The sequence below is a fragment of the Vibrio sp. Vb2131 genome (genome assembly GCF_033338535.1).
GTDB classification, from domain to species: domain Bacteria; phylum Pseudomonadota; class Gammaproteobacteria; order Enterobacterales; family Vibrionaceae; genus Vibrio; species Vibrio alginolyticus.
In genome coordinates this window covers 1-57671 of the sequence record NZ_JAWOSW010000023.1, presented here as the reverse complement: position 1 = coordinate 57671, position 57671 = coordinate 1, and the positions used below count along the sequence as shown (strand labels likewise).

Sequence of the window (57671 nt, the reverse complement as noted above, 5' to 3'; positions counted from 1 at the left end):
GTCATAACAAAGACGCAAACACAACAACAAGGGATCCGTATCCCCGCATGAAGGAGTTATGCAAATGAAAACCATGAAAAGCAAATTAGCAGTGGCGCTAATGGCTGCGGGCCTAAGCTTTAACGCAATGGCAGCAGATATCAAAGTTGGCTATGCAGCTGACCCAGTATCGCTTGACCCACATGAGCAGCTATCAGGTGGCACACTGCAAATGTCACACATGGTATTTGATCCGTTGGTTCGCTTTACTCAAAAAATGGATTTCGAGCCTCGTCTAGCAGAAAGCTGGGAACGTATTAACGATACGACTGTTCGTTTCAAACTGCGTGAAGGTGTGAAATTCCATTCTGGCAATACTCTAACGGCTGACGACGTCGTGTGGACGTTCCAGCGTTTACAAAGCTCTCCTGACTTTAAAAACATCTTCGACCCGTACGAAAAAATCGTCAAAGTTGACGACAACACGTTCGATCTTGTAACTAAAGGTCCTTACCCACTAGTGTTGCAAACCGCAACGTACATTTTCCCTATGGACAGCAAGTTCTACACGGGTAAAACCGCAGACGGCAAAGACAAGTCTGAACTAGTGAAGCACGGTAACTCATTTGCATCGACTAACGTTTCTGGCACGGGTCCGTTCATCGTGACATCACGTGAGCAGGGCGTAAAAGTGGAATTTGAACGCTTTAAAGATTACTGGGACAAAGAGTCGAAAGGTAACGTTGATAAGCTAACACTTGTTCCAATCAAAGAAGACGCGACTCGTGTAGCAGCGCTGCTTTCTGGCGGTGTTGACATGATTCACCCTGTAGCGCCAAACGACCACAAACGCGTTGAAGATGCTGATGGCATCGACCTAGTTACGCTACCTGGTACTCGTATCATCACGTTCCAACTAAACCAAAACAGCAACGAAGCATTGAAAGACGTTCGCGTTCGCCAAGCGATTGTTCACGCAATCAATAACGAAGGTATCGTGAAGAAAATCATGAAAGGCTTCGCAACGGCTGCTGGTCAGCAAAGCCCGGCAGGTTACGTGGGTCACGATGACAAACTGGTTCCTCGCTACGATTTGAAGAAAGCGAAAGAACTGATGAAAGAAGCGGGCTACGAAAACGGCCTGACGCTAACGATGATCGCACCAAACAACCGTTACGTGAACGATGCGAAAGTAGCACAAGCGGCGGCGGCAATGTTGTCTAAGATCGGTATCAAGGTTGATCTGAAGACCATGCCAAAAGCGCAGTACTGGCCTGAGTTCGACAAGTGTGCGGCAGACATGCTGATGATCGGTTGGCACTCAGATACAGAAGACTCAGCGAACTTCAACGAGTTCCTAACTATGACTCGTAACGAAGAAACCGGTCGTGGTCAGTACAACTGTGGTTACTACTCAAACCCAGAAATGGACAAAGTGGTTGAAGCTGCGAACGTAGAGACGGACCCTGCGAAACGTGCAGAAATGCTGAAGGGCGTAGAAGCGACACTATACAACGACGCAGCATTCGTACCGCTACACTGGCAAAGTGAAGCATGGGGCGCGAAGTCTAACGTGAAAGCGGCAGATATCGTTAACCCAATGGTAATGCCTTACTTCGGTGACCTAGTGGTTGAATAATCACGGTTAGTCGACTTTGAGGAGGGATGGATTTCCCTCCTCAACTTAAAGCACTCGACTCAGTTTTGTTTCAGTCGGATTGAGTTGGCTATTTAGACTGAATTTTCTCTCTAATTTAGAGATCTATGGATAGTTAAGGGGCAAGGAATGTTTTCGTTTCTGGTCAAGCGCCTGTTTCAGGCACTGATAGTGATGTTTGTGATCAGTTTGGTGGCGTTTGCCATTCAGGACAACCTGGGTGATCCGCTGCGTGAGCTTGTAGGTCAGTCGGTTTCGGAATCGGAGCGTCAAGCGCTACGCGACGACTTGGGCCTGAACGATCCCTTTATCACAAAGTACACGCGCTTTGTGGGTAATGCACTGCAAGGTGATTTGGGTACCTCATATTTTTTCAAGCGACCTGCGGTTGAGGTGATTCTCGACAAGCTGGTAGCTACATTAGAGCTCGTGTTTGGCGCGACGCTTATCATCATTGTTTTCTCTATTCCGCTTGGGGTGTACTCTGCGATTCATCCTAAGAGTGTTTTTACCAAATTTGTCATGGCGATGAGCAGTGTCGGTATCTCGATTCCGGTGTTCTTAACCGCAATCATGCTGATGTATGTCTTCTCCATAGAACTCGGTTGGTTGCCTTCCTATGGGCGAGGTGAAACCGCTAACGTACTCGGTTGGGAATCTGGCTTCTTTACCATTGATGGTATCAAGCACCTCATCCTACCTTGTATTGCGCTAGCGTCTATCATGCTGCCGTTGTTCATCCGCTTGGTGCGTTCAGAAATGCTGGAAGTTCTGAGTTCGGAATACATTAAGTTCGCCAAAGCAAAAGGTTTGAACTTACAAAAGATTTATTACCAACATGCACTTAAGAACACCATGCTACCAGTATTGACGGTAGGTGGCGTGCAGATTGGTACCATGGTGGCCTACACCATTCTTACTGAAACCGTGTTCCAATGGCCGGGCACTGGCTTCCTTTTCCTAGAGGCAATCAACCGTGTAGATACACCGCTGATCACTGCCTACGTTATCTTTGTTGGTCTGATCTTCGTGGTAACCAATACCATCGTTGACTTGCTGTACGGCATCATCAACCCAACTGTGAACCTAACTGGAAAAGGAGCTTAATCATGAGCCAATCAAATTTAACACCAGCTCCTGCTCCATCAGCGTGGCAGCGTTTCAAAGAGTCAGATTTTCTGTATTATTTCAAACGCGACAAAGTGGCGATGGCGAGTTTTACCGTCTTTATGATGTTCTTAGTATTGGCATTGGCTGCACCGATTCTTGCGCCAACAGACCCGTACGATCTGACGTCTATCGACATCATGGATTCTGAGTTGCCACCTTCGTGGATGGAAGATGGCGATGAGCGTTTTGTTCTTGGTACTGATGAGCAAGGCCGTGATATTTTATCGACCATTCTTTACGGTTCTCGTTTGTCTTTGACGATCGGCTTTTTAGCCGTCGGTCTTCAGTTGATTCTGGGTATCATCATTGGTTTGTCGGCGGGTTATTTCGGCGGCCGTATCGATAGCTTCTTGATGCGTTTTGCAGACGTACAGTTGTCGTTCTCGACCATGATGGTGGCGATCATCGTGTCAGCTATCTTCAAAGCCAGTTTTGGCAGTGATTTTTACAGCCAATATGCGGTGGTCATGCTGGTGGTGATCATCGGTGTGGCAGAATGGCCGCAATACGCACGGACTATTCGTGCCTCGGTATTGGCAGAGAAGAAGAAAGAATACGTCGAAGCGGCGCGTGTGATGGGCTTTAAAGCTCCGCGAATCATGTTCCGTCACATTCTGCCGAACTGTCTATCGCCAATCTTGGTTATCTCGACGGTACAGGTAGCGAACGCGATCATGTCGGAAGCGGCGCTGTCATTCCTAGGCTTAGGTCTGCCAGTCGATCAACCGTCTCTGGGGGCGCTAATCAGCATCGGCTTTAACTACATCTTCTCTGGTGCATGGTGGATTACTGCTTTCCCAGGCATCGTGCTAGTAACATTGGTTTTGGTTATCAACCTGTTGGGCGACTGGCTACGTGATGTATTCAACCCGAAACTGTACAAAGGATAAGAATTTTCCCACCAAGCGTTGTAAATTCGCTTAATTCCTTCCTAAACTGAGAGCCGGATGCAAATTCCGGCTCTTTTTTTGCTAGTTATTCTTTGTTCACATTTTTTTGGCGCTTTTCCGCCATGATGACCTTACCCACTAATTTAGAGTGAAGTGTATGGAAATGAAGAAGGCCCAACGCCCATCTAACGTCTTCCAAGCAAGCCTGGCTTTGGGTTTGTTGCTGGTATGCGCCCAGTTTTCTAATCCAGTTGAGGCGGAGGAGTTCCTTTGCCAAGCCACTCAAGCCAGCGAGAAAGAATTACCGATGCTTGAGAAAACGTGCCCAATTGGTAACGGAGTATGGGGAAAGAAAGTGCCGCAGGGGGGCAACTACCTTTACTGGATTCAATGCGGATTGCTACCCAAGCCTATGTCTCTCGCGAAAGCTAAGCCTCTCTATAGTAAAATCACGACTGACGTATGGATGAAGCCTGAATCCAAAGGCTATCGTTGTTTGATTGGACCTTACAAGGCATTGTCTGATGCGAGGGATGACTTACGAGGAGTCAAAACCTTGTCGAATTACAAAGAGGCGTTCATCCGCGTGGTTGGAAAAGAGAGTAAACAGTCTACGACACCATCTAAACCCGCTGTGCCGTCGAAATCAGCCGCATCTTCGGTTAAGCCAACACCGACGGTGACCCCGAAACCCGCGCCAGTTCCTGCCGTGCGAGCTGATACCGACGCCTTTAAAGCTCCGGAAGAGAAGTCAAAGACCAAGGTAAAAAATACACGTGATAATTCTTCGTCCAAGCCTGTTGCTAAGACCAAAGCGAAGCCAGTTGTGAGCGGGAATGATGACATTGAAGTTCGGTTGAGAACCTCCTTACAAGGCAAAACGTACGTGGTCCCATATTTACTCGATCACCATAATCAGTTTTACATGGAACATGGTAAGCCGTGGAACCGCCTCAACTACGAAAACTCGCACAAAGTATGTCAGCAACTGGGTATGAGCTTAGCCAACCCTGCAGAGTTTAAAGCGCTGAGGGCGTCTGGGGTGATGGAAAAAAATCAATGGCCACTGCAACTGCCGTATTGGGGCAAAGATAAGAAAGGTTTGTTCGCCGATCGTGAGCCCAATCAGCTCACCGGGACCTCATTATTGAACGTGGTGTGCGTGAAATAACGACTCAGATATTGCGGTCAAAATATAGAAGAAAGCCCCGAGTTCGGGGCTTTTTTGCGGTCTCAAATATTATCGCTATTTGAGTGGCGTTTCTTTGTGACAGTTAGAGCAGATATACACTTCTTTGATGCCGACCAATCGTTCCCAAAATGTTCTGCGTCTTCTACGCAAATGCACGCTATCACAGCAAGGGTTAACGATGGTTGCTTTAGTCATCATCACCAGGCTCCAAAATCGGTAGTGAACTCGCGATGCTTGTCATGGCTTCTTTGCTGTTAGAGTACAGACCATATTCCGGTGCGGATTCATGACCGTTTTGTTCTTTACTCCAACGAATACCAATATAAAAGTCACCAAAATCGCGGTTGATGTAACGATGACGAGTTTTGTAATCTGACTCTGAGCCTGTTTCTTCTAGAATCAGCAGTTCACGGTCTTCATCATTCTGGATTTCCCAATTACCTGGAGTTTGGAATCCTGTTGGCATGAACGAAGTGTAGTTGTAAGTATCAGTGTCGTATTCGTACGCACCTGACGAGTATTTCAGGACTGTGTCGTCGCCTGTGCCATTACTTTCTACCATCAAGTCATGCTCTAACGTGCCGTGTTTGATGTGTTCTGCAACCGAAAGTGATTCTGCAAATGGGGTATTGCTTGAGTCCATCCAGAACAGCTCATCATCTGAGATTTTAACGATCATTTGAGTGCCGTTATGCTCGGTTTTGTGCTGGTACAACATTTCATACTCGTCGCCGTAGCTGTTGTATAGCTTACCGTCTTTCAGCTCAACGTCGTTACAGTCTTTATTGTTGTATTCCGTGTAACCAGTTTGTTGGTCCAGATCGGCAAGAATGGCGTAAGCATCGTGTTCCCATGTGTCTTTTAGGAAGTCACTGATGTTCGCTTTGTACTCTTGATTCATCTCATCGTGGTTTGAACCCCAGCAGAATAGTAGGCCTTCAGAATCTTGCATCAACATGGCGTAGCCAATTTCACCATCTTTCTGTGCAAAGCTACCCATTTTCCATTCTTGACCGTTGAAGTGCTCGTGAGTGAAGCCCAAAGTCGGTACTACTGGTGGTGGCGTGACGCCTTCGATAACCGTTGGCATGCTGAGCGCAATTTGTACCGCGGTATGGCCATCTGTTGCGCTAATCGCAAGTACTGCTCCAGCTTCACCTGCTTTTGTTGGTGTGCCTTTAATGGTGATAATTGCATTACCATCCTCAGATACTGTTAGACCTTCAATGTCTACATAGTCCGCTGAGTAGTCGGTAATTTGACCGTCTTTATCTTGGAACAAACCAGAAATATCGAGTGTTTGTTCAAACACTTCACCTTGTTGTAGGTACCAACCATCAACGATGGACTGCAGACGCGCTTGTTCTGTTTCTACAACCATTGGTGGTAAGTTTGCCGATTCGATTTCGAACTGAAATACGGTGCTTACCGTACCCAAAACCTTACCTGACGAATCAATGTCTTGCGCCGTTAGAACAATCTCAAAATCACCAGCTTTCTCTACGATTGCTGTTGGATGTAGAACAATCAGGTTGCCAGTTTGCACAACTTCAATGCCTGTGCCTGCAAAGTTGTGCGTCAGTTTGGTTGTCACAAGGTTTTGGTCTTTGTCTGCAAATAGACCTTCAATGTCTAGCTCTAAGCCATCAAAGTCCACGCCTTGTACGATTTTTGGTAGTTTTTCTAGCTTATCTTTAGCTGCCTTTTCGACGATTTTGTTTACGGTTAGCTTGTTATTAACTGCCGTTTCAGGTGCTAAGGTGTCGCTGTGTGGGGTCGCGTCAGTGATGATTGGACGTAGATTTGGGTCATTGATGTTTTCGCCAGATGTAACAAGACGTTCCACTTCTTGGTTTGCCGCTTGAGCAAACTCCGTGGCTTTTTTCTCGTAATTCGTTGGGTTTTGTGCTTTCGAGTCGGTCAGAATCTGAGCGGTTTTATGTAGTTCGGCGTTTTTTGTCGCACCTTCAACAAAATCACTGTACAGATCAATTGGTGCTTCTTCTGAGCCTCCTAGCGCTTGGTTTACTTTCGCTTTCGCGTCTTCTTCACTAATGGCTGGATCCTTTGCCATTTCAATCGCCACAAGATCCGTGATAGGTGAAATCACGTTTGATGATGTTGGTGCACGGAATACGATTTCGTGCGCCATAGCTTGGCCTGGATGATCCATATCTACCGTGTATTTGCCAGCGTACTCTTTCGCATCCAAGGCGATGAGCTGTTTCTGCTTTGAACCGTTTGGTGTGATGGTCTGTAGCGCTAGAGTGCTTTCTGGTTTTGCATCCAATTTCAGTTGACCTTTCTCATCGGTCAGACCAAGGAATGTTTCTTGAGTGTCCCATTGGCCGTTGTTGTTCGTATCTTCAAAAACAACGGCATGCTTGAAGTAGCCGTCAAAACCTGTGATCACAACGCCGTCGTTAGCACTGTTTGAACCACCATCTGAACCGCCACAGCCTGTAAGAGCGATAGCCACTGACGCTGCTAGTAAACTCACCTTATTCATTATTTATTTGTCCTTGTTTCGTTTCCGAATGAGAAAGTCGCTTTTTTTATTCTTTTTTTCTTTATATCTCACTAGTGAGATATAAGAGAGTGGTGTCTTTTTAATGACTATTGAGCTTAGGTTCAAGACACGAAAATCCGCACAAAACCCGTAAAATTTATTTCTATTTTTTGTCTATGATGGAAAATTTATAATTTGATCACGGTTCCAGTTTTATTTTGGAAATGATTGTTTTGTTAAAATAACCACCTGTAAAAAAGGTTTATTGGGTGTCGCTAAGGACAGGGGCGTGATAAATCATGTTGATCTTAAATTCCTCAACGCGATCAGCGAGCTCAGGTTTTGGACGTAAAATGTAGCTATACACCTCGCCATCAAGTAGCTCGTCGTAAGGGGAATAGTTAAGATCAAACGATAACGATTGTTGTCCAGTAGCGGGGGTGCTGATGAACTCGTGGCAATCAATTTGGTAAGTCGGATCGTCTGGGTTAGGGTCTGATATGATGTCGATTTGATAGTCTCCTTGACCAGCAATGACATGGCTGTGATACCAAATGGCGACATCGCTACAATACAGGTTAGGACCATAAGTGTGTAAATTGAAATCGGATTCGATGCTTTCACCATGAGGACCAATGACTTGAGTACCATAGTGATAAATATAATTGCCAACTTCAGCAACCAGATACCCCCCACTTGGGAGAGGTAGCAAATAATCAAAAAAGGAGATTTGATGCAGATATCGTCCTGTCGGTGCATTGATGCGCTTTTCCATGGACTGCTTGTTCTTTTGCATGGTATAGCTTTCGAATTGTTTACCATCAAACACGGTGGTGAAGTAGTTCCGAGTATCTTCATGAACCTGAGATGGGTATTCTTTTTTGATGGTCCAAATTTGGCGTACACCTTGGACATAAACGATCAACGAGTCATCACTGATTTTGTACTTGCCCACTTTTTTCAAGTCTCCCTTTTCAGGACACTGGCGTTTGTTGTGTGAGGCGGCATAACTTACTTCGCCCCCCTCAAACTGAAAGGCCTCGCAATACACCACTTCATACGCGTACGCGATACCGGCAAGATTTTGTGTCGTCTCTAGGCGATAAACTACATCGCCAACTAACGGATGTTCTGTGTCATTTTGATCGGGTGTGATAACGGGTAACTCAAAGCGCGTTGTGACCCATGCATGATCGCTATTACCGTGATAATCATCGCGCGCTGCTACCGCCAAATATGTGGTGGTTTTTATTTCCTCAGGCGCTCCTTGTACCATCATTTGTCCTTGGTTGAGGACTCTTAACCCATTGGCGTTTTCAAGCCAAATCTGAGTGGTGAGGAGATCGCCATCTGGGTCTTCAAAAAGCTGGTTAAGGTTGAGCGAATAACTCACCGGAGAGTTTTGTTTCAGCTCCCAAGCATAAATAATGGTTTGTAGCTGCTGTTCCACAGTGAGGTTGATGATGGGTTTATTATTCTCTGATGGGTCCTCTTGTGGTCGGCTGTTCTTATCACCCAATGCTGACTCGTAAAACGTGTTGTCTTCTGTGGTATGAAATGGATTCGTAACAGGGCCAGGTTGTCCTAAAAGGGCGGAGTTAAATGCGTCATCTCCCGTCTTTTTAGGAGTGCGATCCAACGCAGAACCTGTCAACGCTTGCTTTACTTCAACTAAAGATGTGCGCTCATATTGACGATGTGCTTGCTGGGTTGACTTGTCGGCGTTGTCTGACGAGTCTTTCACAGATGCCAAATTGTGTTTGTTTGAAATGAAGTAAATACCGAACAAACCGACGCATACTGCGCCGATTATCCAAAGCTTTTTGTTCATGATTACGTGTGCGCCATTCGTGATTGTAGCCAACTGCGAGAGAATTTGAGGTCTTTCTCTATCAGGCTTGCGCTGCACTCGAGTAGCTCACTGATTTCTTGGTTTTTCATGCCCATTAAATACTTGAGTTTGAGTGCGCTCGATTGGCGTGGATAGCGGCTACTGAAACTATCCAGAGCTTTATCCATGATAATCAATTGCTCGAAACGATCTTCTTCATCTCTCATCAATGTAATGTGTTGACGCTTTTGTGCTTGGTGCGAGCGTGCGTTGTCGATCAAGATTTGACGCATCACTTTGGCGGCCATCAAAAAGAAATCGCGCTTTGTTTCAATTTCACTCATGTCGCAGTTGGACATTTTCAGGTAAGCATCATGAATTAATGCCGTGGTGCTGTTGACGCTGTCTGCCAGTACTTTGTTGTCGGTGCCGTACTTTTCTGCATTTCGTTCACGCTCGTGCTGGGCGATCTTACGCAACTGTAAATAAGCAAACTGATAGAGCTCGCTCTCAGCTCGTTTATCACCAGATTGCCATTGTTGAATGATTTGTGTCAGTGCTACTGCTGTTGCCATGGTTATACATCCTCGCTCACTTTGACAAATTCAGAAATGGTGTGGGTTTCAATGCGATCGGAACCGTCTTGGTTGCGCAGAACATTTTGTTGATAGCGATATAAAATGCCTTGCTCCCAAGTTGCACCAGCTGGCAAGTATTCCCAGGTGGTGTAATTGATTTCAGATGGGGTTGTTGACCAACGTACCATGACGTTCATTTGCGCGAGTTCGGCTTTGGGGGCGCTATTGTTGACCCACCACATGTCGGCAAATTCGCGGGTAACATCTTGGGTGTACAGGCTTGTATCGGTTGGGCAGGTGTCCGTATTTTGCGGCAGTCGCATGACTTGTTGATGGAGCATCAATAGGCACGATTGTGTCATGGACTGTTGGTGGTATTCGGTTTGCTGCCACACGCCGAGGTAGTCAATATCGTGTTCGCTAGTATTGGGATACGTAAACCAGAGCATTTCTGTGCGGTTATTGTGTTGGATGTTTTTTTTACGCCCGAGACCTTGTACTTTTTCCATCAATAACTCGGTGCTCGGATCAAAATTGAGGGCAACGGAGCGGTACTTCCAGTCGCCTTCATCATCGAAGTCTTCGAGAGAGAAGCCATTCAAGTCGTTGCGGGTGCACCCTGTGATTGAACAACCAACGATATTAAACCAATCCGCAAACTTGCTTATCGGTTCGACGACATCTTCCGTGATAGGGCGCTTCATCGAGAGGAAGCAGCCTTGAAAATGATCGCCAATGCTTGGGTGTTCAATCAATGAGTCTTTGGTGATAGTGAATCGAGTTTCACCAATAGGAGGACGATATTTGGGATGATGCTGATAGCGTAGATCGTAAGCACAAGCGCGGCCTTGCCAATCCTTCTTTTTGATGACGATGTTTTTGAACGTCATGTCGCGAGGTTCAAAAATGATCTCATCAGAGGAAAAGTTTTTTTCAATGTACTGCTGGCTTTCGTTTAGGTGCTCAATCGCCTCATTGACAGATACCCAATCGAGATTGAGGTAGCGTTTAGCGTCATCCAGGTAATTGAGATCAAGGCCTTTGAGCTGGCTTTGAAAGTGAGGATCAGACAGCACACGGTTTGCTAGGACAATTTCCTCACGATTCTCAGGCGTGCTGTCGAGAGAAAGCAGCAGACGCGTCATATTGATGCTGCGGCTAGGTTTGGTTGTCGCCATCGTCGGCGTCAGCACTTCTTGGCTTGATAAGGTCGTCAGCAGATAACCTTTATCATCGTTACCAAGGAAGAAGCTAATTACATCACCGGGTTGGTAATGAAATGCTCCTTGCTGAGTGACGCCAGTGATATTGGAACTGGTTTTGTAATACAGGCCAGTCACTGGGGCGTCGATAAAGTAGCCTTGCTTCAAGGTTGAAGCTGGTGGGTGTGAAGTGGCAACTGAAACGTCTGCTGCCAACGTGGACGTAGCCGTCAATGCAGACAGCCAAAATACCACTGAACGTGTATACATCTTGTTTAAGCCTTATTGGTTGGTGCTGTCCTTAGACGCACAATTTGGCTGACAACTCATTGGTGTAGTTAGGTGCTTCTCTGGCACCGGTGTCATCATCGCCAACAACATTTTTTGTTTTATATGTTTGGGGATATCTGGGTTAGAGAGTATCCGCCTTCGTGTTAACTCCATCATGGAGTTCACTGAGAGATGTTCGACATTTTGCCCCTTCGCGTGGAAGATGAGGCGAGTCATTTCGTACATCATATCTTCTGCAATCTTCTTCTCTTGTTGCAACTGGATATTCTTTTGCATCATGGCGCTGCCAAATAACACACCAGAGAGCACAATGATGCCTGACAATACCGAAGCAAGGGGACGTCGTTGTACCAAGCGAAAGGCGCTATACAATGGCCAGTTTTTTTTCTGCTCGATTGGACGGCGTTCGATAATTCGTTCGATATCAATGCGCAATGCTCGAACATTGATATATCGCATTTGAGTGGCAGGACGCGTTGCGCGTCTTATCACCCAGTAAACATCAGACCAAATTGTTGGTGATGGAAACATCAAAGCGAGAATTTTGCCTAAGGAGTACACGTCGCTTTGCTCTGTTAGAACCTGTCCTGCTTGCTGCTCTGGGCTGGCAAAATTTTGGCTAAACGCAATCAGCGCTGAGGGTGAATCTTCTCGGTTGGAGTGCGCTTTTTGAGTCAAGTTGAAGTCAAGCAGCTTGGGACGCTTGCTACGATCAATCAGTATATTTTCTGGTTTTAGATCGGCATGCAAAACCTGGTGCTGGTGGGCGTGCTCCATCGCCTGGCAGATCTGCTTAAACAACAGCAGCTTCTCCGTTTTTTCTAGCTTATTTTCAGATAGGTACTCATCCAAAGTTTGACCAAACACCCGCTCCATCACGATGTAAACCGAATCTTGATGGAGACCGCCGTCAAACACTTTCGCGATGTAAGGATGGTTTAGACGCGCGAGAAGTTGAGCTTCATCGAAGAGTGCGCGTTGCCCTAACACATTGCTCAAATTGCTTTGAATAAACTTGATAGCCAGATCTTGCTCGAACGTTTCATCTGCACGTAGAGCTGCGTATACGACACCCATGCCACCACGCCCCAACTCATGAGTTAGGCGGTACTTACTGATGATTTCTCCGCTTAGATCGACGTCTTGGTTCGTTGCCTGATGAGCACCAAAATAAAGTAACTGCGTTAGTTGTTCTTCCGGTGTCTCGTTGGCTAAAAGAGGAACGAGTTGTCGATACAGCTCAGGTTGACTTCGTTGCAATGCTTGGAGGTATTGCTGCTTTTGGGAGTCGTCCAGATCAAGCAGGTGGTAGTAAATCTGGGTTTCGCTAGAGCCTAACTGCACTGTGACTAATGTCTTATTCTTTTAGGTACGGCATTTTATAAGAACTTTGATATAAATGTCATTTATTTATTCGGTTTTGATTCACAATCCATGAAACGCAATTTGATGGCTAATGGAGTAATAACGTCATGATTTTGCGAATTATTTTCACTGAGCTTGTCGGGAGAGAGTCTATTCGTCATAATGTTACTTGTAACATTACTGATAAATCACATATTTATGGCTCAACAGAATAAGAAAACTCGTACGACATTGCAGGATGTCGCAGACCAGGTTGGCGTCACGAAGATGACCGTTTCACGCTATATGCGTAACCCTGAATCGGTGGCAGAAAAGACTCGTGCTAAGATTGCGACTGCGATTGAAGAGATGGGTTACATCGAAAACCGTGCACCGGCGATGTTGTCAAAGTCCTCCAGTAAAGCCATTGGTATTTTACTGCCGTCTTTGTCCAACCAAATTTTTGCTTCCTTTGTTCAGGGCATAGAGATGGTGACCAAAGCCAATGGCTATGAGACGCTTTTAGCGCATTTTAGCTACGATGAGCTTGAAGAAGAGCGCAAGATCGCGTCATTACTCTCTTATCAAGTCGATGGGCTTATTCTAACTGAAAGCCATCACACGCCGCGTACATTACAGATGATCAAAAATGCGGGCATTCCGGTGGTCGAAACCATGGAACTGCCATCGGAGCCGATTGATATGGCGGTTGGACTCGATCATGAAGATGCGTCGTACACCGTGGTTAAGCAGATGCTAGATACGGGGAAGCGTACAATCGTCTATTTTGGCGCGCGTCTGGATACGCGAACCAAATTGCGGATGCAAGGTTACGATCGCGCGATGACAGAAGCAGGGCTAGAACCCAAACATGTATTAACTGGTGATCATTCTAGTTTTTCTTTAGCGCATGATTTGCTCGAACGCGCACTGGAAACGCACCCAACGCTCGATGGGGTGTTCTGTACCAACGATGACATCGCAATTGGCACCATGCTGAGTGCGCAGCAACGTGGCATTCAAGTTCCACAGCAATTGGCAGTGGCGGGCTATAACGCGCTGGATATCGGTCAAACCATCAGCCCGAAACTGACCAGCGTTGATACGCCGCGTTTCCAAATTGGTGTAAAGAGCGCAGAGCTATTAATTGCGCGCCTGAAAGGCGAAACACAAGAAGAAAAAGTCTTCGATATGGGTTATCAGATCACGTCGGGAGAGAGTGTTTAACTAATTGTTAACTGCTCTTTGTATTCGCTCATCAATGGTATTGGTAGGTTAGGGTATGGCACATCAGCTGGATGCATTGGATCTCAACTTAATGCGTTTATTAAAAGCTGTGGTGGAAAACCGCAGCATCAAGCTGGCCGCAATGCAGCTTGGCATTTCTCAACCGAGCGCCAGCCGCGGCGTGATGAAGTTGAAGCAAGTGTTTGATGACCCGCTTTTTGTGCGTAAAGCACATGGGGTAGAGCCATCACCCATGGCGATTCGTCTCGCCGCCGAGTTCGACAATATGGTTGCACCACTGGAAAAAGTGGTGCAAGAATTTGAAGTGTTCGACCCACTGCAATACCAAGGGCAGATTGCGATTGTAACTGACCCTTATTTGATGGATGAGCAAGGGCAGCGACTGCTCACTGGTTGTCATCGAGCCTTTCCCAAAGCGCACTTTGCCTTTTCCAGCTGGAATACTTACTCGCACGATGAAATGTTAGAAGGCGAGCACGATTACTGCATTCTTGACCAAGAGACCGAGCTGTCGAAAGACATTTACATGCGCCCGTTATTCGTTGAAAAACGAGTGATTTTGGCGCGCAAAAACCACCCAACGTTGTCGAAAGTCAGCAATGATTGGGACACGGTGTCCAAACTACCACTTGTCTCTTTGCCTGCGCCCGCGTCATATAAACCGCTTTGTACCGTGGAGTCCGAGTATCGACGCATGGGTTATGAGCCAGTAGTGTTACTGAAGTCCTATAATTTGCGTTTGGCTTGCCAAATGTTGCAAGAAACCGACGCGATTATGTATGCCAGTCAAAGCTCGGCATTGTTGATGCCAGAACTCGCCTCTTACGCAATGCCACCCGTTAATCGTGAGTTTAGCCAGTTTGTTGTCTCTGGCGGTTTCCTTCAAACCAACCGCAACCATCCTTTGCACAGACACCTACATAAAGTGGTGCGACAAACCCTCAATACGCCGCTGATTTTTACGAAATGACGTCACCTTATGGCATCGGCTGAATGAGAGAGTAGATGCTTTAACCTTATCAATATTGTGTGATTACATAGACAACCTACTTCTTAAGATATTCAAAAATGAATATCTCAATTACCTGTCTCTTTTTCCTACCCAGCGCTAATCTTATCTCAAATAGTCAGGAGAAGTGGCTCATTTTTATCTTTTTAACTTTTTGAATGTCGATACAGGTACGCGACATTCACCATTCTCCGTTATGCATTTTTTTAATTTCTGATGGAGGATTAATCATGCTAGTTGCACGTCTATTTTTATTGCTCGCTATCGTTGCCGAAGTGGCTGGCACAAGCACTATGTCTCTTATCGGACAAGGGCACGGGTGGTGGGGCTACATCGTAATGTATGTGCTGATCGCAATCTCTTACTACTTTCTCGCGTTTGCCGCGAAGAAAATATCTATCGGTGTGGCATACGCTGTCTGGGAAGGGTTGGGTATCTCGTTGATCACCGTGGTGTCGATCATCGCCTTTGATGCCAACTTAAACCATCAAGAGTTGTTTGGTTTGATGTTAGCCGTTGTTGGCATTGTGTGTGTGACCTTAGGGGAATCACATGGTCAACCTAACGCTAAGAAAAACGCCGATAAACCGGCAAAAGAACGTTCATTTTCTACTAGTACAAGGTGCGAATCATGAGTCAATTTTTTACGATGTCATTTGGATTTGTCGTGATGGCTGCCTTGGTCGATATCATGGCCAATATGGCGCTGACACGCTCAAAAGGTTTTAAATATAAAGGCTGGGGCATTGCGGCGATTGTGTTGGTACTGACAGCATTCACGCTGTTGGCACAAGCGGTGAAAGAGATCGACTTAGCCATTGCTTATGCCTCTTGGGGTGCGATCGGTATCTTGGGTACCGCAGTGGGTGGAGCCTTGCTGTTTAAGCAGAAACTCAAGCCAATCGGCTGGTTTGGTATCTTTGTGGTGATTGCTGCCGTCGTAGTGATGAAGACCGCTTGATGTAATTTACTGAATGCTAGATATCGTCATTCTGAGCAGCAAGAGACGAGCAAGGTTCCTGATCTCGCTTAGGCTCGTCGGAATGACGGATTCATTCGTTTAAAAAGAACCGAGGCCAATCCTAAAGCTTGCCATTCTGAACTGCGAGGGACGGTCGTGATTCAGAATCTACCAACAAAAAGTGCTGTAGCAGAGGGGTTTTCTCTGGCTTCACAGCACGTTGATAGTAGATTCCTGATCTCGCTTAGGCTCGTCGGAATGACGGATTCATTTTTTTAGAAAGAACTGAGGCTAATCCCAAAGCTCGTCATTCTGAACAGCGAAGGACGAGCAAGATTCAGAATCTACCAACAAAAAGTGCTGTAGCAGAGGGGATTTTCTCTGGCTTCACAGCACGTTGATATTAGATTCCTGATCTCGCCTAGGCTCGTCGGAATGACGGATTCATTCGTTTTTAGAAAGAGCGGTGGCCAATCTCAAAGCTCGTCATTCTGAACAGCGAGGGACGAGTGTGATTCAGAATCTACCAACAAAAAGTGCTGTGGTAGAGGGGTTTTCTCTGGCTTCACAGCACGCTGATATTAAATTCCTGATCTCGCCTAGGCTCGTCGGAATGACGGACTCATTCATTTTTAAAAAGAACCGAGGCCAATCTCAAAACTCGTCATTCTGAACAGCGAAGGACGAGCAAGAGTCAGAATCTACCAACAAAAAGTGCTGTGGCAGAGGAGTTTTCTCTGGCTTCACAGCATTTTGCTATTAGGTTCCTGATCTCGCCTAGGCTCGTCGGAATGACGGATTCATTTTTTTAGAAAGAGCAGTGACCAATCCTAAAGCTTGTCATTCTGAACAGCGAAGGACGAGCAAGATTCAGAATCTACCAACAAAAAGTGCTGTATTAGAGGGGATTTTCTCTGGCTTCACAGCACGTTGATATTAGATTCCTGATCTCGCCTAGGCTCGTCGGAATGACGGATTCATTTTTTTAGAAAGAGCAGTGACCAATCCTAAAGCTTGTCATTCTGAACAGCGAAGGACGAGCAAGATTCAGAATCTACCAACAAAAAGTGCTGTATTAGAGGGGATTTTCTCTGACGTCATAGCATGTCGATATTAGATTCCTGATCTCGCCTAGGCTCGTCGGAATGACGGATTCATTCGTTTTTAGAAATAGCGGTGGCCAATCTCAAAGCTCGTCATTCTGAATAGTGAGGGACGAGCGTGATTCAGAATCTACCAACAAAAAGTGCTGTAACAGAGGGGGATTTTCTCTTGCTTCACAGCACGTTGATAGTAGATTCCTAATCTTGCTTAGGCTCGTCGGAATGACGGACTCATTCATTTTTAAAAAGAACCGAGGCCAATCCCAACGCTCGTCATTCTGAACAGCGAGGGACGAGCGTGATTCAGAATCTACCAACAAAAAGTGCTGTGGCAGAGGAGTTTTCTCTGGCTTCACAGCACGTTGATATTAAATTCCTGATCTTGCTTGGGCTCGTCGGAACGACGAGGTCTTTCTTCTCGCCTTAAACAATAAAGCTTGCGCCTTCTTCTGCACTCGATACGTTTTGGCGGATCACGCTAAACAGACCTCGTCCCCAAGTTTGTTGGGTCGATTCGGTATCGAAATGAATCAACTCGCGACCAGTGGTGTCGCTTAAGTTGTTCAGTTCACCCGTTTGGCAATCCAGACGAATCAAATCACCGTTGCGCACCAAACCAATCGCGCCACCACGAATGGCTTCTGGAGAAACGTGAATCGCAGACGGAATTTTACCGGATGCACCAGATAAACGACCGTCCGTCACTAGCGCGACTTTAAAGCCCGCTTTTTGCACGTTCCCTAAAATTGGCATCAGCTTGTGCAGTTCAGGCATGCCGTTTGCCGCTGGGCCGTTGTGTGTGACCACAACGATGCAGTCTTTGTTCAGGTCGCCACGTTTGTACGCGGCCTCCACTTCGTGTTGGCATTGGAATACGATCGCTGGTGCCACAATCACGCGTTGCTCTTCTTTCACCGCAGACACTTTCACCACGGCTTTGCCTAAGTTGCCAGTCAGTACGCGAGTGCCGCCAGTATTTTGGAATGTGGCGTCTGGTTTGGCGATCACGTCACCGTCTTGGCTGCCTTGGCACGATGTCCAGGTCAGTTGGCCATCGACAAGGCTCGGTAGCGTCATTTGGTCTTCAAATTCACCAAACACGGGTTTCACATCGCGATGCAAAAGCTCGGATTCGTTCAAGCGGTGCAATAACGCAGGCACGCCACCCGCGTCTTGGAACGCGTTCATATCGGCTGGGCCGTTCGGGTAAACGCGAGCTAACAAAGGAACCACATCCGACAGATCGCTGATGTCTTGCCACGTGAGCAAGATGCCAGCAGCACGCGCCACGGCGATCATATGAATGGTGTGATTGGTACTGCCGCCAGATGCAAGTAGAGCGATGATGCCGTTGACCAAGCTCTTTTCTGTGACCACCTCGGCCAGCGGACGAAAGTGTGCAGAACCCGCCGTCATAGAGGCGATTTTCAGAGCTGCGTGATCGGTTAACGCTTTACGCAGTTGGGTATGGGGATGAATGAATGCCGAACCTGGCAGCATCAAGCCCATGGCTTCGAACACCAACTGGTTGGTATTGGCGGTGCCGTAAAATGTACACGTACCCGCAGAGTGGTAAGCGCGACACTCCATATCCAGCAGAGCGTCTTTGCCGACTTCTCCCGCTGCGTATTTTTGGCGCACGTCGACTTTCTCTTCGTTGCTGATGCCTGTTGCCATCAGACCCGCTGGCACAAACGCCGTTGGTAGGTGTGCGTAAGACAGCGCGCCCATCAGTTGCCCCGGTGCGATTTTGTCACAGATGCCAAGCAGTAATGTGGCATCAAAGACATTGTGACTCAAAGACAACGCCGTTGATTGCGCAATTAAGTCACGCGAAAACAGTGACATATCCATGCCGGCTTGACCTTGAGTCACCCCATCGCACATCGCTGGCACACAACCTGCGACTTGCGCTGTATGGCCGTAGTCCGCCAGCACTTTTTTGATTTGTGCTGGGTAGTCTTGGTACGGCTGGTGGGCGCTCAACATGTCGTTGTAGGCGCTGATCAGCGCGACATTGGCATGAGTAAAATCGAGAATATTTTTCTTTTCAGAAGAGCAAGAAGCGGCGACTGCATGGGCTAAGTTACCACAAGATAAACCAACGCGGCCTTTGCCCGCTTCGGCTTGCACTTCGGTGCGAGCAAGAAACGCAGCGCGCGCTTCACGGCTGCGCTCGGTCAAACGCTGTGTGACCTCAAGAACAACAGAGTGAGTCATTACGCCACCTCGATCGCTTGCATTTTGATTAGCTCAGTAGCAGAGCGTTCCACCACGTCGCTGATGTCTCCGTCGATACTGACGATCAGAGTTTGAGGCTCGTTGTCTGGGCGCTCTAGTGTCTCGAATTGGCTCTTCACCATGTTTTCTTTCATGAAGTGGCCTTTGCGCATACGCATGCGATTAAGGATCAACTCCATATCGCCATCAAGGAACAAGAAGGTCACGTTGTTGTTACCTTCGCGGATCTGATCGCGGTAAATCTTTTTCAGTGCTGAACAGACAATAATGCCGTGTTCGTTTTTGCTTTCTAGGCTGTACGCCGCATCACGAATGCGTTCTAGCCATGGCTTGCGATCATCATCGTTCAGAGGCTGGCCCGATGCCATTTTCTGAATGTTCGCTCGTGGATGAAGATCATCACCATCAATGAATTTACGCCCTAGCTTTTTCGCTAGATGCTCACCAATTGTGCTTTTACCACTAGCACAAACGCCCATAACGATGACACTACTACCAGCCATAACTTATCCTCATAACCAAATTTGCGCGTGATCTCAATTTTTGAATTCACTTTAAAATATGGGTTTATCTTATTCATGTTATCGGTAACATGTTACCGGTAACTGAAATAAATGTGAACCATAACACAAACAATAATTCTTAAAGGTGAACCTATGGAGCAATTAACCCAAGCCCCAGATCCTACGTTCCTACTGACGATTGCAGGCCTTGCCATTGCAGCGTTACTCGTTCTGATCATTAAACTGAAAGTCCATGCTTTTGCTTCCCTTACTATGGTGAGTTTAGGTACGGCAATCGCCACTGGCGTTCCTTCAGAGAAAGTCGTATCGACCATGATGGGCGGCTTCGGCGGCACGCTGGCTTCCGTGGCATTGCTGGTTGGTCTTGGTGCGATGATCGGTAAAATTCTTGAAGTGACTGGCGGTGCGAAAGTGCTGGCAGACACTTTGATTGGTCGCTTTGGTAAAGAGCGCGCACCATTTGCTTTGGGCGTCGCTTCATTACTGTTTGGCTTCCCAATCTTCTTCGATGCTGGCCTTGTAGTGATGATGCCAATCATCCTAAGTGTGGCGGCTCGTTTTGGTGGCTCACCAATTAAATACGCGTTGCCTGCAGCTGGTGCTTTTGCGGTTATGCACGCGTTTGTTCCACCACACCCAGGTCCGGTTGCAGCGGCAGAATTCCTTGGTGCAAACATCGGTCTGTTATTGGTGGTGGGTATTCTGGTGGCTATTCCAACTTGGTACCTTGGCGCTTACCTATTTGGTTTGTACGCGGGCAAAAAATTCGATATCCCACTATCTAAAGCCTTCTTTAATGGCGAAGCGATGGTGGATGAGCGCAACGCACCAAAATTTGGCACGGTTATGACCATCCTTGTGCTGCCAGTCCTGCTAATCTGTTTGGATACGGTACTGAACACACTGGCGGTTGCGGGTGTGATTGATGGCAAAACGGCACTGGTTGAGTTCCTACGTATGCTAGGTAAAACTCCAGTCGCGTTGCTGATTACTTTGATTGTCTGTCTGGCTGTGTTTGCCAAAGACTACGGCATGGCAAAACTAGAAAAATTGTGTGGTGAGTCATTGGCTCCAATCTGTGGCGTTATCCTAGTAACGGGTGCTGGTGGCATGTTTGGCGGCGTACTGCGTTCAAGTGGTATCGGTGATGCACTGGCTGACGTTCTTACAGACACAGGTATGCCTGTGATTGTGGCGGCGTTTGTGATTTCAACCTGTCTGCGTGTTGCTCAAGGCTCGGCAACGGTAGCGCTAACCACTACGGCAGCTCTTATCGCGCCAGTTGTGGCTGCATCAACAGGTTTGAGTGAACTCGACCTTTGCTTTATCGTAATCGCGATTGCGGGTGGTGCAACGGTACTGTCTCACTTCAATGACTCTGGTTTCTGGTTGGTATCTCGTTTGCTTGAGATGGATGAGAAAACCACATTAAAAACTTGGACGGTAATGGAAACGTTACTTGGCGGTATCGCGTTTATTATCGTCGCAACATTAAGCTTTATTCTTTAGAGGTTCCCCATGACAACACTTGAACAACGATTAAGAGATATCAAAATCGTCCCAGTTATCGCAATCAACGACGTAGCACACGCTCTGCCACTGGCAAAAGTGTTGGTAGAAAACGGTTTACCATGTGCGGAAGTGACATTCCGCACCGAAGCGGCGGCGGAGTCGATTCGCATCATGCGTGAAGCGTACCCAGAATTGTTGATTGGCGCGGGCACCGTTCTGACCACAGAACAAGTGGATATCGCGATCGAAGCGGGCGTGGACTTTATCGTTAGCCCAGGCTTCAACCCAACCACAGTGAAATACTGTCAGCAACGTGGTGTGACTATCGTACCGGGTGTAAACAACCCAAGCTTGGTTGAGCAAGCGATGGAAATGGGTCTGCGTACGTTGAAGTTCTTCCCTGCTGAGCCATCAGGCGGCGTAAACATGCTGAAAGCACTGACGGCGGTTTACCCTGTGGAATTCATGCCGACAGGTGGCGTAAGCCCATCCAACGTGGAAGATTACCTAGCGCTGAAATCGGTTGTGGCTTGTGGCGGTACTTGGATGGTGCCAACCGCAATGATGGACAACGGCGATTGGGAAGGCATTGCTGAATTGGTGCGCGCAGTTAAGTAAAACGCACAAACGGCTCCGAAATACCCCCGAACGTTAGAAAACGTGATACGAAAAAGGGTCATCAAGTTACTTGATGACCCTTTTGCTTTTTGGAATGAAACGGCTTTAGAAGTGATGCTTCATAAAGCGCTTAATAAAGCGAATGAAATCTGCTTCGGCTAGCTTCGCGCACTTCAATGTTTGGGCGTGAGACAATTCTACATCTCCCAAGCCTTCTGCCATGTTGGTGATCGCACATACTGCCAATACGGGTAAGCCGCAATGCGCCGCAGAAATCACTTCTGGCACGACCGACATACCCACCACATCACCACCGATGATTTGCATCATGCGGATTTCGGCTGCGGTCTCAAAGTTGGGGCCTGTGTAAGAGACAAACACGCCTTCATTCAGGTGAATACCATTGGCTTTGCCGACTTCAAACGCTTCTGCGCGCAGGTCTTTGTCGTACGCATTGGCGAGGCTGAAGAACCTCGGGCCGTACTCTTCATCATTCGGACCGATCATTGGCGATTCAGGCATGGTGTTGATGTGGTCATGAAATACCACCAGAGAGCCGACATCAATACGCTCAGGGCGAAGTGAGCCTGCCGCGTTGGTGACGAGCAGAAACTCACAGCCCAGCTTTTTAAAGGTTCGTACGGGTGTTGTCATGACCTTCATTGAGCCGTGTTCGTAGTAGTGACCGCGACCTTTCATGCACACTACGTCTACGCCGCCCATGGTGCCAAGTACCAACTCACCAGAGTGGCCTTGCACGGTGCTAACCGGAAAGCCTTCGAGCTCTTCGTATGGAATGACCACTTTGTCTTGTAGCTCGTCTGCCAATACGCCTAAGCCTGAGCCTAAAATAAACGCCGCTTTAGGTTGGAAGTTTGGTTTGCGTTCGCGAATGGTTTGTAGCGCGCCGATTACTGGATCGTGATTCATGTTAGTCACCTTCTGGTTGTGTGTTGATTCCATTGTGTGACTTTCTGCGCTGGTTATCTTTGCTTTATTCGCTACTATCATCCTTAAAAAGAGGATGATGAAATTCACTAGGACTCAATGCATGAAGTCAGAACCATTTGAGCGCGTGACGCTGAAGATGCTGCGTTACTTTTACGAGGTCGCACAAACCAAGCATTTCACTAAGGCGGCCGAGAACCTCAATATCACCAATTCGCCGTTGAGCAATCGCATCAAAGAGTTGGAAGAAGAGCTTAACGTCAAACTGTTTGAGCGTGATTCAAGAAACGTCATGCTGACGGAGGCCGGGCGATTGTTGGAGTCCAAATGCCAACTGATTTTTCAGACCTTGGATGTCTCGCTCAATCAAGTGCAGCAAGTGGGCTTGAACCAGAGAAACATTTTGCGAGTTGGTGTGGTAAGTAGCGCATTTTGGGGCGGATTTGATCGTCTGTTACAGCGTTTCCATGCTGAGCATGACACTTATCACGCCGACATTTTTGACCTCAACCCAGAGACGCAAAAGAAGCATCTGAGCGAGAAGAAAATTGATGTGGGCATTGTGCGTTTTGCCGATGCACTCAACATTTATCCGTATCAGTCGGTATCTTTGGGCAAAGATGTGTTTGTGGTGGCGGTGTCGGAGCAACATGAGTTAGCCAGCAAATCTTTGCTGCGGCTCCAAGATTTAAAGACGTGTGAGTTTGCGTTTATGAGTTTGGCGAATTCAGCCTCGGCAAACTTCATCATCAATGCCTGTCTGCAAGAAGGCTTTTCACCCCATATTGGCAAACAAGTGGTGGAGCCAAGCACCTTGATGGCGTATGTAGCAAACAGCAATACCGTGACGTTGGTGCCGTCGACGTTTTCTCAGCATCATTGGCATGGGATTCGTTTTATCAAGCTGAAAGAATCACTGCGTGCAGACTTATGCCTGATTCATGACGGTAAGCAGGAGAGTGCTATCAAAGCCGAGTTTATTCGCACGTTATTGGAGAATGCGAGTTAAGCATGGGCAAACAAAAAAAGGTCATCCTAAGATGGCCTTTTCAAATGATTCGCTGAAATCAGCAATGCGATTAGCGCGCAATTAACGCATCGTTACGAACTCTTCTGAGCCCGTCGGGTGGATAGCCACAACAGAGTCGAAGTCTGCTTTGGTTGCGCCCATCTTCATTGCTACGCCGAAGCCTTGGATCATTTCATCTACCGTGAAACCGATGCCGTGTAGACCAACAACCGTTTCTTCTTCACCCGCACATACAAGCTTCATCTTACATGGTTGACGGTGCTTAGTAACGGCGGTGTACATCGCCGTGAAGCCAGATGTGTAGACTTTGATGTTGTCTTTGCCGTACTTCTCTTCCGCTTCTTGCGTTGTAAGACCGATAGTGCCGATTGGTGGGTGGCTAAATACCACAGTTGGTACCAAATCGTAGTCCATCTTCGCGTTTGGTTTGTTGTTGAACAAACGCTCAGAAAGTTGACGACCCGCTTTCACTGCTACTGGTGTTAGCTCGATACCGCCTTCCATGATGTCACCCACACAGTAGATGCCTTTCACGTTGGTTTCTTGGTATTCGTCTACCTTAATGTAACCTTTTTCGTTCGTTGCAACACCAGTTGACGCTAGGTTGATTGCGTCTGTCGCTGGGTGACGACCGATTGCCCAAATCAGTTGGTCAACGTTTTGGCTTTCACCGTTTTCTAGGTGCAGAGTTAGGCTGCCATCGGCTTCTTTTACCACTTCTTTTGGTACAGAGTGGGTGTGCAGTTTTGGACCTTCTGCGTCCATCACTTCAACCAACGTATCGATGATCATTGGATCGAAGCTACGCAGTGGTGACTCTTTACGTACGAACAGGTGCGTTTCTGTACCTAGCGCGTGCAGTACGCCAGCAATTTCAACTGCGATGTAGCCTGCGCCAACAACCGCAACGCGTTTTGGTTGCTCTGCTAGGTCGAAGAAGCCGTTTGAATCGATGCCGTATTCAGCGCCTGGAATGTTTGGAATAGTAGGACGACCACCAACCGCGATCAGGATGTGATCTGCTGTGTAGTGTTCACCGTTTACTTCGACAGTTTTTTCGTCAACAAACTTAGCAAAGCCTTTAATCACGTTTACTTTGTTGTTGCCAAGAACGCGATCGTAAGATTGGTGAATACGACCGATGTATGCCTGACGGCTCTCAACCAGTTTGCTCCAGTCGAAACCTTTCACGTCGACATCAAAACCGTAATCTTCTGCGTACAGGTTCATTGCTTCTGCGATTTGCGCGCCATGCCACATCACTTTTTTCGGTACACAACCTACGTTGACACAGGTACCGCCAAGGTCTTGAGCTTCGATTAGCGCAACTTTCGCGCCGTACATCGCCGCACGGTTTGCAGATGCGATGCCGCCACTGCCGCCACCGATACAGATATAGTCAAAATGAGTCGCCATTACTTTCTCCAAGAGCTTATAAATTTTATCTGGTACATAGATAGATTGGGATGACCTTGCCCGAACTCAATGCCACCGTTATCCCACTATCATAAATCGAATTCGACTAATTCCTAAATGGGAAAAAGCGACAATACTTATGACAAATAGCGATGAGAGGCACAAAAGGAAGAATAAGCACGATTGGAGGGAGAAGGTGAGAGCATAAAAAAGCGCAACGAGAATATCGTTGCGCTTGAAGATATCAGTACTGAAGTGCTTACTCTGGCACAATCCAGTCCACTTTCCAGTGGCCAGTTGCTGGTGCGATCGCGTCTTGCAGGAATGGCAGAATCTCTTTCATCTGGCTTTCCAGTTTCCATGGCGGGTTAATCACAATCATGCCGGATGCCGTCATGCCGCGCTCGTTGGTATCTGGTGCAACACCTAACTCGATTTGCAGAATTTTACGAATGCCCAGTGCTTCCAAGCCTTCGATCATATCTTCGATGTCGTGACGGTTTACCACTGGGTACCAAATCGCGTAGATGCCGGTTGCCCAACGTTTATGGCTCTGATGAATCGCTCGCACCACATCACGGTACTCTTTCGCGAGTTCGTATGGTGGGTCAATCAGCACCAAACCACGACGTTCTTGTGGCGGTAAGCTTGCTTTGAGGCGTTGGAATCCGTCCTCTTTGAAGATGCTCACTTGGCGATCACGATGGAATTCTTGCTCTAACAATGGGTGATCGGCTGGGTGCAACTCGGTCAGCACCATGCGATCTTGTGGGCGGATTTGCGCGCGCGCTACACGTGGTGAGCCTGGGTAGTAACGCAGCTTCTCGCTGTTGTTGAGCACTTTAATGGCATCGATGTAGCTTTTGATGTCTTCAGGAATGCTTGGGTTATCCCAAATGCGTGCGATGCCTTGTTTGTATTCGCCCGTTTTTTCAGACCATTCGTGAGTCAGATCGTAACGGCCCACACCCGAGTGGGTATCGTGATAAACGAATGGCTTATCTTTTTGTTTCAGCGCATCAAGAATGAGGCTTTGAACGATGTGTTTGACCACGTCGGCATGGTTGCCAGCGTGGAAGCTGTGGCGGTAACTTAACAAATTAAACTCTCGAAACACTCTTTGGCTGAGTGTGGTCTGTGATTTTCACTCTATGGCGGTATTATACTCAAGTAACTTAAAGATGTAGAACTTCCAATCAAATCTGTTCCTCTGATAAGGGGACGCTATTGAAATTTCTTTAAGTCACCCACACTTACTATTGGTAATCGAATTGAACTAGGTGAGTTTCTCGCACTCAAAAGGGTGTGAAATTTCATTTAGGTATAACAAGACTCAAGGACAGAGTAGCGCTGGTTGACTATAAGATGGTCATCGCGGCATAGAGAAAGGGAACGGAGCTCCCCCAATCCATGTTGCTGGCTCGTCTGTACATTGAGTTGGCCTATCTACACAAAATAGACAGGCAATCACAGAGTCAAAACACAAAAGGAATTATTCATGTCTAATCCTCTTCTGACGTTTACGGACCTACCTCCGTTTTCTCAAATTAAACCAGAACACATCAAGCCTGCCGTTGAGGAAGCGATTGCTGACTGCCGAGCAAAAATCGATGAAGTTCTACAAGACAACGCTCACCCAACTTGGGACAGTGTGATTGCGCCAATTGAAGAAGCGGATGATCGCTTAAGCCGCATCTGGTCGCCAGTGGGTCACATGAACTCGGTAGTGAACAGCGAAGAGCTACGTGAAGCTTACGAAAGTTGCCTACCAATTTTGTCAGAGTACGGCACTTGGGTTGGTCAGCACAAAGGGTTGTACGAAGCGTACAAAACCATCAAAGCGAGCGAAGAATTTGCAACGTTAACTCGTGCCCAGCAGAAAACCATCACTGATGCACTGCGTGATTTCGAGTTATCAGGCATTGGTTTGCCATCCGATGAGCAGCACCGTTACGGCGAGATCAGCAAACGTATGTCTGAGCTGAGCTCTAAATTCTCTAACAATGTGCTGGATGCCACCATGGGTTGGACCAAGCACATCACAGACGAGAAAGACCTAGCAGGTATGCCAGAATCGGCGCTGGCAGCAGCGAAAGCTGCCGCAGAAGCAAAAGAGTTAGATGGTTACCTCATTACGCTAGATATCCCATCTTACCTACCTGTCATGACGTACTGCGATAACCAAGAGTTGCGTAAAGAAGTGTACGAAGCGTACGTGACGCGCGCTTCTGATCGAGGTCCAAACGCAGGCAAATGGGATAACTCAGAAATCATTACTGAGCAGCTAAAACTGCGCCATGAAATTTCACGTATGCTAGGTTTCAATACTTATAGTGAAAAGTCGTTAGCAACAAAGATGGCTGAAACGCCGGATCAAGTGCTGGGCTTCCTGAATGACCTAGCGACACGAGCGAAACCGCAAGGTGAACGTGAAGTCGAAGAGTTACGTCAGTTTGCGAAAAGTGAGTTTGGTGTTGAAGAGCTGAACGTTTGGGATATCGCTTACTACAGCGAGAAACAAAAGCAGCACCTGTTCCAAATTTCGGATGAAGAACTGCGCCCATACTTCCCAGAGTCAAAAGTCGTGAGCGGTCTGTTTGAAGTGCTAAACCGCGTGTTTGGCATGACCGTTACTGAGCGCGAAGGCGTAGACACTTGGCATGAGTCCGTGCGCTTTTTCGATATCTTTGATGCTGAAGGCACACTCCGTGGCAGCTTCTACCTAGATCTCTACGCTCGTGAACACAAACGTGGCGGCGCGTGGATGGATGATTGTCGTGGTCGTCGCGTTACGCTATCTGGCGAGCTGCAAACGCCGGTTGCGTATCTAACGTGTAACTTCAACCGTCCTGTAGGCGACAAACCAGCACTGTTCACGCACGATGAAGTCGTGACGCTATTCCATGAGTTTGGTCATGGAATCCACCACATGTTGACGCAAGTTGATACAGGTGCTGTTTCAGGTATTAATGGCGTGCCTTGGGATGCGGTTGAGCTACCAAGTCAGTTCCTAGAAAACTGGTGTTGGGAAGAGGATGCGCTGGCGTTCATTTCTGGTCACTATGAGACAGGTGAGCCGCTACCGAAAGCGATGCTAGACAAAATGCTCGCAGCGAAAAACTTCCAATCTGCGATGGGTATTTTGCGTCAGCTAGAATTCGGCTTGTTCGATTTCACGCTTCACACCGAATATGACCCAGAAGTGGGTGCGCGTGTACTGGAAACTCTGGCGAAAGTGAAAGAGAAAGTCGCGGTAGTTCCTGCGGTTGAGTGGGCGCGTTTTTCACACAGCTTCGGCCATATTTTTGCCGGTGGCTACAGTGCGGGTTACTACAGCTACCTGTGGGCTGAAGTGCTGTCGTCAGACGCGTATTCTCGCTTTGAAGAAGAAGGCATCTTCAACAAAGAGACGGGTCTAAGCTTCCTGAACAACATCCTAGAAATGGGGGGCAGTGAAGAGCCAATGGAGCTGTTTAAGCGCTTCCGTGGCCGCGAGCCACAAATCGATGCACTGTTGCGCCATTCGGGTATTGCGGCGTAAATTGAGCAAAAAACATCAAGGCCAACCGTTCGGTTGGCCTTTTTTGTACAGTTTTTATAAAAAATTTTACGGATTTACGTTTCGGTTGATCGGGTTCTGCAACGATATCAATGTCTCTGTGGACTGAACCTCATCAATGGCTTGCAGCTTGTCGATCAGTACAAATTGCAGCTCTTCAATCGATTTGCACATCAATTTGACGAATATGTTATACGCGCCCGTGGTGTAGTAAGCTTCAACGACTTCGTCGAGCGCGTTGAGTTTTTCTAACGCGGAGTGGTAATCACGAGCTGCATTGAGGTTAATACCAATAAAGCAGCACACATCGTAGCCAAGCTTTTTGGTATTGATGATCACCTCCGTTCCCTCGATGATGTCAGCCGACTTCATCTTCTCGATACGCACATGGATAGTGGCAGGGCTGACATCGAACTGCTTTGCCATTTCTGCGTAGGGCGTTCTGGCGTCAGCCATCAGTGTTTTTAATATTGCGCGGTCAAGGTCGTCGAGTTTCGGCAGGCTCGCATTCATACTATGATTTCCGTTAGGGATAGAGTTTTACCTCCCTTTTATACTCATAGCGGATAGGATTCACAAGGTTTGGCAGGAGTAACTGCGGGTTAACTCCGAGCTATGGAGATAATGTGCAGCGTTTTCTGGTTATTGCCGCGCTATGTTGGAGCGCGTTTGCTACGGCCTCAGATCCGAAGGTGTTGGTCGTGCACTCCTATCATCAGGGTTTTTTCTGGACGGACTCCATACAGCGAGGCATCGAGCAACAGCTGGGCGATCGAGCGCTGGACATGCGTGTGCTCTATCTAGACTCGAAACGTAACCAGAGTGAGCAGTTTTTTGCGCAACTAAAATCCTTGTATCTTACGAAATTACGCAAAGAGCGATTCGATGCCATTTTAGTGAGCGATAACAATGCACTTGAACTCATGCAGCGTTTAGCCCCAGTCATCAAAGACACCCCAGTTATATTTAACGGCATTAATAACTACCATCCTTCTTTACATCGTTCTCTGAATGCAACCGGAGTCATGGAAGATGTCGATTTGGAAGCGAATCTCGCTCTTATTGAGCGCTTACATCCGAACTACACACAAGTTCTCATCGTCAGTGACCACTCGGTGACCGGTGAGGTGTTGCGTTATCAAATCGACAATTTTGTCCTCAAGTTCCCGCAATATAGAGACAAAATCGTACAACTTGTCCCAGACAGCATCATCGATCTAAAACAACAAGTCGCAAAACTGAGTTCCGATAAAGTCGTCTTGTTCTGGACCTATTACCGAGATAAACAAGGTATGGTTGGCAGCGAGCGTGACTGGGTTGGTGTCAACAAAGTCTCAAACGCGCCGCTGTTTATGGTGCATGACATTGGTTTGGGTCATGGCGCAGTTGGAGGGGTTATTCAAAGTGGTTATCGGCATGGTATTGAGAGCGCAGAGATGCTTGAATTCGTTTTGGATAACCCTGATCAGCCTCTGCCTGCGGTGAAAAAAAGTGATTCTGAAATAAAGCTCGATTACCAAGCGGTAGCGCGTTGGGGATTGGGGGCTGAACAAGAGGTTTCTGCGGTATTTTTTAATAAGCCAATGAAGCTTTCTGAACGTTTTGCCAAGGAAATTCGCCTGTTTGGTAGCCTGTTTGTGGTGATGTCGGTGGTCATTTTGCTGATGGGTTATTATTTACAGCGGATGCGTCGAAGTGAGAGCGCTGCGCGAGAAAGCCAGGCTATTCTAGAATCGATTTTCGATCAGAGCATGCAGTATATGGGCATTTTGGATGCCAACGGTGTGCTTAAATCGGGCAACGATCACCTTCAATCCTTACTTTATCACCAAGGACTGCGTTTAGACCGACCACTTTGGTTTCACCCCAACTGGAGTGAAAAAGCACAAGCGTTGCTTGAGGAGTATTTCCACGCGCCTCACCATCAAGTGTCGACGTTTGAAGCTGAAATTTGGAGTAAAGAACACGGCGCATTGGTGTTAGAAGTTTCGCTCAAGCCTTTTTCTCAGCAAGTAGGGAATCATAAGCAATACTTGTTTGAAGCGCGCGATATTACCAGTCGTAAATTGATGGAGGACAAGCTCTACCAACGTGAGTCAACCCTACGCAACTATTATGAGCAGCAGCCCGTGATGATGGTGACGCTTGATAGTAATAACCGAATTCAAGAAGTGAATCGATTTGCTCAACTACTTCTTGGCTACAAACCGATGGACATGCTCGGACATCGCCTGAGGGAGTTCTATTTTGATGACAAAGTGCTGTTCCCTCGCCAAGTGTTATTGCAACCCAACCAGCAAGTGCATGGTGTTTGGCGACGTGAAGTCGAGTATCGTCATGCAAATGGTCATCGTGTTTGGGTGCGCGAGAATATTCGTCCGCTGAGTGAATCTGAGCAACTGCTGATTGTGGGCGAAGATATTACCGAAACCAAACTGCTTTCCGAGAAATTGGAATACCAAGCTCGCTATGACTTACTGACGGGGACTTATAACAGAAACCATTTTGAACTAGAGCTTAAGACCGCACTGTGCGAAGTGGACAGCCATCGTCGAGTCCACGCAATGTTGTACCTCGACTTAGATCAACTAAAAGTCCTCAATGATACGGTTGGGCATGATGCAGGTGATGCGGCGATTCAATTCTGCGCAAGTATGCTGGAAGGCGTTCTGCCGTACAATTCCATCTTGGCTCGAATGGGAGGCGATGAGTTTGCGGTTTTACTCAAAGACTGTGACGAATATGGCGCCATCAATATTGCCAAACTGATCATCTCGACACTAAGCGAACACCTCTTTATTTGGGAAGACACACGCCTGTTCATCAGTTGCTCAATTGGTATCCGTATCATCGATCATACCGCTGATACGCCACAAATGGTGCACGCTCAAGCAGGCTCTGCTTGTCACGCCGCTAAAGAGCAAGGCCGTAACCGCTATAATCTATTCAGCTTAGATAACGAAGAGTTGCAGCGTCGTCAGATGGAAATGCAGAGCGTCAATTTGGTGCATGAGGCATTGTCGAATCAACGTTTAGAACTGTTTGCTCAACCGATAAAAAGCTTACAAAAGCACGAGACTCAAATGTATTTTGAGATTTTGGTGCGTATTCGCAATGGGTACGGTGATTATGTTTCTCCTGCGCTGTTTATCCCTGCTTCCGAGCGCTACAACATTGCCCATTGGATTGATAAGCAGGTTATTACTCAAACGCTAGAGTGGTTTGAACAGCGTCCTGAGGTGATTGAACAGCTTGGTCGCTGTTCGGTAAACCTTTCAGGTCAATCTATGGGGAATCAAGAGTTTATTGACTTCTTATTGGAGCGATTGGAAAGTTCGACTCTGCCGTGTGAAAAAATCTGCTTAGAAATCACCGAGACAGCGGCGATGAGCAATCTGGATCAAGCCATTGAGCTGTTTACCAAGCTAAAGTCTTTGGGTTGCATGATTGCATTGGATGATTTCGGATCTGGATTGTCTTCATTTGGTTACTTAAAGAAACTTCCTGTCGATATCGTGAAAATTGATGGTCTTTTCGTGCAAGATATCAACATAAATGAAATGGACCGCGTGATGGTTCGTTCAATCAATGACTTGGCGAAACAGCTCGGCAAAGTGACGGTGGCGGAGTTTGTCGAAAATGACCAGGTTATGCAGCATTTGATAGACCTCGGTGTGGACTACGGCCAAGGCTACGGTATTGGCCATCCTAAGCCGCTTTCTGAGCTAGTGGAGCAACTGACGGCTGTATAACCTCTGCGTAGCAAGCTCAACCTAGCATTAATAGGTAACTTAGGTATACACTCAGCGCCAGTTACCTCGATTTTTATTGGAGCCTCCTTTTGCAACTGCAATTGATCTGTGAAAACCCGTCTCAACAATCTCATCTTGATGAACTCGCTGCGCGTTGGCAGCTTTCACACACTGACGATAGCGATTTTGCTTTGGTGCTAACCACCGAGCGTTTGGAGCTACGTAAAGTGGATGAGCCAAAGCTGGGTGCAATCTTTGTGGATTTGATTGGTGGTGCGGTCGGTCATCGTCGCAAGTTCGGTGGTGGTAAAGGCCAGGCAATTGCGAAAGCTGCGGGGTTGAACAAAGGGGCAACGCCAACCGTGTTAGACGGCACGGCAGGTCTTGGTCGTGATGCGTTTGTGCTCGCCTCGCTAGGTTGTAAAGTGCAGATGGTCGAGCGTCATCCAGTCGTAGCGGCTTTGTTAGATGATGGCTTGGATCGAGCGAAACAAGACCCAGAAATCGGCACCTGGGTATCTGAGCGCATGTCGCTAATCCATGCTTCTAGCCATGATGCGCTGGAACAATTGGCGCAAGATAAAGACTTTGTCCAGCCAGATGTGGTGTATCTTGACCCGATGTATCCGCACCCAGAAAATAAAAAGAAGTCGGCGCTCGTGAAAAAAGAAATGCGTGTTTTCCAATCGTTGGTTGGCGCTGATTTGGACGCCGATGGCCTACTAGAACCAGCCATGGCGTTAGCCACAAAGCGTGTAGTAGTTAAACGCCCAGACTATGCTAACTGGCTGAACGAGAAAAAACCGACCATGGCGATTGAAACGAAAAAAAATCGCTTCGATGTCTACGTTAAAGCATCGATGGCATAACTTCCTGACGGCTCAACTTTTCTTGTCACAGTACGGTGTATCGTGCTGTGACTCATCCTCTCTTTCCTCGTCTCTATTGATAGTTTTCTCTTGCTAATTCCCTTCCCTGACTGTATATCTAACTAAGAATTATTATTATTTCACTTGTTGTGATGCGGTCGATAACTGGGAAGCTGGAGTAGTAGAATGGCTAAACGTTTATGTAAAATGAGTCGCAAACAGATCGCGGCAGAACTTGGTGATATCCATCGTTTAGTTGTCGCACCAAAATTCGTTTGTCGTTCTTGCGCACGCTCTTCATCGGCCAAAGATACCCTTTGTAAGCCAGCCGCAATTCCTCCACAAAAATGCCAAGACAAGCCATTGAGTGAGCAACAAGCATGTGGCTTATTGGTTGAAGCTCTGCCATCACAAGCGATTCCAGTGACCACTAAACAAAGCAACGAAAAAGCCGCGATTGTGAAGCGTGTTGTTGAGCGTGTGAAAGAGAAAAAACAAGCCGAAAAATCTCTGGAGCCAGTAAGAGCCGACGCACCAGTATGGTTTGATTTAGCGGATAAAAAATCGCTCAAGAAAGCGAAAAAAGCACTGAAAAAGCACTATAAGCAGCAAAAGAAGTTGCTAAAAGTGGCGAAAAAACAACAAAAGTTACTTAAGCGTCAGCGTAAACTGGAAGCGCGTAATGCGAAACTAGAAGTGTTGCTGCCAACGCCACCTAATGCTTTGATGAACGCAATCTCACAAGCCAAAGTGCATTAATCAAATAAAAAAACGCTCTCCAGTCGGAGAGCGTTTTTTATTGTCGAAATGTTTATAGGATTAGCTGCGTTACTTATTGGCGTAGCTCATCTCTACGCGCTTTTTCACCCAGGTTTCGTTAATCCATAGGGATAGCATGATGATCGCACCGCCAATGGCGAGTCGCATGACATCAACATCGCGGTTCCAAATCACAATGTTTACAATCAAGCCCGCCGGAACCAATGCATTGTTCATTACTGCCAGTGCACCTGCGTTCACCATAGTCGCGCCTTTGTTCCAAGCAAAGTAACCAAAACCAGAAGCAATCAACCCAAGGTATGTCAGAATGCCCCATTGTGTTGCAGTGGTAGGTAGTTTGTCGAGGTTACCCATGAGCGCGAAAGCCACGGTTGCTACACAAAATGCACCTAAGTAGAAGTAGCCAAACACGGTGTGTTGTGGCAAATCGACGGGTTCACTCTCCATGATATATTTGTAGCCCACCTGACCGATGGCAAAGCAGAGGTTTGCTCCTTGTACGACCAAAAAGCCCAGTAGGAAATCTTCATTAATGCCTGCAAATTTAATCCAGGCGGCACCAAATACGGCTATTGCAGCGGTAACTAAGTACCAAGGTGAAAAGCGACCTTTCAAGAAGTCATAGATTAGCGTGACGTAAATGGGTGTGAATACGGTGAACAGCAATACTTCTGGCACGGAAAGGAGCAAAAAAGATTGGTAGTAGAAGCAATACATCAAGCCGAGCTGGAAGCCACCGACGGTCATCAGTTTCGCGATCAGGGGTTTGCTAACGCCACGGAATTTCAAAAAGGGAATGAAAACCAGGCTCGCCAGTGCCACGCGCATGAACACCGAGAACCAAGAATCAACCTGACCGGCGAGGTAAACGCCGATCAGGCTAAATGAGAATGCCCAAAGTAGGGTAACTGCGGATAGATAAGCCATGGATGAGAATCTTTATCAACAACAAATGTGCCCGCAGTCTAACCAAGTTTTATCGCTGCGCCAATCAGTCTTTTAGCGGTACGACCAGCATATCGACTGGTGAGCAGTTAATCAGCTGTCGAGTCGAAGATAGAATCTTGCTCCAGAAATCTTGGTGATGACCACAAACCACCAAATCAATACTGTAATCTTGAATGGTATCGCACAGCTCATTACTCAAATCGCCACTACCGACTAAAGTATGGGCAATTGGGTATTGCGCATATTCAGCGAAGTTTGCCAATTGTGTGCGCGATGCTTCCATTGCTTGATGTTGCGCTTCTGCCATATTGATATCGATAAGCCCGGTGTAGAGTTCTGCGTAGTTCACGTCGATGTGAATAAAAGAGACTTTCGCATCCAGAGGTTTAGCCAGTGATACGGCTTTCTTAATCAACACTTTACTGTCGTCTGAAAGGTCGACTGCCACAAGTATGTGTTTGTAACTCATATTGCTATCTCCTTGTAAGGTCATAGTTTTAGATTAGCACCAACCCCAAAAAAAATTTGCTGAAGTGATCTCATATCGGTGCCGTAGGTACAAAGTCTTGTCTCAGTAATCATGTTATAGTGGCGTTATACCCAAGTGACTTTGATATGCTGAAATAAGCGTAGTGTTACTGACTAGAGTTGAAGTGAAACTTCGCCGTGTCTGCCAGACCAAGCTATTCTCGCAGCGTCATTTATTTCGAGGTTACTTGGGTATATTGCATGCACAATAATAGGAGTTAACATGCTGTCTCAAACTATGGTCGAACAATTGAATGAGCAAATTAACCTAGAATTTTTCTCATCCAATCTATACTTACAAATGAGTGCTTGGTGTGAAGACAAAGGTTTTGAAGGTGCGGCTGAATTTTTACGCGCTCACGCCGTAGAAGAAATGGAGCACATGCAACGCCTATTCACTTACGTGAGTGAAACTGGCTCAATGCCAATCTTAGGCGCTATTGATGCGCCAAAGCATGACTTTGCGAGCCTAGGTGACGTTTTCCGCGAGACATTTGAACATGAGCAAATGATCACGGAAAAAATCAACAAACTGGCGCACGTTGCATTTACTAGCCAAGACTACTCAACGTTTAACTTCCTACAGTGGTACGTGTCAGAACAGCACGAAGAAGAGAAGTTGTTTAAAGGGATTTTAGATAAGATCGAACTGGTAGGTGAAGACGGTAAAGCGTTGTTCTTCATTGACAAAGATCTAGCACAAATGGCGAAAGAAGGTTCATCTTCAATCATGGATGCTCCAGCTGCGTAAACGCGTTTTGGGACGTTGTAAGTAGCGGGTAAAGACGAAGTGTTGATCGTCTTTTTCTCTTGAGCATTGTTGAAGATGTAGGGAGGAAAAGATGATCAGTGGAGACACAATCTTATTTGCGCTAATGGTGGTAACTGGAGTTAATATGGTCCGGTATCTCACCGCTCTTCGTTCTCTAATTTATATCATGCGTGAAGCGCATCCGCTGTTATATCAGCAAGTTGATGGTAATGGTTTTTTTACCACTCATGGAAATGTCACCAAGCAGGTGAGGTTGTATCACTACATTAAAAGTAAAGAATATCATCATCACCACGATGAAATTTTTACTGGTAAGTGTGAAAGAGTGCGTGAATTGTTTGTTCTATCGACCGCGTTGCTCGGCGTGACGCTACTTGCAGCCTTCATTCTCTAAGAGTCAATAATCTAGATAGTTGTTCTGTCTGAGATTTTGCGGACATACAGAGCGCTTAGAGTTTAAGCGCTTTTCCCTTTCGGTATTTGTCGGTAGAATGTCGCGCCTAGAAAGCAAGGATGTGCAATGTGCACATCCTTTTTTATTTTGATTCGATACCAATCAGTCTAAGAGCTACCGATGAGTAAGAAATTTGATGTTGTTGTAATTGGCGCAGGCGCAGCAGGTTTAATGTGTGCTGCAGAAGCAGGCAAGCGAGGCCGCCGTGTTTTGGTGCTCGATCATGCTAAAAAGCCAGGACGTAAAATCCTTATCTCGGGCGGTGGTCGTTGTAACTTCACTAACTACGACGTTTCAGCTAATCACTATTTGTGTCAAAACCCGCACTTTGTTAAGTCGGCGCTCTCCCAATACACTAACTGGGATTTCATCTCGATGGTGTGTAAACATGGCATTGAGTTCGAAGAGCGTGATCACGGCCAGTTGTTTTGTGTCGATGCATTTACGGCCAAAGATATCGTGAAGATGTTGTTAGCTGAGTGTGACATGCCGAACATCGAGCAGCGTTACCAATGCGATGTTCATTCGATTGAAAAAATTGATGAAGGCTTTCGTTTGCATGCTGGTACTGAGATTGTCGAATGTGAGTCTTTAGTTATCGCAACAGGTGGCTTGTCGATGCCAAAACTGGGAGCGACACCATTTGGTTATAAAGTCGCGGAACAATTTGGTCTTCGAGTTATTCCAACCACGGCAGGGCTTGTACCATTTACTCTGCATAAAGAAGACAAAGAAGACTTTGCTGAGTTATCTGGTATCGCGGTACCTGCGGAAATTACGGCTGAAGATGGCACCATGTTCAAAGAAGCCCTGCTCTTCACACATCGTGGGTTATCTGGTCCAGCAGTGTTACAGATTTCTTCATTCTGGCGGGCCGGACAAAAGGTGTTGATCAATCTTGTGCCAAACGATGATGTTGCTGAGTTATTAGAACGCAGTCGTGAGAAGCATCCAAATCAGTCACTCAAGAATACGCTTGCCAAAGTGCTGCCTAAGCGTCTGGTTGAAGTCTTAATTGAACGTAAAGAGCTAGTCGATAAACCGCTAAAACAGTTCAATCAAAAGGAGCTTGCGGCGATTGTGGAGCGTCTAGAGCATTGGGATATCGCCCCGAATGGCACTGAAGGCTACCGAACTGCGGAAGTGACACTAGGCGGTGTCGATACTGATCACTTATCCTCGAAAACCATGGAATGCAAAGACATTAAAGGGCTTTATTTTATTGGTGAAGTGATGGATGTGACTGGTTGGCTAGGGGGCTACAATTTTCAGTGGTGCTGGTCGAGCGGCTTTGTTGCGGGGCAGTGGGTTTAATCAAACACCAAACGCAGCCTAACTGCATAAAAGATAAGATACAAAAAGAGCACTGAATAAAATTCAGTGCTCTTTTTGTACTCCCATAGCGAGTTACTCGTCTTGATACTTTTCGAGTTTGTTATAGAGCGTTTTCACGCTAATGCCTAACTCCTGCGCTGATTCCGTTTTATTGCCTTGATTCTCTTCAAGGGTATTGAGAATGGCGGCTTTTTCTAGCTCTTCTAGCGAAACGCCCGCCGGAACAAGGTCTTCGATGCTGGTGCCTGTTTCCAATGGTGGTGTGTCGAAGATAAGATGTTCATCTCGGATGGTGTCATCAGCCAAAATGAATGCACGCTCGATCGTGTGTTTGAGCTCACGGACATTACCTGGCCAGTCGTGTGCAGCGATTTTTTGGATCGCAGAGTCAAGAATCGTTTTGGTTTTTGCCTCATTGGCGTTGCGGTGCGCAATAAAGTGCTTGGCCAGACCTACGATATCACCGCCTCGTTCTCGCAGTGGCGGTATCGTTAATGGGAAATGCGATAAGCGGAAAAACAGATCTTCACGCAGGAACTGCTCCTCAATGGCGATTTTAGGATCACGGTTTGTAGCAGCAATGATGCGAGTATTAGCGATATGAACCGTATTACTGCCAACTGGGCGATACTCTCCGGTTTCTAGCACCCGCAATAGCTTCACTTGATGCTCGATAGGCATCTCGGTGATTTCATCTAAAAATAGGGTGCCGCCCTCTGCCTGCTTAAATACACCTTGGTGAGTTTTATTTGCTCCGGTAAAAGCGCCTTTCTCATGGCCAAACAGTTCACTATCAACCAATTCAGGGCTAATGGCACCACAGTTAATCGCTATAAAGGGCTGTTGTTTACGCTCACTCGCTAAGTGGATGGTCTGCGCCACCAGTTCTTTGCCTGATCCACTTTCACCGACAATAAGGACGTTGGCTTCTGTTTTAGCAACGCGCCTGATCATACGATAGAGCTGATGCATCGGAGAGGAAGAGCCGACCAAAAGACCAAATTGGTCAAGATCGCTGGTGGACACTTTACGCCCTTGATCTTGTTTGTGTTGATAGTACTGGCTGACTTCGCTCAGGGTGTCCGTCAGAATGGCAATATCAACGGGCTTTCTGTAGTGAAAAATAGCACCCAAGTTCATCAGCTTATCCAAGTTCTCGTTTGGAGCGCCTGAGCTAATGATGATCAAGTCCATATCGTAGATGTCTTCGATATTAGAAAGACGTTGATAATCTGCACTAGTAAAGTGGGCGACTTCAACAATCGCAACTTCCGGTTTGAGTTGTAGGAAATCTTCAATCCATTGGTCTGCGGCATCGATGTCATGCAGACGAAATTTGTTCAGTTCCTGGCAAGAAGCGATGGCATTTTTAAGTGATGGATCTTGTATTCTTAGAAACAGGCTTGGCATCGACATAGAAATGTCCTCTTTACTATGACAGAAACAATGTACGTGGATTATTCTCACTTCACAAGACAAAATATTGTCAGCATAGATTTAAGGATTTGTTCGGTATTTTTATGTTATTAGCCCCTTTTTGATATATATCGGTGAGAGCCATCAGTAGATATTTCCTTTTGTTCAGATTTTTATTTTTAAAATAATAATTTTGCTATTAATTGATTCTGGAGAAATAGCCTTTCTGTTTTATCAGGTTATTTAGGCACAAGTGACGGAGGCTTTATCACCGATTAAAAATTACATTTTTTACGTGTAAATAATTCATGCTTATACTTTATTGCTCATCTCATTTTTACCTCTTTCCTTTATTAGTCACTTAAAAACAATGAGTTATAAAGTTGGCACGTGGTTTGCTCCTAGGGAAGTGCAACGTCAATAAAGGAGAATTACCATGAATAACATCGCAGCTAAAATTGTACTTACGTCAGTTCTTGCTACTTCATCTACAGCAGTCTTAGCGAGTGATAAATGGGAAAAAGAATCCATGGACGCTTGGCTAGATGGTAAAGCTGAAACCACACTACTGCTAAACAGCAATCTCAACTCTTTTGATATCAATACCGATGTTGAGAATCAGGTCGTTACCCTTTCTGGTTCGGTAAACAATGATCTTGAAAAATCACTTGCCGAAGAGCTTGTTACTGGTCTTGATGGTGTGAAAAAAGTAAACAACGAATTGTCAGTAGTGAATGAAGGCAAGAAAGAAACTGATTCAGAAGCTTTAGCTACACTGACCGATTCTAAAATCACGACTATAGTTAAAACGCGCCTACTAATGGATACCAATGTGAGTGGTACGGATATTGATGTAACGACAGAACGCAAAACGGTAACGTTGGCAGGTCAAGTTAATTCAGATGCGGAGCATGATCTTGCAATTTCAATTGCAAATAACACCAATGACGTAAATAAGGTGATTGATAAGCTAGAAGTGGTTCAATAATAGCGAGCCGAGTGATTTAACCCACTTTTATTAGGAGGTAACACTATGGTTCGTTGGATGTTTATTTTTCTGGCACTGGCACTAATTTCTGCACTATTAGGCTTTACTGGTATTGCAGGAGCTGCTGCCTCTATCGCGCAAGTGATATTTTACCTATTCCTATTGTCATTAATTGTATCAATAGTGATTGTTCTGCTGGGAAGAAAAAACGTAAATAGATAGGAGATTCCATGCGACTTACGTCATTTATTTACCGTATCGCCGCAGTATTCGGTTTGGTGTTTGCGTTGGCAGCTTGTAGTGAAGAAGGGCCAATGGAACAGGCCGGCAAAAAGATAGATGAAGCCGCCGAAGAAACCCAAAATGCGATTGAAGATGAATGTGAAAACATTAAAGAAAACCTAAACGCTGAAGACCAAGACTGTTAGCCGAATCAGGTTAGGTTTTTTACGCATAGCTATGTAAGAGAGGGGCGGTCAATAACCGCCCTTCCTTTTGTCCCAATTGTTTACAATCAGATAAGGAGTCAAAGATGAAAAACATATTTGATGTACTGAAAGAGAGTCATGAAAAGCAACGCCTTTTACTCGATGCTCTGATGGAAACGTCTGGAGATTCCCCCGCTCGTGAAGAGTTTTATCACAACCTTAAAGAGGAACTCGAACAGCACGCAGCGGCAGAAGAGCGGTTTTTCTACGCGCCTTTAATAGATAGCGATAAGACCATTGATCTCACTCGCCATGGCATCGCAGAGCATCATGAAATTGATAAAGTGATTGCACAGCTTGATGCAACCGATATGAGCTCGCCAGCGTGGCTCAACCTAATGAAAACCTTGCGTCACAAAGTGTTGCACCATCTTGAGGAAGAAGAGCAGCGTTTCTTCCAGTTAGCCGGTAAGGTAATGACCGATAAGCAGAAAATGAAACTAGCGGATGGTTATGTTGAAGAGATGGTAAGCTAGGTAGAGTGTTGGACCTTTTCGTGCCATTTCGGCACGGGAAGGCACTCAATCAAGGCGTTAACTAAAGTTCATGTATCCAAGCTCAATCCCCCGCGTATTCTAACTTCCACTAAAAAGTGCACTCGCTGAAGGCAAGGAGAGCGAATGTTTATCATCAAATATTATATTCTTGGCGCTCTGATCAGTTTATTGGCCGCTATCTATACGCCTCAAATTATCGTTAGTTTGCTGTTCTTATGGATATCGCTTTCTTTAGCGTTGGTCAGCGTAGCCTACGTATTCGACATTCCCTCTATTTTTAGAAAAAACCAAGATGGCAAGATTGTCAGGTGGATTCGCTGGGCATTCATCCCATTTCTATTGGGGGCTAGAGCGTATAACGCCTGGGAAAGACGGCGTGATACAGTGCCTCCAATCCAAAAAGTCAGCGACAATTTATACCTATCTCGCCGTTTGTTTCAGAGTGACTTAGATTTTCTCGAATCCAATGAAATCTCTTGTATTGTCGATGTCACCGCAGAATTTGCAGGCCTTGAAAGTGCGATGACCGACAAGCAGTTTCATTACCTTTCGATTCCGGTACTCGACCACAAAGCCCCAACGCTAGAGCGCCTTCGCCATGCGATTAACTGGATTGATACTCAAATCTCGTGCTCGCGGGCAGTGGTTGTGCATTGTGCGTTAGGGCGTGGTCGTTCAGTGTTTGTTGTGGCGGCGTATTTACTGAGCAAAGACCCGTCACTGACGGTTGAATCCGTGATGAAAAAAATCAATGACGTACGCAGTACCGCGAGATTGAATAAATTACAGATTAGAACGTTACGAGCGATCAGTGAAAAAGGCGTACTAGGGCTGGATCAATCCACTTGGATGGTGGTTAACCCTGTTGCAGGTGGCGGAAAATGGGAGGAAAACGAACAGCACCTGATTCGTGAACTAACCAAAAAATATCGCTTGAGTATTCATCAAACCACCACAAACCTCAGCGCCGAGCAGCTAACACAACAGGCAAAAGAAAGTGGAGCTAAGCAAATCATCGTAGCTGGTGGCGATGGCACAGTAACAGAGGTGGCGAGCCAATTGGTGGATACCGACCTAAAACTCGGTATTGTTCCGCTCGGAACTGCCAATGCGTTATGTCATGTGCTCTATGGCGTTGGCGCAAAATTCTCACCGGTCGAAAAAGCGTGTGAAGCGTTGCTTGGCGGACACTGCCAACGTATTGATACTGCGGAATGTAATCAGCGGCTTATTTTATTGGTCTTAGGCATTGGGCTAGAACAGAAAATGATCGAGCACGCTCAGCGAGAAGAGAAAAATGTTTTTGGACAACTCGCTTACCTCACCGGCTTTTTTAATGCTGTAGTGGCGGAAGAAACGCAAGCTTTAACCGTATCGTTAGACGCTCCAACTGAAGATGGAAACCACGACAAGAATACACAAACGCTTGACGTCCATAGTTTTGTCGTTGCGAATATCGCTCCATTTAGTACGTTGCTTGCCCAAGGTGGTGATGCGCCGCAGCCTGATGATGGCAAGCTGCATATCACATATTTAGATAACACCGAGTCTTTAGGCGGACGTCTTATCGCCTTGTCGGATCTGACATTAACGAGCGTAGGCGCACAGGAAGAATCGACACATTTTCAATACGCGACGGCTCAGAGCGTCACTATTTCTGCGAATAAACCGATTGAATATGTGATTGATGGTGAACTGTATTCTGATGAGCAACTGGCAATCAAGCTGCGTCCAAAGTCATTGAACGTATTTGTTCCAAGCCAGAGACGTAAATCAGCTTCGCTTTAACACAGATAATCCGCGGATAACGCGCCATTTGCTTCGTATTCTACATGGCGCTTTTTCTGTGCTGTTTGATGATTTGGTGTGCGTCGTAAAAAGGCTATCAAGGTCGCTGCGTAGATGCAGCGGCTTTTGTCTATCTGCACCTTTTTATTAGGTTGATTGGGGATGAGGGTTAAACAAAGTGAAGAAAGAAGGGCGAGTATAATTACTCACCCTGAGGTAAGTGCTTTTCAATTTCATCGTTTTCAACTTGTAAAGCAGCTAACCAATAAGAAACAAGTGCGGTTAAGTTGGTGTCGTCAATGGCTCTAAGCAGGGCTTTTAAATCATCTAACAGTAATTTATTCATAAAATGCATTTCTTTGTAATTGCCTAACTCGGCAACGCCGTATTCGGTGGCATTTTCTGCAATGAATTGTTCACCATCTTGATCGAAGAACAGCTTCGCCATCTTTTTGATCATCACTTTTTCTATTTTCACGAATCGATATGCCGCTCTTGCGAGTGTCATATGTGATTGCGGGTTAACGAGAGGCAAACACGTTTGGCGATGGTGTGTCATTTTTACGAGTAGCTCCCTTACTCGATTGTTATCCAATGTCATAGTGACCTCTTTATTTGTGATTATTGTCGTGGGACATTTCTCGTGACGGTTATGTTAATGCGCCTGTGGGCTTGTCAGAAATGGCCAAAGCAAGTTGGCCATTTCTTTGCTCAATACCGAGCTTTATTGCAAGGGCGACCACCAGGTTTTAGCTAATAAGGCTGATGCTGCTGAGTTTTTCTTTGCAACTTTTTATATCGCTACGAACTTTCAGCAGAACCGAGTTATCCGCCTGCTCTGGGTGGGAAGTAATCAAATTCTCAATCTCTTTGAGTACCTTGCTTTCGACACCTTCAAGCTGTTCTAAATACATTGACTCTTTGTCAGAGGACACTTCCTTCATCACGTCGCTGTAGACCTCACGCGCCTTGATGGTGTAGGAAACCGGAGTGTCGTCGGCAGATTCTTCATTGTTACTTGCTAGAGAGTAGGGAGTGAGCTCAATGACTGCACGCTCACGTACTCTGAGCAGTTCTACCAACACATTATTCAAGGAAGTGTTGTCGATGTTCTCGATGGCCTTGTTGTAAATTTCATTTCCGCTTTCGATAAGCTCAATGATTGAGGCGATGTTTTCATTTTTCATATGCCACTCCTTATTTACTGGTGATAGGGGTGTTTGAGTGTATGGAATACAAACACGATGTTTCGTCTTCAGTTGCAGGTTGTATGCCAATGAACTTTAAGTCTTATTAATCAGTGACTTAATATCTTGTTTTGCAATAACTTGCTAACAGTCGGTAAGGCGCTAAGAAAAAATTACAAGAATGGCGGGGAAAGCCTGGAAAGAATTACACGTACAGATACGGCTTTTTATCGAAATAAAAATAAAATCAATAAAAAACAATAGCTTAAAATTCTGGCATGGATATGGCTTTGTAGGGAGTAAGTGAGGTCAAACATTGTTTCACTTGATTCACTATTCAACTCATTAATGGAGGCTAGTTATGGCTACTACAAAAGAAAGCACAGTAAAACCTCAAGAGCAGTTAGAAGAAGCATATCACTTAGCGGAACAAGCCACGACGGAAGCCGTTGGCGCGATGAAAGACCAAGCCAAAGAGAAGCTGGATGTCGGTGCACAGCAAGTTCAGCAGGCGACTAAGTCGGCAGAAAATGTAATCAAGGAGCGCCCATTGCTGAGCATAGGCTGTGCCTTCCTTGCTGGTTGGGCGGTTTCGAAGCTGATCAAATAATAGTGGTCACCAAGGATTAAGCCACACAACAGAAAGGCGAGGCTTCACATGAATAACTCAGGGCAAGTTACCAATCAGCAATCAGGCTCGGCGGCTTCAGACAGCGGCCGAGCCCCTGATGGGGCAGAAGAACAGGATATCCAACAAACCATTAATGGTTTGAGCAGCATTCTTGCGCAATTGGACCAACTGACGAAATCGCTAAAAGCATGGTCAGGTTCAACGTTGGATTTGTTCCTCTTGGAGATGAAAGTTAACGTGTCCGCAGTGCGTCAGATTTTGCTGTGTACCGTTGTTTTTACCCTATTGTCGGTATTGTTCGTATTCAGTTTGTGCCTTGCCTCTGGGGTGGTGGCTTATCAGTTAACTGCCAACGTATATGTTGCCGTGGGTGTATTTATCACATCATTAGGCTTGGCATTATTTGCTTTAGCCTGGTGGCAGAAGCGTTTAGTTGGATTTCTTGGATTCAAAAATACGACAGAACAATTACAGGAGGGGTGGGATGCGCTCGCTACAAAAGCTCAATCGAGCCATGCGGATCAAGCGGATGGAAGGTAAAGCGTCTCTAGAGCAATGCTGTTTGTCGATGGAAATGTTCACGTTTACCACCAAGAAGTTTGTGAGAGAAAACCCTTGGACGACATTAGGCATTAGTGCTGTCGTTGCCGTTACCGCAGCAAAAGCAGGTCGATTGTCTCGACTGACTTCTTCTATTTCGTCAATGGGGCTATTGGTTAGCAGCGTGTCTGATATTACCGATTCGCTCACAAAGCCGGTCGCGGCAGCTTCTCTGGATGAGTCAGATGCGGAGCAAAATGGAAATGCAGCAACACAAGTAAGCAACGCTGCGACGACAGAGGGCGAACCACTCTAATAGCGGATTTCACCGCAAAATTTTCTTACCGATTCTGAGCTTATTATGACAGCGAAATTGAACATTCCTGCCAACACTGCGATTGGTGCAACGCTTCTCGTCCTGTTACTCGTCCCAGGGCTGTATTTTGCCAAGCCAATATTGTTACCTATTGTGCTTAGCACCTTTATTTCTCTGCTGTGCAGCCCTTTCATTAATTATCTTGAAGACAAAGGTTTACCACGTGCTATTACCGTCGTGTTGACGCTGTCATTCCTCGTTGGCGCCTCAATTATTGGTCTTGCCGCCATGTCGGAGCCCGCCAAGCAATGGTGGTCTGAGCTGCCCAGTATCGTGAAAAATGTGTCGCAAGAAGTAAGCGAAGTTACTAAAGCTTCGGCTGATCACCTTAATACTCCATTGAATATCGCCAACGATATGAGTATGGATGAGGTCGGGAACAACACCGTATTTTCTTTGGTAAAAACGCTCGCGACCACTACGCCGACGATTTTGACACAAGCGATGATCGTGCTGTTTATGGTTTACTTTATGCTCAATCATGGACGAAGCTTATTTCGAAAGTCAGTGTCTTACTTACATGGGTTCGCCAAACAGCGCCAAGCGATTGAGTTGGTCAAAGCGCTACAGAAAGACCTATCTCGATACATTGGCACCATCACGTTGGTGAATGCGGGACTTGGGTTGAGTGTTGGGGCCGTGTTTTTTGTTCTAGGCCTTGAAGATCCATTTCTATGGGGCGCATTTGCAGGCGTGATGAATTTTGCGCCGTACCTCGGCCCTGTCATATCCATGGTGAGCTTTGGCTTTGTTGCTTATCTTCAGTTGGAGTCGGTCAGTTTTATGCTGACGGTGGTGTCTATCTATTTACTGCTCAATTTGATTGAAAGTCAGTTTGTTACACCAACACTATTGGGGAAAAGGTTTAACTTAAACCCGTTAGTGATTTTTGTTTGGCTTGTTTTTTGGGGCTGGCTTTGGGGCGGAATGGGGCTATTGATCGGTGTGCCGTTGCTGGTTTGTATCAATATTTTGGTTGATCGTCTAGAGCTATGCCAATCAACCCAAAATCAAGCAAAACAAATCACCTCCGCGGACGTGGCACCGCGAGAGTGACTTGAGGAGCAAGCTGGTTCAACGAAACAGTTTTTCAGCGCTCACTGGCTGACTAAATAAATATCCCTGACCATAAATACAGCCTTTTTCGAATAAATAATCGGCTTGTTCCCGAGTTTCTATCCCTTCCGCGACGACTTTCAACGACAGCGTTTTTCCCATGGCAATAATGGCATTCACAATCGCGTTGCTGTCGCTATTACTTGGGACATCACTGACAAATGAGCGGTCAATTTTCAGTTTGTTGATTGGCAAACCTTTCAAGTAAGACAAAGACGAATAGCCAGTTCCAAAGTCATCCAGAGAAATCTCAATACCCAGCTCTCGTAATTGATTTAACGATGCAATGGCTTGTTGAGGGTCGATCAGTAAAAAGCTCTCTGTGATCTCCAAATCTAACCGTTGGGCAGGGTATCCGGTGTTATCGAGGATAGTACTTAATCGCTGAATGAAATTTGACTGCTGAAGCTGCAACGCAGAAACATTGACGGCGATTTTGCCAAACTCGATGCCCTGGTCTAGCCAAGCATTACCTTGCAAACAAGCTTGTTGTAACACCCACTCACCAATGCTTTGAATCAGCCCTGTTTTTTCTGCAATTGGAATAAAGTCTGCTGGTGGTACAAGGCCAAACTCTGGATGCTGCCAGCGTAATAAAGCTTCCACGCCGACAATCGTATTTTGTTCCAAGTTGTATTGCGGTTGGAATTCTAACCGGAGTTGTTGTTTTTCTATTGCTTGATGCAAAGCGGATTGAATGCGTACATGGGATACGGATTTATCGGTCAAATCCGGTGAGTAAAACGCGTAGCCGTTGCGTCCATTTTTCTTCGCTAAGTACATCGCAGTGTCTGCGTTTTTCAGTAAGGTTTCACTGTCTTGACCGTCTCTTGGGTACAAGGCAATACCAATACTGGTCGAAACACGAAGTGAGTCGTGATTTGCCAAGTCGAATGGTTGCTGGAATACGCTTAGAATATCGCCGACGGTTTCCAGTAAGGCAACATCACTATGGATGTCTGGCAAAATAATCACAAATTCATCGCCGCCAATGCGAGCCACATGCGCATTGAGGTGAAGCACATCTTGCAGACGAATCGCTAACTTAGACAGCAATTGGTCACCACAGAAATGGCCCATGCTATCGTTGATGTGTTTGAAATGGTCGATATCTAAGAATAGGGTGGCAAACGTCTGCTGGTTTTTGTGTCCGGTTTCGATGTGTTGCTCAAGTAAGCTGAGTAAATGGGTTCGATTAGGTAGATTGGTTAATGGATCGTAAAAAGCCATGCGTTGTAGCTTTTCTTCGTGTGCCTTACGCACAGAGATATCTTCAAACACACAAATGTAGTTAATAAGGTGGTTTTTATCGTCCATTACGGCGCTAATGGTCGCTAATTGCGGATAAATGCTGCCATCTTTCTTTCTGTTGATGAATTCGCCTTTCCATTGGCCTTTGTTTTCGAGTTGATGCCACAACTGTTGATAGAAACCTTGATCATGATGGCCTGAGCGCAGAATTCGTGGGTTTTTTCCTATCACCTCTTCAGAGCGGTAACCTGTAATTTGGGTAAAAGCCGTGTTTACATCAATGATGTTGGCATTGCGGTCTGTAATGACCATGCCTTCTTGCGAATTGTTGAAAATTTGGGACGCTAAGGAGAGCTGCGTTTCTACCATTTTTCGGCGGGTGATGTTACGTGTCATCCCCAGAATGCCGATTAAGTTTCCCGCATGATCACGGACAGGAGACTTAATGGTTTCTAGCCAAGTGGGGTTATTGTTTTCATCAATTTGACGGCATTCTTCAACAATATTTTGCGTGCCAGTGGCTACCACCAATTTATCGGCATCAATGAATTTTTCCGCACGTTCATGGCTAAACAGGGCAAAATCGTCTTTGCCAATGATTTCACTGTTGGTTTTTTGCCACGCATTTTCTACGCTTCGATTGGTCATCGAATAAAGACCATCCATGCCTTTTATCCATACGTGGTCTTCAAGGCAGTCGATAAACTCTTGTAGTGTTGGTGTTGGCTTTATTTCCGCGCTTTGATGTCGCGTTTGTTCTTGCTGACAGTGCAAGTTGATATCAAAGCTGATCCGCCCCGCGATTGCGCTTAGCCATGCCGAAACAACCGTTGATTGATCATTAGGGTGAGTCAGTGTCAGTACGGCAAGCAATTCGCCATTAGGTAGCCAAATCGGTCCAATGCTCAAGGTTTGCTCTTCAAAGGGGGTATGGCTAACTGTAAAATCTGTCGGCGTAAAGTGATCGACAACTTGCGTTATCACATCGACGATAGCACGATGATTTTGGGTTGAGGTGGACACCTCAGTCGATAGCCACTGCTGAGTATCGCTCAGAGTATAAAGCTGTCCCTGAGCTTGAGTTACATTACAGCATTGTCGCAGAACGTGTTGCCAGTCTGCCATCAAAGGCGAAGGAATAGCGAAGCGAAACATAATTAATAACGAGTCCTAAATCGCCCAAAGGTAATTATATTAGAATCTAGCGTAAGCTATTGGGCTTTGTGAGTATCGTATCCAACGCGTAGCTAAATCCTAGCAGCGTAAAGTGCTTTCTATCATTAAAATGTTATCTATATCTCTTTTTTATCCAACTTATTGCATTGTTTTTTAGGGCTTTGGATAGGTGATTAAGAAGCGTTTACCGCTTTGGTTTTCTTGCCCCATGAGACTTGCTGAATGACTAAGCCACTGATGATCAATACCAGGCCAATCAAGGTTGAAGGGTGAATTTCTTCGCCGATGATGGTAGCTAACAACATGAGTGAGATAAATGGAGAAGCAAAGATCAGATTACTGATACGCGCGGTGTTTTGCGTTGATTTGAGTGCGCTCAGCCACAAAACGAAAGTGATCCCCATTTCAAACAGTCCGACATACGTCACCGCTGCCCAGCCTTTAGCTGAGATTGCCTGCCAGCTCGCACCTTCATAAAGACTTAAACCAATGGCGAATGGAATAGCGACCAAAAAGCCGAGCAGAACGCCAACCACAGGGTCGGCCTTATTTTTGGTATTTAAAATCCAGTAACCGGCCCACAGCAGCGTTGATAGCAGCGCAAGACCAACACCCAACGGGCTCTCAAATTCCATGCCTAAAAGATTGCCTTGTGTGGCAATCACTATCACGCCGACATAACTAAAACCGCAAGCCAGCCAGTCCTTACCACGGATCTTTTGTCCTAAGAAAACAGCAGCCATTAGCGTTAAGGTGATGGCCCAGCTGTAGTTGATCGCTTGAGCCTGAGATGCGGGCAGCAAGTCATATGCTTTGAACAGAATAACGTAATACGCCAAAGGGTTAATCAACCCAAGCAGTAGGTAATACCAAGGGTTTGAGAAAAATGTAGCGCTTAGCTGGCCCAGTTTACCTTGCACACCACAGATTACTGTTAGCGCAATCGCAGAGATGATGCTGGCAATACATAGCATTTGAATCGGCGTAAATTCTGCCAACGTGAGTTTAAATGCGGTTGCAACGGTAGACCAAAGTAATACTGCTGAGAGCCCAAATCCTAGGGCGCGACGCTCGTTCATGATGCCTCTGCGTGATGATGTGCCGCTCGGTTTGGATAATTTGAGCGGAAGAAAGAATATTATAGGAAGGCCTAGTGTATGCGAGGATTTTTCATCCAACAAACTGGACATTTATCCAGTGTCTAAATACCATTGTTATAGATACAAAACACAGGCTAACTCGCTATTATGCAATGGATTCTTGAGTACCAATCTCTCATTCTCTCTTCTCTTTGTGCTGCCACGCTTAGTGGTGTCGCTGCCGGTTGGTGGGTGAAACAGCGTTTTATCACCCAAACTCAGCTTCTCGAGCAACAACTTTTTTCAGAAAAACAGCTTCATCAACAGCAACTTGAACAGGTCAAGCAAAGCCTTGCCGATGCCCAGCAAGAGTTGGATGAATTAGATGATGAGCGCGATAAAGCCGCGTTTGAAGTACGCCAAACACATGGAAAGCTGATGGCAGCAATGGAAAAACTGCGTTACTTCGAGGCCGTAAAGCAAGAGCGCCAGCAATACTTTGATGAGCTTGGTCAAATGCGTGAACACAAATCACGTCTAGAAACGCAGCTGCGTGAACAGCAAGCTCGCCATGAGCAAATTAACCAAGCTAATGCCGAAAAACTGCAAATTTTAGAACAAGCGGAAGCACGCTTGAAACAACAATTTGAGCACTTGGCCAACCAATTGTTTGAAGAAAAAACCGCGAAGGTCGATTTGCAAAACCGTCAGAGTTTAGAAGGCTTGTTGTCACCGCTTAGAGAACAGTTAGAAGGGTTCAAAAAGCACGTTAATGACAGCTTTAGCCAAGAAGCTAAAGAGCGCCATACCCTAGTGCATGAGCTGAAAAACCTGCAACGTTTGAACGAGCAAATGACGCGCGAAGCGGTTAATTTGACCCAAGCGTTGAAAGGGGACAACAAACAGCAAGGTAACTGGGGCGAAGTGGTGCTCGCTAGGGTACTTGCCGAATCTGGCTTGCGTGAAGGGCACGAATATCAGACTCAGGTGAACTTACAAAATGAAGCAGGCAAGCGTTACCAACCTGATGTCATTGTGCATCTCCCACAAAACAAACAAGTGGTTGTGGATTCTAAAATGGCGCTGGTTGCCTATGAGCGCTACTTCAACGCCGAAACTGATGCTGAGCGCGATCAGGCTTTGAATGCGCACTTAGCTGCTCTACGTGCACATATCAAAGGGTTAAGCATGAAGGACTACCACAAACTCAAAGGTATTCAGAGTTTGGACTATGTTCTGATGTTTATCCCGGTTGAGCCGGCGTTCCAAGTCGCGATTCAAGCCGATCCAAGTTTGATCAAAGACGCGATGGAGCAAAACATCATTTTGGTGAGCCCAACAACGTTGCTGGTGGCACTGCGCACCATTGATAATCTATGGCGCAATGAACGCCAAAATGAAAACGCCAAAATGATTGCGCAGCGTGCGACAAAACTCTACGACAAATTACGATTGTTTGTAGACGACATGGAGGGGCTCGGCGGTGCGCTGGATAAGGCGAATCAAAGCTATCAAGGTGCGATGAACAAGCTTGCCACAGGGCGCGGAAATGTGATTCGCCAAGCCGAAAGCTTTAAACACTTGGGAGTTGAAATTAAACGACCGATTTCTTCCGACCTCGCGCAGTTAGCGCAGAGTGATGCATTTTCAGAAAATGACCCGTTAGTAGAAAGACATCCGGCTGAGGATAAAGTAAACTAATCGCCCGCAGTGCAGTGGGCGATTTTATTTGTCAACAAACGCCCCGTAGAGGAAAGCGCTGCCTAAGAGGAATTAGAATGACGGACACAAGTTTGCAATCCAATACAGCGTTAGAGAATGAAACCACTCACTTTGGTTTCTCTACAGTGGCAAAAGACGAAAAAGTGACTAAGGTTGCCGAAGTATTCCACTCCGTGGCAACAAAATACGACATCATGAATGACCTGATGTCAGGTGGTATTCACCGCCTTTGGAAGCGCTTCACTATCGATTGTAGTGGCGCTCGCCCTGGCCAACGTATTCTTGACCTAGGTGGTGGTACGGGGGATTTGACGGCGAAATTCTCGCGCATTGTTGGCGATGAAGGCCATGTCATCCTTGCCGATATCAATAACTCAATGCTTAACGTTGGTCGCGATAAACTGCGTGATAACGGTATTGTGGGTAACGTGCATTACGTTCAAGCCAACGCAGAAGAACTGCCGTTCCCAGATGATTATTTTGATGTCATCACCATCAGTTTTTGTTTGCGTAATGTGACTGACAAAGACAAAGCGCTTCGTTCAATGTTCCGCGTACTGAAGCCAGGCGGCCGTCTATTGGTGTTGGAATTTTCAAAACCAGTGCTAGAGCCGTTATCGAAAGTATACGACGCATATTCATTCCACTTGTTGCCGAGAATCGGTGAGCTAGTTGCGAATGACTCAGAGAGTTACCGCTACCTAGCGGAGTCAATCCGTATGCATCCAGACCAAGAAACGCTGGAAGGCATGATGCAAGAAGCAGGTTTTGAAAACACCAAATACTACAACTTAACTGGTGGTATTGTGGCTTTGCATCGCGGTTATAAATTCTAAGGGTTAACGGCATGCCATTTGAACCACTTATCACCGCTGTGATTGAAACGTCACTGAATACACTGATCAAAGACGACCCTGCATTGGGCCGTCGTTTAGCGCGTCTAAAAGGTCAAGTTATTCAAGTTCACCTGAAAGAGATCAATAAAACACTGACATTCGTTTTTAGTCAGCAAATTGATGTGCTCGGTCATTACGAAGGGCAGCCTAACTGCTATCTATCGCTCAACTTGAGTGTGTTACCAGAGCTGCGCGATCAGGCCAACATCACTCGTCTTATTAAACAAGATAAACTTGAACTCGAAGGCGATATTCAATTGGCGCAGAAATTCTCTCAGTTGATGGTGGATTGCAAACCAGATGTTGAAGAGTGGTTGTCTCGCGTGACTGGCGATGTCGCCGCACATACCTTTGTGCAAGGTTCAAAAAACATCGGCAACTTTCTTGCGTCTCAAGCAGAAAAACACCAGCGTCATCTTGCGCAAGTAGTGACTGAAGAATGGAAACTGGCTCCCGCTCCGTTAGAAGTGGCCTATTTCTGCGACCAAGTTGATGAGGTTCGCAGCCAGGCTTCTCGCATTGAAGCTCGTTTAACGGCTTTGCTGAATAAGCTGGATGCAGATAAGCCTGCATTGGAGAAACCATGACGCCAGCAGAACTAAAGCGCTTATACCACATCGCCAAAGTACAACTGGAATACGGCTTAGATGAGCTGCTTCCCGATCACCAACTGACCAAAGCTCCGCTTTTACTGCGCAAAAGCTTGTTTTGGATTAAGAACAAGCACCCAGAAAAACCACTCGGTGAACGTCTGCGTTTAGCACTGCAAGAGCTGGGGCCGGTTTGGATTAAGTTCGGTCAGATGATGTCGACGCGCCGTGACTTATTTCCTCCGCATATCGCTGATCCCCTAGCTTTACTTCAAGACCAAGTCGCTCCTTTTGATGGCGAGTTGGCAAAAAAGCAGATGGAGCAAGCATTAGGTGGTCCGTTAGAAAAATGGTTTACCGAGTTTGATATCAAACCACTGGCGTCTGCGTCGATTGCTCAGGTACATACTGCGCGCATAAAAGACACTAACCAAGAAGTGGTATTAAAGGTTATCCGCCCAGATATTCGCCCAGTCATTGATTCAGATCTAAAACTGATGCACCGAATGGCGCGTATAGTCGCCGGAGCGATGCCTGAAGCACGTCGTTTAAAACCAGTTGAAGTCGTGCGTGAGTACGAGAAAACCCTGCTTGATGAACTCGACTTGCGACGTGAGGCGGCGAATGCCATTCAGTTGCGCCGCAACTTTGAGGGCAGCGAAGAATTGTATGTTCCTGAAGTTTTTCCCGACTTCAGTAATGAAACTGTCATGGTTTCTGAGCGAATATATGGCATTCAAGTCTCTGATATTGAAGGCTTGAAAGCAAATGGCACCAATATGAAATTGCTCGCGGAACGCGGTGTGAGTGTGTTCTTCACTCAGGTGTTCCGAGACAGCTTTTTCCATGCCGATATGCATCCGGGTAATGTGTTCGTCAAACCCGAACATCCAGAGAACCCAATGTGGATAGGGCTAGATTGCGGAATCGTTGGTACACTTAATAGCGAAGACAAGCGTTATCTGGCAGAAAACTTCCTGGCGTTTTTCAATCGTGACTACCGCCGAGTGGCGGAGTTACATGTGGATTCAGGGTGGGTGCCTGCGGATACCAATGTCGATGAGTTTGAGTTCGCGATTCGCATTGTGTGTGAGCCTATTTTTGCTAAGCCATTGTGCGAAATCTCCTTTGGTCATGTGTTGTTGAATTTGTTCAACACGGCACGTCGATTCAATATGGAGGTTCAGCCACAGCTTGTACTGTTGCAAAAAACGCTGTTGTACGTGGAGGGGCTTGGTAGGCAGCTATATCCTCAACTCGATTTGTGGGAGACCGCAAAACCATTCCTGGAGGAATGGATGATGAATCAAGTTGGGCCGCAAGCTCTAGTGAATGCGATTAAAGACCGCGCACCATTTTGGGCAGAGAAATTACCTGAACTGCCAGAGCTACTTTACGATAGCCTGAAACAAGGTAAAGCGATGAATCAACGTATGGATCAGCTTTATCAAGGGTATCGCCAGAGCAAGCGTCAGCAGGCGACAGGAAAGTTTTTGTTTGGCGTTGGCGCGACTTTAGTCGTATGCTCGGCAATATTGGTGAACGATGCTTTTGAGCAGCTTTCGTTGGCCTGCGGTATCGCAGGTGTCACATTTTGGCTGCTTAGTTGGCGAGCTTATCGTCAATAGACGTTAAACTCTTGAAATATTTTTGTTTGTTTAAAGACCCGAGGTAAAGAGAATGGGTGGTATCAGTGTTTGGCAACTTCTAATCATTGCTGTAATTGTTGTATTGCTATTCGGAACAAAGAAACTACGCGGTATCGGTGGCGATCTGGGTGGTGCCGTTAAGGGCTTCAAAAAAGCGATGAGCGAAGATGAACCTGCGAAAAATGACAAAGACGCAGACTTCGAACCAAAAAGTCTAGAAGAGCAGCAGAAAAAAGAAGCTGCTCCTGAAACGAAAAAAGACAAAGAGCAGGCGTAAAACGTGTTTGATATCGGTTTTTGGGAACTGGTATTAATATCTGTTGTTGGTCTGGTCGTTCTTGGGCCGGAGCGTTTGCCTCATGCTATTCGCAGCGTGTCTCGCTTTATCGGTGCCGCTAAGAGTATGGCAAATAGCGTCAAAGACGAATTGTCACACGAGCTGAAAGTCCAAGAGCTGCAAGAAAACTTGCGCAAAGCAGAACAAATGGGGATGGATGATTTGTCCCCTGAGTTGAAATCTTCAGTTGAAGAGTTGAAGAAGGCAGCGCAATCTGTAAATCGTCCTTACGCAAAGAACACCGATTCAGAGGCTGAGCCTGTAAAAACAGAGCCAGCAGTCGAAGAGGCCGTGAAAGCGCAAGAGAGCAAGGTTACAGCGGCAGATAAGAAAGCCGAATAGTCTCATTAGGAGGAGCTACTAGTGATTGGTAGCTCCTTTTTGATCTGGTTTTTAATAAGAGGTTTGCCATGTCTACCGTCGAGCAGACACAACCTTTAATTAGTCATTTGTTGGAGCTTCGCAACCGACTACTGCGTTCAATCCTCGCAGTGTTGGTCGTGTTTGTCGGACTAATTTATTTCTCTAACCACATTTACGAGTTTGTTTCCGCACCTTTAGTAGAACGTCTACCTGAAGGCGCGACCATGATTGCTACGGATGTAGCGTCACCTTTTTTTACGCCACTTAAGCTGACGTTAATTGCTTCGGTATTTATTGCGGTGCCGTTTATCTTGTATCAAGTGTGGGCATTTGTAGCGCCAGGTTTGTACAAGCATGAACGTCGATTGATCATGCCACTGCTGTTCTCTAGTTCGCTATTGTTCTACTGTGGAGTGGCATTTGCCTACTTCGTGGTATTTCCATTGGTGTTTGGCTTCTTTACCGCCATCTCTCTTGGTGGAGTAGAGTTTGCAACTGATATCTCGAGTTATCTCGACTTTGTGCTGGCGCTATTTATGGCGTTTGGTATCGCATTCGAGGTGCCTGTTGCGATTATTTTGTTGTGTTGGACTGGGGCCACTACACCAGAAGATTTAAGACAGAAACGTCCTTATATTATAGTGGCTGCGTTTGTCGTAGGTATGGTGTTAACGCCACCAGACATGATCTCGCAAACCTTACTCGCTATTCCGATGTGTTTACTGTTTGAAGTCGGTTTGTTCTTCGCGCGTTTTTATACTCGTCGAAGCGAAGAAGTAGAAGCGGAAACCGAAGAATAAGGCTAATCTAGATGTGAAAAGCGGCTCAATTGAGCCGCTTTTTTTTGCGGTTGGTTTTTTCTTGGGCTAATTACTTAACTTTCCTGACGTAACCACATTTTGTGCATACGTATACTTCCTTGATGCCCAGCAGCTTTTGAAAAAAACTGCGCGGTACGCGTTGTAAGTAAGCACCATGTGTACACACTTCAACTTCCATATTCATGCTGTTTTACATTTGTGCTAATTAATGGGCGTAAATCAGTATAGAAAAATAATGTGTCGAGTTGTCGACAGTTTTGCAAAGCGGACGAAGTAAAGTGACGATATGAGAAGTAAGTAGAGTTGCTAGTTAATTATTATGTTTATCAATAATTTTGTATGGATTGTTCTACTATTTCAACGGGTTGAATCGTTCATTCAATAGTTTAGGTGATAAAAAAGCGACGTTGATTTCGTCGCTTTTTTCAATTCTCGTGTGCCGTCCTAAATAAGGTTGACACTTTCCACCCCCAAAATTGGAGAGTGTTATGAAATCAACAACTAAAAGAA

The 57671-nt window shown here is 46.2% G+C and carries 52 protein-coding genes; 34 read left to right on the top strand and 18 right to left on the bottom strand.

Annotated features, from left to right (window positions below):
* The first annotated feature begins 64 nt into the window (after positions 1-64).
* The 4 genes from R7E38_RS20110 (at position 65) to R7E38_RS20095 (ending at position 4867) form a co-directional block, all read left to right on the top strand.
* Entirely contained in the window at positions 65-1618 is a 1554-nt protein-coding gene (locus tag R7E38_RS20110) for an ABC transporter substrate-binding protein (protein ID WP_005379109.1), read from the top strand.
* A gap of 147 nt (positions 1619-1765) precedes the next feature.
* Positions 1766-2743: an ABC transporter permease gene (locus R7E38_RS20105; RefSeq protein ID WP_005379110.1), complete on the top strand. Its 978-nt coding sequence runs from the start codon at positions 1766-1768 to the stop codon at positions 2741-2743.
* A gap of 2 nt (positions 2744-2745) precedes the next feature.
* A complete protein-coding gene (locus R7E38_RS20100; protein WP_005384239.1) occupies positions 2746-3696 on the top strand; it encodes an ABC transporter permease in 951 nt (316 codons plus the stop codon).
* Between the two features lie 157 nt (positions 3697-3853).
* Positions 3854-4867, top strand: coding sequence for an SPOR domain-containing protein (locus R7E38_RS20095; RefSeq protein WP_053307264.1), 1014 nt, complete (start codon positions 3854-3856; stop codon positions 4865-4867).
* Positions 4868-5075: 208 nt separating this feature from the next.
* Here the strand turns inward: R7E38_RS20095 and R7E38_RS20090 are convergent, their stop codons facing one another.
* The 5 genes from R7E38_RS20090 to R7E38_RS20070 form a co-directional block, all read right to left on the bottom strand.
* Positions 5076-7397, bottom strand: a complete 2322-nt coding sequence (locus tag R7E38_RS20090) for a hypothetical protein (RefSeq protein WP_053307265.1) — start codon at positions 7395-7397, stop codon at positions 5076-5078.
* Positions 7398-7659: 262 nt separating this feature from the next.
* The gene (locus R7E38_RS20085; protein ID WP_042523865.1) at positions 7660-9228 is read right to left on the bottom strand and encodes a hypothetical protein; all 1569 of its coding nucleotides are present in this window, start codon (positions 9226-9228) and stop codon (positions 7660-7662) included.
* A gap of 2 nt (positions 9229-9230) precedes the next feature.
* Entirely contained in the window at positions 9231-9803 is a 573-nt protein-coding gene (locus R7E38_RS20080; RefSeq protein ID WP_005379118.1) for a sigma-70 family RNA polymerase sigma factor, read from the bottom strand.
* A 2-nt stretch (positions 9804-9805) separates the two neighbouring features.
* Positions 9806-11278, bottom strand: a complete 1473-nt coding sequence (locus R7E38_RS20075; RefSeq protein ID WP_238852437.1) for a chromosome partitioning protein ParA — start codon at positions 11276-11278, stop codon at positions 9806-9808.
* A gap of 12 nt (positions 11279-11290) precedes the next feature.
* Positions 11291-12643, bottom strand: a complete 1353-nt coding sequence (locus tag R7E38_RS20070; RefSeq protein WP_053349772.1) for a serine/threonine-protein kinase — start codon at positions 12641-12643, stop codon at positions 11291-11293.
* A gap of 219 nt (positions 12644-12862) precedes the next feature.
* Between R7E38_RS20070 and R7E38_RS20065 the strand changes: the two genes are divergently transcribed.
* From R7E38_RS20065 to R7E38_RS20050, 4 genes are all read left to right on the top strand, one after another.
* Positions 12863-13870: a substrate-binding domain-containing protein gene (locus R7E38_RS20065; RefSeq protein ID WP_017636149.1), complete on the top strand. Its 1008-nt coding sequence runs from the start codon at positions 12863-12865 to the stop codon at positions 13868-13870.
* Between the two features lie 55 nt (positions 13871-13925).
* Positions 13926-14861, top strand: a complete 936-nt coding sequence (locus R7E38_RS20060; RefSeq protein WP_213891688.1) for a LysR family transcriptional regulator — start codon at positions 13926-13928, stop codon at positions 14859-14861.
* Positions 14862-15130: 269 nt separating this feature from the next.
* Positions 15131-15535 (top strand): SMR family transporter, encoded by a 405-nt coding sequence (locus tag R7E38_RS20055; protein ID WP_005379135.1) that lies wholly within the window; start codon positions 15131-15133, stop codon positions 15533-15535.
* Complete coding sequence (locus tag R7E38_RS20050; protein ID WP_005478614.1) at positions 15532-15861, top strand: SMR family transporter; 330 nt, start codon at positions 15532-15534, stop codon at positions 15859-15861. The genes R7E38_RS20055 and R7E38_RS20050 overlap by 4 nt, the downstream gene beginning before the upstream one ends.
* Before the next feature lie 1526 nt (positions 15862-17387).
* On the opposite strand, the gene edd is transcribed toward R7E38_RS20050, so the two are convergent.
* Both edd and R7E38_RS20040 read right to left on the bottom strand, forming a co-directional pair.
* The gene (edd, locus tag R7E38_RS20045; RefSeq protein ID WP_213912312.1) at positions 17388-19184 is read right to left on the bottom strand and encodes a phosphogluconate dehydratase; all 1797 of its coding nucleotides are present in this window, start codon (positions 19182-19184) and stop codon (positions 17388-17390) included.
* On the bottom strand, positions 19184-19708 hold the full coding sequence (locus R7E38_RS20040) for a gluconokinase (RefSeq protein WP_047103696.1): 525 nt from the start codon (positions 19706-19708) through the stop codon (positions 19184-19186). The genes edd and R7E38_RS20040 overlap by 1 nt, the downstream gene beginning before the upstream one ends.
* Positions 19709-19861: 153 nt before the next feature.
* Between R7E38_RS20040 and R7E38_RS20035 the strand changes: the two genes are divergently transcribed.
* Together R7E38_RS20035 and R7E38_RS20030 are read left to right on the top strand one after the other, a co-directional pair.
* Positions 19862-21238: a GntP family permease gene (locus tag R7E38_RS20035; protein WP_012841240.1), complete on the top strand. Its 1377-nt coding sequence runs from the start codon at positions 19862-19864 to the stop codon at positions 21236-21238.
* Between the two features lie 9 nt (positions 21239-21247).
* Entirely contained in the window at positions 21248-21859 is a 612-nt protein-coding gene (locus R7E38_RS20030) for a bifunctional 4-hydroxy-2-oxoglutarate aldolase/2-dehydro-3-deoxy-phosphogluconate aldolase (protein ID WP_025624148.1), read from the top strand.
* Positions 21860-21964: 105 nt separating this feature from the next.
* On the opposite strand, the gene xapA is transcribed toward R7E38_RS20030, so the two are convergent.
* Positions 21965-22789 carry a xanthosine phosphorylase gene (xapA, locus tag R7E38_RS20025; protein ID WP_005379149.1) on the bottom strand — a complete coding sequence of 275 codons (825 nt, stop codon included), beginning with the start codon at positions 22787-22789 and terminating at the stop codon, positions 21965-21967.
* A 121-nt stretch (positions 22790-22910) separates the two neighbouring features.
* Here xapA and R7E38_RS20020 point away from each other — a divergent pair, with 121 nt between their 5' ends.
* Positions 22911-23816, top strand: a complete 906-nt coding sequence (locus tag R7E38_RS20020; RefSeq protein ID WP_031815800.1) for a LysR family transcriptional regulator — start codon at positions 22911-22913, stop codon at positions 23814-23816.
* 81 nt (positions 23817-23897) lie between these two features.
* On the opposite strand, the gene gorA is transcribed toward R7E38_RS20020, so the two are convergent.
* Positions 23898-25253, bottom strand: coding sequence for a glutathione-disulfide reductase (gene gorA, locus R7E38_RS20015; protein ID WP_005379157.1), 1356 nt, complete (start codon positions 25251-25253; stop codon positions 23898-23900).
* Positions 25254-25512: 259 nt separating this feature from the next.
* Positions 25513-26352, bottom strand: coding sequence for a 23S rRNA (adenine(2030)-N(6))-methyltransferase RlmJ (locus tag R7E38_RS20010; protein WP_238852438.1), 840 nt, complete (start codon positions 26350-26352; stop codon positions 25513-25515).
* 399 nt (positions 26353-26751) lie between these two features.
* Between R7E38_RS20010 and prlC the strand changes: the two genes are divergently transcribed.
* Positions 26752-28794: an oligopeptidase A gene (gene prlC / locus R7E38_RS20005; RefSeq protein WP_213893889.1), complete on the top strand. Its 2043-nt coding sequence runs from the start codon at positions 26752-26754 to the stop codon at positions 28792-28794.
* Between the two features lie 66 nt (positions 28795-28860).
* Here prlC and asnC read toward each other — a convergent pair whose 3' ends face one another.
* Positions 28861-29325, bottom strand: a complete 465-nt coding sequence (asnC, locus tag R7E38_RS20000) for a transcriptional regulator AsnC (protein WP_005389595.1) — start codon at positions 29323-29325, stop codon at positions 28861-28863.
* A gap of 113 nt (positions 29326-29438) precedes the next feature.
* On the opposite strand from asnC, the gene R7E38_RS19995 reads away from it, so the two are divergent.
* The 3 genes from R7E38_RS19995 to R7E38_RS19985 all read left to right on the top strand — a co-directional run bounded on the left by R7E38_RS19995 (position 29439) and on the right by R7E38_RS19985 (position 34192).
* Positions 29439-32564, top strand: coding sequence for an EAL domain-containing protein (locus tag R7E38_RS19995; RefSeq protein WP_318082043.1), 3126 nt, complete (start codon positions 29439-29441; stop codon positions 32562-32564).
* Positions 32565-32653: 89 nt separating this feature from the next.
* On the top strand, positions 32654-33433 hold the full coding sequence (locus R7E38_RS19990) for a class I SAM-dependent methyltransferase (RefSeq protein WP_005379162.1): 780 nt from the start codon (positions 32654-32656) through the stop codon (positions 33431-33433).
* A 186-nt stretch (positions 33434-33619) separates the two neighbouring features.
* Positions 33620-34192, top strand: a complete 573-nt coding sequence (locus R7E38_RS19985; RefSeq protein ID WP_213880019.1) for a hypothetical protein — start codon at positions 33620-33622, stop codon at positions 34190-34192.
* Between the two features lie 69 nt (positions 34193-34261).
* On the opposite strand, the gene R7E38_RS19980 is transcribed toward R7E38_RS19985, so the two are convergent.
* Together R7E38_RS19980 and uspA are read right to left on the bottom strand one after the other, a co-directional pair.
* On the bottom strand, positions 34262-35140 hold the full coding sequence (locus tag R7E38_RS19980) for a DMT family transporter (RefSeq protein WP_238852440.1): 879 nt from the start codon (positions 35138-35140) through the stop codon (positions 34262-34264).
* A 64-nt stretch (positions 35141-35204) separates the two neighbouring features.
* A complete protein-coding gene (gene uspA, locus R7E38_RS19975; RefSeq protein ID WP_005379165.1) occupies positions 35205-35630 on the bottom strand; it encodes a universal stress protein UspA in 426 nt (141 codons plus the stop codon).
* 282 nt (positions 35631-35912) lie between these two features.
* On the opposite strand from uspA, the gene ftnA reads away from it, so the two are divergent.
* The 3 genes from ftnA (at position 35913) to R7E38_RS19960 (ending at position 38229) form a co-directional block, all read left to right on the top strand.
* Positions 35913-36440: a non-heme ferritin gene (ftnA, locus tag R7E38_RS19970; RefSeq protein WP_005379167.1), complete on the top strand. Its 528-nt coding sequence runs from the start codon at positions 35913-35915 to the stop codon at positions 36438-36440.
* Between the two features lie 91 nt (positions 36441-36531).
* A complete protein-coding gene (uspB, locus tag R7E38_RS19965) occupies positions 36532-36855 on the top strand; it encodes a universal stress protein UspB (protein WP_005379169.1) in 324 nt (107 codons plus the stop codon).
* A gap of 180 nt (positions 36856-37035) precedes the next feature.
* Positions 37036-38229, top strand: coding sequence for an NAD(P)/FAD-dependent oxidoreductase (locus R7E38_RS19960; RefSeq protein WP_005382944.1), 1194 nt, complete (start codon positions 37036-37038; stop codon positions 38227-38229).
* Between the two features lie 93 nt (positions 38230-38322).
* Here R7E38_RS19960 and R7E38_RS19955 read toward each other — a convergent pair whose 3' ends face one another.
* On the bottom strand, positions 38323-39666 hold the full coding sequence (locus R7E38_RS19955) for a sigma-54 interaction domain-containing protein (protein ID WP_005382945.1): 1344 nt from the start codon (positions 39664-39666) through the stop codon (positions 38323-38325).
* 436 nt (positions 39667-40102) lie between these two features.
* Here R7E38_RS19955 and R7E38_RS19950 point away from each other — a divergent pair, with 436 nt between their 5' ends.
* The 5 genes from R7E38_RS19950 (at position 40103) to R7E38_RS19930 (ending at position 43427) form a co-directional block, all read left to right on the top strand.
* Positions 40103-40654, top strand: coding sequence for a BON domain-containing protein (locus tag R7E38_RS19950; RefSeq protein ID WP_042522589.1), 552 nt, complete (start codon positions 40103-40105; stop codon positions 40652-40654).
* A gap of 45 nt (positions 40655-40699) precedes the next feature.
* Positions 40700-40876, top strand: coding sequence for a DUF1328 family protein (locus R7E38_RS19945; RefSeq protein ID WP_005379177.1), 177 nt, complete (start codon positions 40700-40702; stop codon positions 40874-40876).
* A gap of 8 nt (positions 40877-40884) precedes the next feature.
* Positions 40885-41082, top strand: coding sequence for a hypothetical protein (locus R7E38_RS19940; protein WP_005379178.1), 198 nt, complete (start codon positions 40885-40887; stop codon positions 41080-41082).
* A 104-nt stretch (positions 41083-41186) separates the two neighbouring features.
* Positions 41187-41618: a hemerythrin domain-containing protein gene (locus R7E38_RS19935; protein ID WP_017821107.1), complete on the top strand. Its 432-nt coding sequence runs from the start codon at positions 41187-41189 to the stop codon at positions 41616-41618.
* Positions 41619-41762: 144 nt separating this feature from the next.
* Positions 41763-43427, top strand: a complete 1665-nt coding sequence (locus tag R7E38_RS19930) for a diacylglycerol kinase family protein (protein WP_053307270.1) — start codon at positions 41763-41765, stop codon at positions 43425-43427.
* A 202-nt stretch (positions 43428-43629) separates the two neighbouring features.
* Here R7E38_RS19930 and R7E38_RS19925 read toward each other — a convergent pair whose 3' ends face one another.
* Complete coding sequence (locus R7E38_RS19925) at positions 43630-44028, bottom strand: hypothetical protein (protein ID WP_005379193.1); 399 nt, start codon at positions 44026-44028, stop codon at positions 43630-43632.
* Positions 44029-44176: 148 nt separating this feature from the next.
* Positions 44177-44614 (bottom strand): DUF2383 domain-containing protein, encoded by a 438-nt coding sequence (locus tag R7E38_RS19920; protein WP_005379194.1) that lies wholly within the window; start codon positions 44612-44614, stop codon positions 44177-44179.
* A gap of 361 nt (positions 44615-44975) precedes the next feature.
* Here R7E38_RS19920 and R7E38_RS19915 point away from each other — a divergent pair, with 361 nt between their 5' ends.
* The 4 genes from R7E38_RS19915 to R7E38_RS19900 are packed head-to-tail and all read left to right on the top strand — an operon-like array spanning position 44976 to position 47217.
* On the top strand, positions 44976-45224 hold the full coding sequence (locus R7E38_RS19915) for a hypothetical protein (protein WP_005379196.1): 249 nt from the start codon (positions 44976-44978) through the stop codon (positions 45222-45224).
* A gap of 48 nt (positions 45225-45272) precedes the next feature.
* Positions 45273-45785, top strand: coding sequence for a phage holin family protein (locus R7E38_RS19910; protein WP_005379198.1), 513 nt, complete (start codon positions 45273-45275; stop codon positions 45783-45785).
* The gene (locus R7E38_RS19905) at positions 45775-46101 is read left to right on the top strand and encodes a hypothetical protein (protein WP_005379200.1); all 327 of its coding nucleotides are present in this window, start codon (positions 45775-45777) and stop codon (positions 46099-46101) included. Before R7E38_RS19910 ends, R7E38_RS19905 begins: the two co-directional genes overlap by 11 nt.
* 45 nt (positions 46102-46146) lie before the next feature.
* Positions 46147-47217, top strand: coding sequence for an AI-2E family transporter (locus R7E38_RS19900; RefSeq protein ID WP_005379202.1), 1071 nt, complete (start codon positions 46147-46149; stop codon positions 47215-47217).
* An 18-nt stretch (positions 47218-47235) separates the two neighbouring features.
* On the opposite strand, the gene R7E38_RS19895 is transcribed toward R7E38_RS19900, so the two are convergent.
* Both R7E38_RS19895 and R7E38_RS19890 read right to left on the bottom strand, forming a co-directional pair.
* Positions 47236-49683, bottom strand: coding sequence for an EAL domain-containing protein (locus R7E38_RS19895; protein WP_158173552.1), 2448 nt, complete (start codon positions 49681-49683; stop codon positions 47236-47238).
* A gap of 194 nt (positions 49684-49877) precedes the next feature.
* On the bottom strand, positions 49878-50783 hold the full coding sequence (locus tag R7E38_RS19890) for a DMT family transporter (protein ID WP_230238747.1): 906 nt from the start codon (positions 50781-50783) through the stop codon (positions 49878-49880).
* A gap of 168 nt (positions 50784-50951) precedes the next feature.
* On the opposite strand from R7E38_RS19890, the gene rmuC reads away from it, so the two are divergent.
* The 7 genes from rmuC to tatC all read left to right on the top strand — a co-directional run bounded on the left by rmuC (position 50952) and on the right by tatC (position 57140).
* Complete coding sequence (rmuC, locus tag R7E38_RS19885) at positions 50952-52484, top strand: DNA recombination protein RmuC (RefSeq protein WP_033905890.1); 1533 nt, start codon at positions 50952-50954, stop codon at positions 52482-52484.
* Between the two features lie 77 nt (positions 52485-52561).
* Positions 52562-53341 carry a bifunctional demethylmenaquinone methyltransferase/2-methoxy-6-polyprenyl-1,4-benzoquinol methylase UbiE gene (gene ubiE / locus R7E38_RS19880; RefSeq protein WP_017635022.1) on the top strand — a complete coding sequence of 260 codons (780 nt, stop codon included), beginning with the start codon at positions 52562-52564 and terminating at the stop codon, positions 53339-53341.
* An 11-nt stretch (positions 53342-53352) separates the two neighbouring features.
* The gene (locus tag R7E38_RS19875) at positions 53353-53988 is read left to right on the top strand and encodes an SCP2 domain-containing protein (RefSeq protein WP_005379213.1); all 636 of its coding nucleotides are present in this window, start codon (positions 53353-53355) and stop codon (positions 53986-53988) included.
* A complete protein-coding gene (gene ubiB, locus R7E38_RS19870; protein ID WP_005379226.1) occupies positions 53985-55619 on the top strand; it encodes a ubiquinone biosynthesis regulatory protein kinase UbiB in 1635 nt (544 codons plus the stop codon). Before R7E38_RS19875 ends, ubiB begins: the two co-directional genes overlap by 4 nt.
* 52 nt (positions 55620-55671) lie before the next feature.
* A complete protein-coding gene (gene tatA / locus R7E38_RS19865; protein ID WP_005382958.1) occupies positions 55672-55917 on the top strand; it encodes a Sec-independent protein translocase subunit TatA in 246 nt (81 codons plus the stop codon).
* 3 nt (positions 55918-55920) lie between these two features.
* Entirely contained in the window at positions 55921-56319 is a 399-nt protein-coding gene (gene tatB, locus R7E38_RS19860) for a Sec-independent protein translocase protein TatB (protein ID WP_017635021.1), read from the top strand.
* A 68-nt stretch (positions 56320-56387) separates the two neighbouring features.
* Positions 56388-57140: a twin-arginine translocase subunit TatC gene (tatC, locus tag R7E38_RS19855; protein WP_005379234.1), complete on the top strand. Its 753-nt coding sequence runs from the start codon at positions 56388-56390 to the stop codon at positions 57138-57140.
* The last annotated feature ends 531 nt before the right edge of the window (positions 57141-57671 follow it).

What these genes read in the sequence shown, in the direction of transcription:
- R7E38_RS19945 (WP_005379177.1), top strand. Translation starts at nt 40,700, where the DNA reads ATGGTTCGTTGGATGTTTATTTTTCTGGCACTGGCACTAATTTCTGCA.
- R7E38_RS20030 (WP_025624148.1), top strand. Translation starts at nt 21,248, where the DNA reads ATGACAACACTTGAACAACGATTAAGAGATATCAAAATCGTCCCAGTT.
- R7E38_RS20055 (WP_005379135.1), top strand. Translation starts at nt 15,131, where the DNA reads ATGCTAGTTGCACGTCTATTTTTATTGCTCGCTATCGTTGCCGAAGTG.
- R7E38_RS19980 (WP_238852440.1), bottom strand. Translation starts at nt 35,140, where the DNA reads ATGGCTTATCTATCCGCAGTTACCCTACTTTGGGCATTCTCATTTAGC.
- R7E38_RS19915 (WP_005379196.1), top strand. Translation starts at nt 44,976, where the DNA reads ATGGCTACTACAAAAGAAAGCACAGTAAAACCTCAAGAGCAGTTAGAA.
- R7E38_RS20035 (WP_012841240.1), top strand. Translation starts at nt 19,862, where the DNA reads ATGGAGCAATTAACCCAAGCCCCAGATCCTACGTTCCTACTGACGATT.
- uspB (WP_005379169.1), top strand. Translation starts at nt 36,532, where the DNA reads ATGATCAGTGGAGACACAATCTTATTTGCGCTAATGGTGGTAACTGGA.
- R7E38_RS20040 (WP_047103696.1), bottom strand. Translation starts at nt 19,708, where the DNA reads ATGGCTGGTAGTAGTGTCATCGTTATGGGCGTTTGTGCTAGTGGTAAA.
- R7E38_RS19905 (WP_005379200.1), top strand. Translation starts at nt 45,775, where the DNA reads ATGGAAGGTAAAGCGTCTCTAGAGCAATGCTGTTTGTCGATGGAAATG.
- R7E38_RS20075 (WP_238852437.1), bottom strand. Translation starts at nt 11,278, where the DNA reads ATGTATACACGTTCAGTGGTATTTTGGCTGTCTGCATTGACGGCTACG.
- ubiB (WP_005379226.1), top strand. Translation starts at nt 53,985, where the DNA reads ATGACGCCAGCAGAACTAAAGCGCTTATACCACATCGCCAAAGTACAA.
- R7E38_RS19895 (WP_158173552.1), bottom strand. Translation starts at nt 49,683, where the DNA reads ATGTTTCGCTTCGCTATTCCTTCGCCTTTGATGGCAGACTGGCAACAC.
- R7E38_RS19985 (WP_213880019.1), top strand. Translation starts at nt 33,620, where the DNA reads ATGGCTAAACGTTTATGTAAAATGAGTCGCAAACAGATCGCGGCAGAA.
- R7E38_RS20060 (WP_213891688.1), top strand. Translation starts at nt 13,926, where the DNA reads ATGGCACATCAGCTGGATGCATTGGATCTCAACTTAATGCGTTTATTA.
- tatA (WP_005382958.1), top strand. Translation starts at nt 55,672, where the DNA reads ATGGGTGGTATCAGTGTTTGGCAACTTCTAATCATTGCTGTAATTGTT.
- R7E38_RS19940 (WP_005379178.1), top strand. Translation starts at nt 40,885, where the DNA reads ATGCGACTTACGTCATTTATTTACCGTATCGCCGCAGTATTCGGTTTG.
- ubiE (WP_017635022.1), top strand. Translation starts at nt 52,562, where the DNA reads ATGACGGACACAAGTTTGCAATCCAATACAGCGTTAGAGAATGAAACC.
- rmuC (WP_033905890.1), top strand. Translation starts at nt 50,952, where the DNA reads ATGCAATGGATTCTTGAGTACCAATCTCTCATTCTCTCTTCTCTTTGT.
- R7E38_RS19950 (WP_042522589.1), top strand. Translation starts at nt 40,103, where the DNA reads ATGAATAACATCGCAGCTAAAATTGTACTTACGTCAGTTCTTGCTACT.
- R7E38_RS20110 (WP_005379109.1), top strand. Translation starts at nt 65, where the DNA reads ATGAAAACCATGAAAAGCAAATTAGCAGTGGCGCTAATGGCTGCGGGC.
- R7E38_RS20085 (WP_042523865.1), bottom strand. Translation starts at nt 9,228, where the DNA reads ATGAACAAAAAGCTTTGGATAATCGGCGCAGTATGCGTCGGTTTGTTC.
- xapA (WP_005379149.1), bottom strand. Translation starts at nt 22,789, where the DNA reads ATGAATCACGATCCAGTAATCGGCGCGCTACAAACCATTCGCGAACGC.
- R7E38_RS19935 (WP_017821107.1), top strand. Translation starts at nt 41,187, where the DNA reads ATGAAAAACATATTTGATGTACTGAAAGAGAGTCATGAAAAGCAACGC.
- tatC (WP_005379234.1), top strand. Translation starts at nt 56,388, where the DNA reads ATGTCTACCGTCGAGCAGACACAACCTTTAATTAGTCATTTGTTGGAG.
- asnC (WP_005389595.1), bottom strand. Translation starts at nt 29,325, where the DNA reads ATGAATGCGAGCCTGCCGAAACTCGACGACCTTGACCGCGCAATATTA.
- R7E38_RS20065 (WP_017636149.1), top strand. Translation starts at nt 12,863, where the DNA reads ATGGCTCAACAGAATAAGAAAACTCGTACGACATTGCAGGATGTCGCA.
- R7E38_RS20020 (WP_031815800.1), top strand. Translation starts at nt 22,911, where the DNA reads ATGAAGTCAGAACCATTTGAGCGCGTGACGCTGAAGATGCTGCGTTAC.
- R7E38_RS19960 (WP_005382944.1), top strand. Translation starts at nt 37,036, where the DNA reads ATGAGTAAGAAATTTGATGTTGTTGTAATTGGCGCAGGCGCAGCAGGT.
- R7E38_RS20100 (WP_005384239.1), top strand. Translation starts at nt 2,746, where the DNA reads ATGAGCCAATCAAATTTAACACCAGCTCCTGCTCCATCAGCGTGGCAG.
- R7E38_RS19920 (WP_005379194.1), bottom strand. Translation starts at nt 44,614, where the DNA reads ATGAAAAATGAAAACATCGCCTCAATCATTGAGCTTATCGAAAGCGGA.
- R7E38_RS20095 (WP_053307264.1), top strand. Translation starts at nt 3,854, where the DNA reads ATGGAAATGAAGAAGGCCCAACGCCCATCTAACGTCTTCCAAGCAAGC.
- edd (WP_213912312.1), bottom strand. Translation starts at nt 19,184, where the DNA reads ATGACTCACTCTGTTGTTCTTGAGGTCACACAGCGTTTGACCGAGCGC.
- prlC (WP_213893889.1), top strand. Translation starts at nt 26,752, where the DNA reads ATGTCTAATCCTCTTCTGACGTTTACGGACCTACCTCCGTTTTCTCAA.
- R7E38_RS19910 (WP_005379198.1), top strand. Translation starts at nt 45,273, where the DNA reads ATGAATAACTCAGGGCAAGTTACCAATCAGCAATCAGGCTCGGCGGCT.
- R7E38_RS20090 (WP_053307265.1), bottom strand. Translation starts at nt 7,397, where the DNA reads ATGAATAAGGTGAGTTTACTAGCAGCGTCAGTGGCTATCGCTCTTACA.
- uspA (WP_005379165.1), bottom strand. Translation starts at nt 35,630, where the DNA reads ATGAGTTACAAACACATACTTGTGGCAGTCGACCTTTCAGACGACAGT.
- gorA (WP_005379157.1), bottom strand. Translation starts at nt 25,253, where the DNA reads ATGGCGACTCATTTTGACTATATCTGTATCGGTGGCGGCAGTGGCGGC.
- R7E38_RS20105 (WP_005379110.1), top strand. Translation starts at nt 1,766, where the DNA reads ATGTTTTCGTTTCTGGTCAAGCGCCTGTTTCAGGCACTGATAGTGATG.
- R7E38_RS19890 (WP_230238747.1), bottom strand. Translation starts at nt 50,783, where the DNA reads ATGAACGAGCGTCGCGCCCTAGGATTTGGGCTCTCAGCAGTATTACTT.
- R7E38_RS19955 (WP_005382945.1), bottom strand. Translation starts at nt 39,666, where the DNA reads ATGTCGATGCCAAGCCTGTTTCTAAGAATACAAGATCCATCACTTAAA.
- R7E38_RS19900 (WP_005379202.1), top strand. Translation starts at nt 46,147, where the DNA reads ATGACAGCGAAATTGAACATTCCTGCCAACACTGCGATTGGTGCAACG.
- R7E38_RS19930 (WP_053307270.1), top strand. Translation starts at nt 41,763, where the DNA reads ATGTTTATCATCAAATATTATATTCTTGGCGCTCTGATCAGTTTATTG.
- R7E38_RS20050 (WP_005478614.1), top strand. Translation starts at nt 15,532, where the DNA reads ATGAGTCAATTTTTTACGATGTCATTTGGATTTGTCGTGATGGCTGCC.
- R7E38_RS19875 (WP_005379213.1), top strand. Translation starts at nt 53,353, where the DNA reads ATGCCATTTGAACCACTTATCACCGCTGTGATTGAAACGTCACTGAAT.
- R7E38_RS20080 (WP_005379118.1), bottom strand. Translation starts at nt 9,803, where the DNA reads ATGGCAACAGCAGTAGCACTGACACAAATCATTCAACAATGGCAATCT.
- R7E38_RS19925 (WP_005379193.1), bottom strand. Translation starts at nt 44,028, where the DNA reads ATGACATTGGATAACAATCGAGTAAGGGAGCTACTCGTAAAAATGACA.
- ftnA (WP_005379167.1), top strand. Translation starts at nt 35,913, where the DNA reads ATGCTGTCTCAAACTATGGTCGAACAATTGAATGAGCAAATTAACCTA.